Consider the following 57,671-nt stretch of genomic DNA (forward strand, 5'->3'; position numbering starts at 1 on the left):
TAAACTGCACTATGCGCTGGTGGACGAAGTGGACTCCATCCTGATCGATGAAGCGCGTACACCGCTGATCATTTCTGGTCCGGCAGAAGACAGTTCGGAAATGTATAAGCGCGTCAACAAAATCATTCCACACCTGATCCGCCAGGAAAAAGAAGACTCTGAAACCTTCCAGGGCGAAGGTCACTTCTCGGTTGATGAAAAATCTCGTCAGGTGAACCTGACCGAACGTGGTTTGGTGCTGATTGAAGAGCTGTTGGTGAAAGAAGGGATCATGGCCGAAGGCGAGTCGTTGTATTCTCCGGCTAATATCATGCTGATGCACCACGTAACGGCGGCGCTGCGTGCCCACGCGCTATTTACCCGCGACGTCGATTACATCGTTAAAGATGGTGAAGTTATCATCGTTGACGAACATACCGGTCGTACCATGCAAGGGCGTCGCTGGTCCGATGGCCTGCACCAGGCTGTGGAAGCGAAAGAAGGTGTGCAGATCCAGAACGAAAACCAGACGCTGGCTTCTATCACCTTCCAGAACTACTTCCGTTTGTATGAAAAACTGGCGGGGATGACCGGTACGGCTGATACCGAAGCATTCGAATTTAGCTCAATCTACAAGCTGGATACCGTCGTCGTTCCGACTAACCGTCCGATGATTCGTAAAGATCTGCCGGATCTGGTCTACATGACCGAAGCGGAAAAAATCCAGGCGATCATTGAAGATATCAAAGAGCGTACCGCGAAAGGCCAGCCGGTGCTGGTTGGTACTATCTCCATCGAAAAATCAGAACTGGTATCAAACGAGCTGACCAAAGCGGGTATCAAGCATAACGTTCTGAACGCCAAATTCCACGCCAACGAAGCTGCGATTGTTGCCCAGGCGGGTTATCCGGCGGCTGTGACTATCGCGACCAACATGGCGGGTCGTGGTACTGACATTGTGCTCGGCGGTAGCTGGCAGGCAGAAGTTGCCGCGCTGGAAAACCCGACCGCAGAGCAAATTGAAAAAATTAAAGCTGACTGGCAGGTACGCCACGACGCGGTTCTGGCAGCAGGTGGTTTGCATATCATCGGTACAGAACGTCACGAATCTCGTCGTATCGATAACCAGTTGCGTGGCCGTTCGGGTCGCCAGGGCGATGCCGGTTCTTCCCGTTTCTACCTGTCGATGGAAGATGCGCTGATGCGTATTTTTGCCTCCGACCGTGTTTCCGGCATGATGCGTAAACTGGGTATGAAACCTGGAGAAGCGATTGAACACCCTTGGGTAACCAAAGCAATTGCCAACGCCCAGCGTAAAGTTGAAAGCCGTAACTTCGACATTCGTAAACAGTTGCTGGAATACGATGACGTAGCTAACGATCAGCGTCGCGCCATTTACTCCCAGCGTAACGAACTGCTGGATGTCAGCGATGTGAGCGAAACCATCAACAGCATTCGTGAAGATGTGTTCAAAGCGACCATCGATGCCTACATTCCGCCACAATCACTGGAAGAAATGTGGGACATTCCTGGGCTGCAAGAGCGTCTGAAAAACGATTTCGATCTCGATATGCCGATTGCCGAGTGGCTGGACAAAGAGCCAGAGCTGCATGAAGAGACGCTGCGTGAGCGTATTCTGGCGCAGTCCATCGAAGTGTATCAGCGTAAAGAAGAAGTGGTTGGCGCCGAGATGATGCGTCACTTCGAGAAAGGTGTGATGTTGCAAACGCTGGACTCCCTGTGGAAAGAGCACCTGGCGGCGATGGATTACCTGCGTCAGGGGATCCACCTGCGTGGTTACGCGCAGAAAGATCCGAAGCAGGAATACAAACGTGAATCCTTCGCAATGTTTGCGGCGATGCTGGAATCATTGAAATATGAAGTGGTTAGCACGCTGAGCAAAGTTCAGGTTCGTATGCCGGAAGAAGTTGAAGAGCTGGAGCAACAGCGTCGTATGGAAGCCGAGCGTTTAGCGCAAATGCAGCAGCTTAGCCATCAGGATGACGACTCTGCAGCCGCAGCGGCGCTGGCTGCACAAACCGGCGAGCGTAAAGTTGGGCGTAACGATCCTTGCCCGTGCGGTTCCGGTAAAAAATACAAGCAGTGCCATGGTCGCCTGCAATAAAAACTAATCAATAAGACAAAAGGCGCAGAAATCTGCGCCTTTTTTATAGGTTTAAGACAATGAAAAAACTGCAAATTGCGGTAGGTATTATTCGCAACGAGAACCACGAAATCTTTATAACCCGCCGTGCCGCAGATGCGCACATGGCGAATAAGTTGGAGTTTCCTGGCGGTAAAATTGAAGCGGGCGAAACGCCAGAACAGGCGGTGGTGCGGGAGCTTCAGGAAGAAGTCGGGATTACGCCACAACGTTTTTCGCTGTTTGAAAAGCTGGAATATCAGTTCCCTGACAGGCATATCACACTGTGGTTCTGGCTGGTCGAAGGCTGGGAAGGGGAACCGTGGGGAAAAGAAGGGCAACCTGGTGAGTGGATGGCGCTGGCCAGCCTCAATGCAGAAGATTTTCCGCCAGCCAATGAACCGGTAATTGCGAAGCTTAAGCGCCTGTAGGTCAAATAAGGCGTTCACGCCGCATCCGACATTTGCCCTGATGCCTGATGCGACGCAGGCGCGTCTTATCAGGCCTGCGGGATTTTGTAATCCGTTGATATGCAAGATCTTGCAGGTCGGATAAGGCGTTTACACCGCATCCGACAATGCCTCACCTCTTACACCCAATTACTTCAGCTCTTCGCTCCAGTCATCGCTTTCGGACAGATCGCCGCTGCTGGGGATGCGTTTTTCTTCAGCAGCCCATTCTCCGAGGTCGATCAACTGACAACGTTTGCAACAAAATGGCCGAAACGGGCTGATTTCACCCCATACCACCGTTTTCCCGCAAGTTGGGCAGTTCACCGTAATAGTTTCTGACATCGTAACTCCTTAGCAGCACGCCAGTTCAAAATCCAGGCGCTCTGGCACCAGACCATTTTCACTGTCCAGCGGCATAAAACGAATCGCAAAACGACTCTTATGACCGGAAATTTGCGGATAAAGCTGTGAATCAAGGGCCAGATTCAGCCGTAGAAGATCAGCGTCTTCGCCATTATCCTGATAGAAACCGTTCAGACTGGTTTGTTTGCGAAACGGTGCCGACTGGCGAATTAAATCTAACACCATGGTAAGTGCCTGGGTGAGCGGATTCAGGCTGGCAATCCAGGTTTCTACCTGGCTGTCGCGCTGCGCCTGGGGTAAATGCAGCCAGATATGCAAAGTTGGCAAATCAAAGCTACAACAACCGCCGGGTATGCTCAGACGCTGGCGCACTAAAGCAATCAGACGATCTTCACGCAGAAATTGCCCGATACGCGGTGCGGAAATCAGCACGCTGCCCGCCGCTTTTAACTGCTGAATTAATGCTTCAATACGGCTCTGGTCCACGCCTGGCACGTCAATCCAGGTCTGGAGTTTACGCTGCTGGCGGTCAAGCTCTTTCAACAATTCGGTGCGTACTTCCCCACGCTCGAAAACATCCAGCAAGTCACTGACATTACGGAAGAAATGCAGAGCGCCAGCGTAGTCAACGATGGGTAAATTTACAGTGAGTTGCTGAATCAAAAACTCAATGCGTAGCCATGTACGCATTTTTTCATTTAGTGGATGTTCAAAAAGGACCTGGGTCTGCATTAAGGTTTTTCCTGTGAGACAAACTGCGACGCAAGCTGCAAGTAATTTGCGTGCAGGCGGGCAACATCCGATGCAATAGCATCCGGTGCGCCGTTATTATCAATGACGTCATCTGCCACGGCAAGGCGGGCTTCGCGCGTTGCCTGGGCAGCAAGAATTTGTTCGACATGTTCGCGAGTAACATCATCGCGCTGCATGGTGCGCTTAAGTTGCGTTTCTGGGCTGACATCCACCACCAGCACACGATTCGCTTTTTTATACAGCGAGTTTTCTACCAGCAATGGCACAACCCAAAGTACATAGGGGGAAGTTGCTTGCTGGAGCTGACGTTGCGTCTCCTGCTGAATCAACGGATGTAGCAGGGCATTAAGCCAGTTTTTCTCTTCCGGGTTGGCGAAGATCCGCTCGCGTAAGGCCCGGCGCTGCAATGTTCCATCAGCAGCAATCATATCAGCGCCGAAATGTTCAGCAATGGCACGCAGTGCAGGTCTACCCGGTTCAACTACCTGACGCGCAATAATATCGGCATCAATGACGTTAATTCCGAGGTCAGCAAACGCATTTGCAACGGTACTCTTGCCACTGCCAATGCCACCCGTTAAGGCAACCGTATACCTCATATTTTATATTCCCGGGAATTCATCATGATTATCAAAACATTAAAAATGAGCACGCGAAAGCGGGATTAATGAAACGTTCGCCCATTATTTACCAGGTAAATTTATGGGATTGTAGCGTAAAAAAAGACAATTTCGCAGTCTTGCGCCACATAGATTAGTGCGTATGATAGCGTCACTGGAGTTGCGCTCTTACCCTTATAGCCATTAACCCCAGGAATCCGCACATGCGTATTGAAGAAGATCTGAAGTTAGGTTTTAAAGACGTTCTCATCCGTCCTAAACGCTCCACTCTTAAAAGCCGTTCCGATGTTGAACTGGAACGTCAATTCACCTTCAAACATTCAGGTCAGAGCTGGTCCGGCGTGCCGATTATCGCCGCAAATATGGATACCGTAGGCACTTTTACCATGGCTACGGCATTGGCTTCTTTCGATATTCTGACTGCTGTACATAAACATTACTCTGTTGACGAGTGGCAAGCGTTTATCAACAATTCTTCCGCTGATGTGCTGAAACATGTGATGGTTTCTACCGGCACGTCAGATGCGGATTTCGAAAAAACTAAACAGATTCTCGACCTGAACCCGGCATTAAACTTCGTTTGTATTGACGTGGCGAATGGTTATTCCGAGCACTTCGTACAGTTCGTTGCGAAAGCGCGTGAAGCGTGGCCGACCAAAACCATTTGTGCTGGCAACGTAGTGACAGGTGAAATGTGTGAGGAGCTTATCCTCTCCGGTGCCGATATCGTTAAAGTTGGCATTGGCCCAGGTTCTGTTTGTACGACTCGCGTCAAGACGGGCGTCGGTTACCCGCAGCTTTCTGCAGTAATCGAATGTGCTGATGCCGCGCACGGTCTGGGCGGGATGATCGTCAGCGATGGCGGTTGCACCACGCCGGGCGATGTAGCTAAAGCCTTTGGTGGCGGTGCTGATTTCGTGATGCTCGGCGGTATGCTGGCGGGGCACGAAGAGAGCGGCGGTCGTATCGTCGAAGAGAACGGCGAAAAATTTATGTTGTTCTACGGTATGAGCTCCGAGTCTGCGATGAAACGTCACGTTGGCGGCGTTGCAGAATATCGTGCAGCGGAAGGTAAAACCGTTAAGCTGCCGCTGCGTGGCCCAGTTGAAAACACCGCGCGTGATATTTTGGGTGGCCTGCGTTCAGCTTGTACATATGTTGGGGCTTCTCGCCTGAAAGAACTGACCAAGCGCACCACGTTTATCCGCGTACTGGAACAAGAAAACCGCATCTTCAATAACCTGTAATCTCCCAATGCTGGCGTGGATCACTGCGCCAGCGTTATCCCATCCCACTCATCGCGTCGCCCAGATGAAAAATTGGCAAATACATTGCCACCACCAGCGTGCCGATAATTCCTCCGGTAATGACCAGTAAGGCCGGTTCCAGTAAAGCAGCAAGATTATCTGCCAGCGCCAACGTGTTATCCCGATGATGGTGGGCGAGATTCTCCAGCATGAGATCCAGCGACCCGGATGCTTCTCCCGTTCTCACTAACTGCAAACAGAGCGGGCTAAACTCACCGGCATTTTTTAACGCCAGCCAGATGGGCTGACCGTTGCTGATATCGTGCTGGATTTGTGTCAGAAGTTGTGCCCAGTACGGGCAGCCCATTGTCTCTTTGACGCTCTCTACCCCTTGCAAAAAAGTAATACCTGCACTTTGTGTCAGCGCCAGAATCGTAAAGATCTGCGTGAGCTTTTGTCCCCGCATTAGTGAACCCATAATTGGGATGCGTAACAGCGATTTCTGCCTCACGATAAGCCAGGTCGGGCGGCGCATCAGCAACTTATTGGCTATTGCCAGCAGTAAGCCGAACAACAGCAGCAGCCAGCCCCACTCACCGCTGAAATCTGCCAGCGTCATGATCCCCTGCGTAAGTGTCGGTAGCGGGGTGTTAAAGGTTTTATAGATAGCGGCAAACTCGGGCAGAACAAAATGCAGCATTGCTACAACTACCGTTATCGCCATCGCTAAAATGATAATGGGATAACGCAATGCTGATTTCACTTTGTCGGCTAACTGGCGCTGGGCTTTTTGCTGACGAGCCAGTTCAAAGCAGCATTCATCCAGCTTACCGGTCAGTTCGCCTGTGCGGATCATCGCCTGATAAAGCGGCGGAAAAACCTCTGACCAGGGCAATAAGGCATTGGAAAAGGCAATACCCTGTTCGAGATCGTGTGCCAGCGATTGCAATAACGCCTGCCATTGCCTGCTCGGATGTTGCTCCGCCAATAGGGCTAATCCTTCCGAAAGGGTTAGTCCGGCTTTGAGTAATGTTGCCAGTTGATGAATGACTTCCGCGCTTTTGTCTGCGTGCCACTGGGCTGAATTAATAGATATCCGCTTCAAGTGGGGTAACGGCTTGTTGCTGTAGTGCGATAAGTAGCAAAGAACGGCTCTCTGCCCACAGTACTCCATCTTGCGCATTGCCGTCGCCGGTTATGCCATGCCAGCGCCAGAGTTGCTTACTCGCCATGTGGCATCCCCAATACGCGGATTAACTCTTCAAAGGTGGTTAAACCTTGTTCCACGGCCAGGCAGCCGTTTTCAAAAAGCGTGTGCATTCCAGTTTGTCGGGCGTGCGTTTCCAGCGATTCAACGTCGGTATTAGCGGAAATGAGCTGGCGTATGACAGGTGTTATGGGCAGAACTTCAAATAAGGCCGTGCGGCCATAAAAACCGTGGTAGCAATGTTTACAACCAGGTGCTTGCCAGCGGGGCAACGACGATGACCATAAATTGCCTGGAAGGCGGATTGCTTCCCCTTGCTGCAGGCGACAATGCGGGCAAAGTTTGCGAACCAGACGTTGGGCTACCACCAGCGTGAGTGCTGATGAGAGCATCCAGCGGGCAACACCCATTTGCTGTAAACGCACCAGTGTTTCGCAGGTAGAGTTGGTGTGTAGCGTGGACAACACCAGGTGACCCGTTTGTGCGGCTTTAATGGCAATTTCTGCCGTTTCACCATCACGGATCTCTCCGATCATGATGACATCGGGATCCTGACGTAATAACGCACGCAAAACCCCCTGAAAGGTAAGACCAGCACGCGGATGGATTTGCGTCTGGTTAAGCCCTGCGATGGGGATCTCCACCGGATCTTCGACGCTGCAAATATTAATATCGGCGGTATTCAGCGTTTGCAGAGCGCTATAAAGTGTGACCGTTTTACCGCTACCGGTAGGACCGGTAACCAACACCAGCCCTTGTGGTTGCTGTAGGGCATGAGCAAAGTCCGCCAGTTGTAACTGCTGCATTCCCAGCGTGTTGACATCCAGCGCCTGGTCCACCTGCTGTAACAGCCGCAATACCACTTTTTCACCGCCCCGACATGGCAAGGTAGCAATGCGAAATGAGACTGTGTTACCCGCCAGTTCGACAGTGAATTGCCCATCCTGCGGCAGGCGATGTTCCGCAATATCCAGGCTTCCCAGCACTTTTAATCTGGCTGTTAATGCTATTCCGGCATCCAGTGGAACATCTGGTAAAGGATGCAACACGCCGTCGATGCGTAAGCGGATGCGGTAGCTATTGTCCGCTGGTTCGATATGAATATCAGAAGCGCGTTGTTCGAGTGCAGATTGTAACGTTTGAGTCAGCAATTCTGTTTTGGGCTGATATTTTTCCGGGGCTGCTACGGGCAACCTATGTTGTGACCGGCTGGCGTGGCCTTCCATCTGCTGGCGCGTCCAGCAGGTGATCTCAATGCGTTTGGTAGTAGCGAAATGCAAAGCGTCAAGTAACTCATGTGAGGGCGCATCGACCACCGCAACATGAACCACCTCTTCGCTGGCATCCAGCAAGACGCCCTGGTAACGCAGGCACAGAGCGGTGAGCTGTGAAATATTCATTGCCGCTCCTTAGTTGGCGTCATCAAAGCGGAAGACATCTTCGCAGGCTTGCTGCAACGCGCTGTCACTTTGAATATTGCAGTTGCGCGTCCAGCCGGTGACGCCGTTGGCGTTATCCCAACCTGGTGTCATGATGACGCTTAACCCATTGAGGCTCTCTTGTCCTGTCAGCGACACCACGCCTTTTGCCACACTCATAGCAGAGACATAGCGAGTGGTGGTGGGCGAGGGGATGCCGTTACTGCCGCCGTCGCAGGTATCTAATCCGCCATGCTCCAGTGCGCATAATTCTACGGCGGTGCGGTAAGGCACAAAGGTTTGCAGCATGTCGGTGAGCGCTGCTTTGCGCAGGTAGTTCTGATAAGCGGGAATACCAATGGCGCTTAAAATGGCAATAATGCCAATAACTACCATTAGTTCGATGAGTGTAAAGCCGCGTTGTTTGTCCATCTGTTTCGCTCCTTGATTTCGTTGGCGCTACTTTGGCAAACGCCATCGGCACAGGCGAGGGGCAAAAAACGAAACGGGAAGGCGGGTTCCGAGGTTTTTTATTATGTTGCAGTGAAAGACAAGATATTTGCGAGGCGTTACGAAGAAAGTTGGAGAAGGTAAGATTCATCCGCTCGCTACGGAGCGGATGAATCTGTCAGCAATTAGCGAAAACGCATTGAAAGGTCGAGTGCCTGTACGTGTTTGGTCAGTGCGCCGACAGAGATAAAGTCCACGCCTGTTTCGGCAAATTCGCGCAGAGTTTTGTCGGTGACGTTACCCGAAACTTCCAGCAGCGCCTTACCATTGGTACGTTTGACAGCTTCGCGCATTTGTTCTGTTTCGAAGTTATCCAGCATGATGATATCGGCACCTGCTTTCAGGGCTTCATCAAGTTCTTCCAGATCCTCGACTTCGACTTCTACTGGCGCATCCGGGTGCAGCCAGGACGCTTTTTCGACCGCCTGACGTACTGAGCCAGAGGCAATAATATGGTTTTCTTTAATCAGGAAGGCGTCAGAAAGTCCCAGGCGGTGATTCGCTCCGCCGCCGCAAAGTACCGCATATTTCAGAGCCGAACGCAGACCGGGCAAGGTTTTGCGAGTATCCAGCAACTGCGTGTTGGTGCCTTCCAGCAGTTTGACATAGTGGCGAACCTTACTGGCAACCCCAGAAAGGGTTTGTACAAAATTGAGCGCCGTGCGTTCACCCGTTAGCAGCACGCGGGAGGGGCCTTCAAGTTCGAAAAGGAGTTGATTGGCGTTGATGACATCACCGTCATCCACATGCCAGATAATGGTGACATCGTCACCAGCCAGTTGAATAAACACCTCTTCAACCCAGCGTTTGCCGCAAAATACGCCATTCTCGCGGGTGATCACTGTTGCATGAGAGCGAGAATTTTCCGGTAAAAGTTTTGCCGTAATATCATTGTTGGCATCGACTGTTCCGCCTAAATCTTCCCGCAGCGCCTGTGCCACCGCGCCGGGTATATCGAGATTAATGCGTTCCAGCAGCTCGTCACGTCGGGTGTCAGGGTTATAGCGGCGAGGCGGCATGTTAAAACTCCAGATAGCTAACGAATCATAAGGTAGAAACATGCTACTCTGAACCGGATATTAGCACCACATATAAGGAGATCCTGCATGTTGTTAGAACAGGGGTGGCTGACCGGCGCGCGCCGCGTTCCCTCGCCTCATTACGATTGTCGCCCGGATGACGAAGTTCCCACCCTGCTGGTGGTGCACAATATTAGCCTGCCGCCAGGTGAGTTTGGCGGCCCGTGGATCGACGCATTATTCACCGGAACTATTGATCCGCAGGCGCATCCCTTCTTTGCTGAGATAGCTCATTTGCGCGTTTCCGCTCACTGTTTGATTCGCCGTGATGGTGAAATTGTCCAGTATGTTCCTTTCGATAAACGCGCCTGGCACGCGGGTGTCTCTCAGTATCAAGGTCGTGAACGCTGTAATGATTTTTCTATTGGGATTGAGCTGGAAGGCACCGATACGCTGGCTTACACCGATGCGCAGTATCAGCAACTGGCGGCGGTCACTCGGGCGTTGATTGATCGCTATCCAGCTATTGCTAATAACATGACGGGGCATTGCGATATTGCGCCGGATCGTAAAACCGATCCTGGTCCTGCATTTGATTGGGCACGGTTTCGCGCGCTGGTCAGCAAGGAGACAACATGACGCTATTCACAACCTTACTGGTGTTAATTTTTGAGCGCCTGTTTAAGTTGGGCGAGCACTGGCAGCTTGATCACCGCCTTGAAGCGTTCTTTCGGCGGGTGAAACATTTTTCACTCGGGCGCACGTTAGGTATGACCATTATTGCGATGGGGGTGACTTTTTTGCTGTTGCGCGCGTTGCATGGGCTATTGTTCAACGTTCCGACGCTGCTGGTGTGGCTGCTGATTGGTTTGCTGTGTATTGGCGCAGGTAAAGTTCGTCTTCATTATCATGCTTATCTGGCAGCCGCTTCACGTAATGATAGCCATGCCCGTTCCACAATGGCTGGCGAACTCACTATGATTCACGGCGTCCCTGCAGGCTGCGATGAACGTGAATACTTGCGGGAACTGCAAAATGCACTGCTGTGGATTAACTTTCGTTTTTACCTGGCACCGCTGTTCTGGTTGATTGTGGGGGGAAGTTGGGGGCCAGTTACGCTGATGGGGTATGCGTTTTTGCGCGCATGGCAATACTGGCTGGCGCGTTACCAGACGCCGCATCATCGTTTACAGTCGGGGATTGATGCAGTGCTTCATGTCGCGGATTGGGTGCCGGTTCGCCTTGCGGGTGTGGTTTATGCCTTGATCGGCCACGGTGAGAAAGCGTTACCTGCCTGGTTTGCTTCGCTGGCCGATTTCCATACTTCGCAATATCAGGTGTTAACGCGTCTGGCGCAGTTCTCTCTGGCGCGTGAACCGCATGTCGATAAGGTGGAGACACCGAAAGCAGCAGTTTCAATGGCGAAGAAAACCTCGTTTGTGGTCGTGGTAGTGATTGCGCTACTGACGATTTACGGGACATTGGTGTAAAGATTGTTGCCCTCACCCAGACAGGGTGAGGGCGTAGAGAGATTAATGCGCTTTTACTGCTTTTGCGGTTTTCTCTTTAAACAGATAGCCGATACCTAACACCACCAGCCATACCGGGATCAGGTAAACCGAAATCGCCATCCCCGGCGTCATCAGCATAATTACCAGTACCGCCGCCATAAACAGCAGGCAGATCCAGTTACCCAGCGGATAGAGCAGGGCAGGGAAGCGGGTAGCCACACCTTGTGCTTGTTTGGCACGACGGAATTTCATGTGCGCAAGACTTATCATCGCCCAGTTGATTACCAGAGCGGAAACCACCAGCGCCATTAACAGTCCGAATGCGGACTCTGGGGCAAGGTAGTTAATCAGTACGCACAATGCCGTAACCAGCGCAGATACCAGAATGGTGTTGACCGGTACGCCGCGTTTATCGACGGAAGCGAGCATTTTCGGTGCATTTCCCTGTTGTGCCAGACCAAACAGCATACGGCTGTTGCAGTAGACGCAACTGTTGTACACGGAAAGTGCCGCCGTCAACACCACGATATTCAGGGCGTTAGCCACAAAGGTGTCGCCCAGTTCATGGAAGATCAACACGAATGGACTGGTATCAGCGGTAACGCGCGTCCACGGCATCAGTGAGAGCAGGACGGCTAACGAACCAATGTAGAAAATCAGGATGCGGTAGATAACCTGATTGGTTGCTTTCGGGATGCTTTGCTCCGGGTTATCGGCTTCTGCGGCGGTGATCCCCACTAGCTCCAGACCACCAAACGAGAACATGATAATCGCCATCATCATCACCAGCCCGGTGAAGCCGTGCGGCAGGAATCCGCCCTGTTCCCAGAGGTTACGGACGGTCGCTTGCGGACCGCCGTTGCCACTGAACAGCAGCCAGCCGCCGAAGATGATCATCGCCACCACCGCGATAACTTTGATAATGGCAAACCAGAACTCCATCTCGCCAAACACTTTAACGTTGGTCAGGTTGATGGCGTTGATCACCACAAAGAACACGGCGGCAGAAGCCCAGGTTGGGATATCCGGATACCAGAACTGAATGTATTTGCCGACGGCAGTAAGCTCCGCCATGGCAACTAATACGTACAATACCCAGTAGTTCCAGCCTGAGGCGAAGCCAGCAAAGCTCCCCCAGTATTTATAAGCAAAGTGGCTGAAGGAGCCTGCTACCGGTTCTTCGACCACCATTTCACCTAGCTGACGCATGATCAGAAAGGCGATAAAACCAGCAATGGCGTAACCCAGAATGATCCCTGGCCCTGCGGACTGTATTACGGAGGCGCTTCCCAGGAATAGCCCGGTCCCTATCGCGCCACCCAGCGCGATAAGCTGAATATGGCGGTTTTTAAGGCCGCGCTTTAGCTGCTCGCCGTGCTGTTGACCTTCCATCATGAAACCTCGTGCGGTGATTGTTTTTTTGATCTACGCAGTGATGCGTGTGTAAGTTTGCAATTCCGTTTGTTGTATTAATTTGTTTACAACTTGGAAGTTTGAATTGTTACAAAAAGACTTCCGTCAGATCAAGAATAATGGTATGCGGCAGCGAATGCACCCGCTTTATGCATGGTTGAAGATGGGTTGTCTAAAAAGAAACCATTTGTAAAGACCAGTCTCAAACAATCCCACCCATAACAAAGAATATAAATTCATTTTTATTGAATTAAAAATCGAAAAATTGGTAAGTGAATCGGTTCAATTCGGATTTTTATAGTTTAATAATCGTTAAAAAAAACCTTGCTCACGTAAAGCCTACATTTGTGCATAGTTACAACTTTGAAACGCTATATATGTCAAGTTGTTAAAATGTGCACAGTTTCATGATTTCAATCAAAACCTGTATAGACATAAGGTGAATACTTTGTTACTTTAGCGTCACAGACATGAAATTGGTAAGACCAATTGACTTCGGCAAGTGGCTTAAGACAGGAACTCATGGCCTACAGCAAAATCCGCCAACCAAAACTCTCCGATGTGATTGAGCAGCAACTGGAGTTTTTGATCCTCGAGGGCACCCTTCGCCCTGGTGAAAAACTCCCACCGGAACGCGAACTGGCGAAACAGTTCGACGTCTCCCGTCCCTCCTTGCGTGAGGCGATTCAACGTCTCGAAGCGAAGGGCTTGTTGCTTCGTCGCCAGGGTGGCGGCACTTTTGTCCAGAGCAGCCTCTGGCAAAGCTTCAGCGATCCGCTGGTGGAGCTGCTCTCCGACCATCCTGAATCACAATACGACTTGCTCGAAACACGACACGCCCTGGAAGGCATAGCCGCCTATTACGCCGCATTGCGTAGTACCGATGAAGACAAGGAACGCATTCGTGAACTCCACCACGCCATAGAGCTGGCGCAGCAGTCTGGCGATCTGGACGCGGAATCAAACGCCGTACTCCAGTATCAGATTGCCGTCACCGAAGCGGCCCACAATGTGGTTTTGCTTCATCTGCTAAGGTGTATGGAGCCGATGTTGGCCCAGAATGTCCGTCAAAACTTCGAATTGCTCTATTCGCGTCGAGAGATGCTGCCGCTGGTGAGTAGTCACCGCACTCGCATATTCGAAGCAATTATGGCCGGTAAGCCAGAAGAAGCGCGCGAAGCATCGCATCGCCATCTGGCCTTTATCGAAGAAATCTTGCTCGACAGAAGCCGTGAGGAGAGCCGCCGTGAACGTTCTCTGCGCCGTCTGGAGCAACGAAAGAATTAGTGATTTTTCTGGTGAAAATTAGCCAGAAGATGTTGTAAATCAAGCGCATATAAAAGCGCAGCAACTAAACGTAGAACCTGTCTTATTGAGCTTTCCAGCGAGAGTTCAATGGGACAGGTTCCAGAAAACTCAACGTTATTAGATAGATAAGGAATAACCCATGTCAGAACGTTTCCCAAATGACGTGGATCCGATCGAAACTCGCGACTGGCTCCAGGCGATCGAATCGGTCATCCGTGAAGAAGGTGTTGAGCGTGCTCAGTATCTGATCGACCAACTGCTTGCTGAAGCCCGCAAAGGCGGAGTCAACGTAGCCGCAGGCACCGGCGTCAGCAACTACATCAACACCATCCCCGTTGAAGAACAGCCGGAGTATCCGGGTAATCTGGAACTGGAACGCCGTATTCGTTCAGCTATCCGCTGGAACGCCATCATGACGGTTCTGCGTGCATCCAAAAAAGATCTGGAACTGGGCGGCCACATGGCGTCTTTCCAGTCTTCCGCAACCATTTATGATGTGTGTTTTAACCACTTCTTCCGTGCACGCAACGAGCAGGATGGCGGCGACCTGGTTTACTTCCAGGGGCACATCTCCCCGGGCGTTTACGCACGAGCTTTCCTGGAAGGTCGTCTGACTCAGGAGCAACTGGATAATTTCCGTCAGGAAGTCCACGGTAATGGCCTCTCTTCCTACCCGCACCCGAAACTGATGCCGGAATTCTGGCAGTTCCCGACCGTATCTATGGGGCTGGGGCCAATCGGTGCTATCTACCAGGCGAAGTTCCTGAAATATCTGGAACACCGTGGCCTGAAAGATACCTCTAAACAGACCGTTTACGCATTCCTTGGTGACGGCGAGATGGACGAACCAGAATCCAAAGGTGCGATCACCATCGCTACCCGTGAAAAACTGGATAACCTGGTCTTCGTTATCAACTGTAACCTGCAGCGTCTTGACGGCCCGGTCACCGGTAACGGCAAGATCATCAACGAACTGGAAGGCATCTTCGAAGGTGCTGGCTGGAACGTGATCAAAGTGATGTGGGGTAGCCGTTGGGATGAGCTGCTGCGTAAAGATACCAGCGGTAAACTGATCCAACTGATGAACGAAACCGTTGACGGCGACTACCAGACCTTCAAATCGAAAGATGGTGCGTACGTTCGTGAACACTTCTTCGGTAAATATCCGGAAACCGCAGCGCTGGTTGCAGACTGGACTGACGAGCAGATCTGGGCATTGAACCGTGGCGGTCACGATCCGAAGAAAATCTACGCTGCATTCAAGAAAGCGCAGGAAACCAAAGGCAAAGCGACAGTAATCCTTGCTCATACCATTAAAGGTTACGGCATGGGCGATGCGGCTGAAGGTAAAAACATTGCGCACCAGGTTAAGAAAATGAACATGGACGGCGTGCGCCATATCCGCGACCGTTTCAATGTGCCGGTGTCTGATGCAGATATCGAAAAACTGCCGTACATCACCTTCCCGGAAGGTTCTGAAGAGCATACCTATCTGCACGCTCAGCGTCAGAAACTGCACGGTTATCTGCCAAGCCGCCAGCCGAACTTTACCGAGAAGCTGGAGCTGCCGAGCCTGCAAGACTTCGGTGCGCTGCTGGAAGAACAGAGCAAAGAGATCTCCACCACTATCGCTTTCGTTCGTGCCCTGAACGTGATGCTGAAGAACAAGTCGATCAAAGACCGACTTGTGCCGATCATCGCTGACGAAGCGCGTACTTTCGGTATGGAAGGTCTGTTCCGTCAGATTGGTATCTACAGCCCGAACGGTCAGCAGTACACCCCGCAGGATCGCGAGCAGGTTGCGTACTATAAAGAAGACGAGAAAGGTCAGATTCTGCAGGAAGGGATCAACGAGCTGGGCGCAGGTTGTTCCTGGCTGGCTGCGGCGACCTCTTACAGCACCAACAATCTGCCGATGATTCCGTTCTACATCTATTACTCGATGTTCGGATTCCAGCGTATTGGCGATCTGTGCTGGGCGGCTGGCGACCAGCAGGCGCGTGGCTTCCTGATCGGCGGTACTTCCGGTCGTACCACCCTGAACGGCGAAGGTCTGCAGCACGAAGATGGTCACAGCCACATTCAGTCGCTGACTATCCCGAACTGTATTTCTTACGACCCGGCTTACGCTTACGAAGTTGCTGTCATCATGCATGATGGTCTGGAGCGTATGTACGGTGAAAAACAAGAGAACGTTTACTACTACATCACCACGCTGAACGAAAACTACCACATGCCGGCAATGCCGGAAGGTGCTGAGGAAGGTATCCGTAAAGGTATCTACAAACTCGAAACCATTGAAGGTAGCAAAGGTAAAGTTCAACTGCTGGGCTCCGGTTCTATCCTGCGCCACGTCCGTGAAGCAGCACAGATCCTGGCGAAAGATTACGGCGTAGGTTCTGACGTTTATAGCGTGACCTCCTTCACCGAACTGGCGCGTGATGGTCAGGATTGTGAACGCTGGAACATGCTGCATCCGCTGGAAACTCCGCGCGTTCCGTACATCGCTCAGGTGATGAACGACGCTCCGGCAGTGGCATCTACCGACTATATGAAACTGTTCGCTGAGCAGGTCCGTACTTACGTACCGGCTGACGACTACCGCGTACTGGGTACTGATGGCTTCGGTCGTTCCGACAGCCGTGAGAACCTGCGTCACCACTTTGAAGTTGATGCTTCTTATGTCGTGGTTGCGGCGCTGGGCGAACTGGCTAAACGTGGCGAAATCGATAAGAAAGTGGTTGCTGACGCAATCGCCAAATTCAACATCGATGCAGATAAAGTTAACCCGCGTCTGGCGTAAGAGGTAAAAGAATAATGGCTATCGAAATCAAAGTACCGGACATCGGGGCTGATGAAGTTGAAATCACCGAGATCCTGGTCAAAGTGGGCGACAAAGTTGAAGCCGAACAGTCGCTGATCACCGTAGAAGGCGACAAAGCCTCTATGGAAGTTCCGTCTCCGCAGGCGGGTATCGTTAAAGAGATCAAAGTCTCTGTTGGCGATAAAACCCAGACCGGCGCACTGATTATGATTTTCGATTCCGCCGACGGTGCAGCAGACGCTGCACCTGCTCAGGCAGAAGAGAAGAAAGAAGCAGCTCCGGCAGCAGCACCAGCGGCTGCGGCGGCAAAAGACGTTAACGTTCCGGATATCGGCAGCGACGAAGTTGAAGTGACCGAAATCCTGGTGAAAGTGGGCGACAAAGTTGAAGCTGAACAGTCGCTGATCACCGTAGAAGGCGACAAGGCTTCTATGGAAGTTCCGGCTCCGTTTGCGGGCATCGTGAAAGAGATCAAAGTGAACGTTGGCGACAAAGTGTCTACCGGCTCACTGATTATGGTCTTCGAAGTTGCGGGTGCAGCCGGCGCGGCAGCTCCGGCTCCGGCGGCAAAACAGGAAGCGGCTCCGGCACCTGCGGCAGCGACTGGCGTGAAAGAAGTTAACGTTCCGGATATCGGCGGTGACGAAGTTGAAGTGACCGAAGTGATGGTGAAAGTGGGCGACAAAGTTACCGCTGAGCAGTCACTGATCACCGTAGAAGGCGACAAAGCTTCTATGGAAGTTCCGGCTCCGTTCGCGGGCGTGGTGAAAGAACTGAAAGTGAATGTTGGCGACAAAGTGAAAACTGGCTCGCTGATTATGATCTTCGAAGTTGAAGGCGCTGCGCCTGCTGCAGCTCCGGCGAAACAGGAAGCGGCTGCTCCGGCCCCGGCTGCAAAAGCTGAAGCTCCGGCAGCAGCACCGGCTGCAAAAGCGGAAGGCAAATCTGAATTTGCTGAAAACGACGCTTATGTTCACGCGACTCCGCTGATCCGCCGTCTGGCTCGCGAGTTCGGCGTTAACCTGGCGAAAGTGAAGGGCACTGGCCGTAAAGGTCGTATCCTGCGCGAAGACGTTCAGGCTTATGTGAAAGAAGCCATCAAACGTGCAGAAGCGGCTCCGGCAGCGACTGGCGGCGGTATCCCAGGCATGTTGCCGTGGCCGAAGGTGGACTTCAGCAAGTTTGGTGAAATCGAAGAAGTGGAACTGGGTCGCATTCAGAAAATCTCTGGTGCTAACCTGAGCCGTAACTGGGTGATGATCCCGCACGTTACCCACTTCGACAAAACCGATATCACCGAGCTGGAAGCGTTCCGTAAACAGCAGAACGAAGAAGCTGCGAAACGTAAGCTGGATGTGAAGATCACCCCGGTTGTCTTCATCATGAAAGCCGTTGCTGCGGCACTTGAGCAGATGCCTCGCTTCAACAGTTCTCTGTCGGAAGACGGTCAGCGTCTGACCCTGAAGAAATACATCAACATCGGTGTGGCGGTGGATACTCCGAACGGTCTGGTTGTTCCGGTATTCAAAGACGTCAACAAGAAAGGCATCATCGAGCTGTCTCGCGAGCTGATGACCATTTCCAAGAAAGCGCGTGACGGTAAGCTGACTGCGGGCGAAATGCAGGGTGGTTGCTTCACCATCTCCAGTATCGGCGGCCTGGGTACTACCCACTTCGCGCCGATTGTGAACGCACCGGAAGTGGCTATCCTCGGCGTTTCCAAGTCCGCGATGGAACCTGTGTGGAATGGTAAAGAGTTCGTGCCGCGTCTGATGCTGCCGATTTCTCTCTCCTTTGACCACCGCGTGATCGACGGTGCTGATGGTGCGCGTTTCATTACCATCATTAACAACACGCTGTCTGACATTCGCCGTCTGGTGATGTAAATAAAAGAGCCGGCCCAACGGCCGGCTTTTTTCTGGTAATCTTATGAATATATTGAGGTTATCAGGTAATAGACAAATCGGTTGCCGTTTGTTGTTTAAAAATTGTTAACAATTTTGTAAAATACCGACGGATAGAACGACCCGGTGGATAATGGGCGTCATAAAAAAAACGTCAGACCCGCCGGAGATAAATATATAGAGGTCATGATGAGTACTGAAATCAAAACTCAGGTCGTGGTACTTGGGGCAGGCCCCGCAGGTTACTCCGCTGCCTTCCGCTGCGCTGATTTAGGTCTGGAAACCGTAATCGTAGAACGCTACAACACCCTCGGCGGTGTTTGCCTGAACGTCGGCTGTATCCCTTCTAAAGCACTGCTGCACGTAGCAAAAGTTATCGAAGAAGCCAAAGCACTGGCTGAACACGGTATCGTTTTCGGTGAGCCGAAAACCGATATCGACAAGATTCGTACCTGGAAAGAGAAAGTTATCACTCAACTGACCGGCGGTCTGGCTGGTATGGCGAAAGGCCGTAAAGTGAAAGTGGTCAACGGTCTGGGTAAATTCACCGGGGCGAACACCCTGGAAGTTGAAGGTGAGAACGGTAAGACTGTGATCAACTTCGACAATGCGATCATCGCGGCGGGTTCTCGCCCGATCCAACTGCCGTTTATTCCGCATGAAGATCCGCGTATCTGGGACTCCACCGACGCTCTGGAATTGAAAGAAGTGCCAGAACGCCTGCTGGTTATGGGTGGCGGTATCATCGGTCTGGAAATGGGGACGGTATACCACGCGCTGGGTTCACAGATTGACGTGGTTGAAATGTTCGACCAGGTTATCCCGGCAGCAGATAAAGACATCGTTAAAGTCTTCACCAAGCGTATCAGCAAGAAATTCAACCTGATGCTGGAAACCAAAGTCACTGCCGTTGAAGCAAAAGAAGACGGTATCTACGTGACGATGGAAGGCAAAAAAGCACCGGCTGAACCACAGCGTTACGACGCCGTGCTGGTGGCGATTGGTCGTGTGCCGAACGGTAAAAACCTCGACGCAGGCAAAGCAGGCGTGGAAGTGGACGACCGTGGCTTCATCCGCGTTGACAAACAACTGCGTACCAACGTACCACACATCTTTGCTATCGGTGATATCGTCGGTCAGCCGATGCTGGCACACAAAGGTGTTCACGAAGGTCACGTTGCCGCTGAAGTTATCGCCGGTAAAAAACACTACTTCGATCCGAAAGTTATTCCGTCTATTGCCTATACCGAACCAGAAGTTGCATGGGTGGGTTTGACCGAGAAAGAAGCGAAAGAGAAAGGCATCAGCTACGAAACTGCCACCTTCCCGTGGGCTGCTTCTGGTCGTGCGATCGCTTCTGACTGCGCGGACGGTATGACCAAGCTGATTTTCGACAAAGAGTCTCATCGTGTGATCGGTGGTGCGATTGTCGGTACTAACGGCGGCGAGCTGTTGGGTGAAATCGGTCTGGCAATCGAAATGGGTTGCGACGCTGAAGACATCGCGCTGACCATCCACGCGCACCCGACTCTGCACGAGTCTGTGGGCCTGGCGGCAGAAGTGTTCGAAGGTAGCATTACCGACCTGCCGAACCCGAAAGCGAAGAAGAAGTAATTTTTCTTGTGCCGGGGCATCCGGTAAATTAAGAAGCGGCTATTCTGACGCTTCAGATTGTTGGCAAAGTGCTGGTTGTTTACGCCGGATGCGGCGTAAACGCCTTATTCGGCCTACAAAATCATGCAAATTCAATATATTGCAGGTTCCGTGTAGGCCCGATAAGCTTGCGCATCGGGCAATTCGATGTTTGTCATCAGTCTTAAGCGGCTAACAGCGCCGCTTTTTTTATGCCTGCAATTTACCTTTCCAGTCGTCTTGCTCCACGCTCAGACAACCGTTCGCGTACCGCTGACCGTTGTTCGTTATTCAGTCTGGCCGGACGGTTATTGTCGTTTAAACGCTGCGGGTGACTCTCCTGAATTCTCGCGCGTGCGACCTGCCGCTGTTCTGGTGATGCCGATTGAATACGCTGGCGGGCGTTATCACGCTGTTGTTGGTTCTGCGGGCGCTGCTGTACTTTTTCTTTAAATACCTGGCGCTGTTCGGGAGTAGTGGACTGAATATGCTGACGTGCCGCCTCTCTTCGCTGCTGATTCTGCGGGCTGGTTTGCATTTTCTCGCGGACTGCCTGGCGCTGCTCAGGAGAGGCCGATTGATAACGCTGGCGAGCGGTGTCCTTTTGCTGCCGGGTCAGTAGCTGGTGACGGCTGAACTCGCGGAAGTCGTCATAACTCCCATCGTGTTCCGCCTCATTAAACCGCTGTGCCGCAGCCTGACGTTGGGTGTCGCGCGTAGTGACTGGTGCAGCATGTGTTCGTTGCTGAAACTGACTTGCAGCCGCCTGGCGCTGGTTGTCGCGCGACGGTGCGGGTAGTTGTGTGGCGCTCATACCGCTTTTGACATCGGTTTGATGAAATCGCTTAGTCATATCCTGATCATGATAAGGCACACCATCGCGGTAATTCGGATTGTGCCGCCATGCCATATTCTTATCCGTAAGATGCTCACCGGTGATACGGTTGAAATTGTTGACGTCGATGTTGATGTTGTCGCCGTTGTGTTGCCAGCCGTTGCCGTCACGATGACCACCGTCGTGGTGATGATAATCATCGTTGTCGTGGTGATGGTGGTCATGATCGTCGTCATCCCAGTCGATGCTGCTGAATAACGCGTATGTGGTGGCAACGCCCATGCTGTAGCCGAATCCGCGCACGAAGCTGTCAACAAACGGTTCTCCGGCTGGTGGCGGCAGGTAAACCGGCGGATACGCGGTATTGGCCCAGTTCCCGTAAACCACGGTTGGGTTGTAGTTGGGAATATAAACTACATCCGGATTGGCTGGCTCAATAGTTATTACGGTCGGCGCAGGTTCTGCGACGACGGGGCTGGATGTTGAAACGGTATTGTATTGTGTGACAGGAGCCGTGACAGTCTGTTTTAGCGGTACGGCTTGCTTCGTGGTCGTAATAACTTTCTGTTCAGTTGATGACTTCAGTGACCCGGTTTGTTGCGCCAGTTGCCGCAAACGTTGTACCGAGTCCATCACATCCTGCGGCTGCGCCAGAAACGCATCGCCAAGATTTTGTACCCACTGCGGGTTTTCACCCATCAACGCCATCAATTGCGGAAAAGCCACCAGTGATTTGACGCTGGCATCCCACGGCTGACCGGATACTGCCTGAATAGCCGCATCGCCTTGTTTGAGCGGGTTATCGTGCGACCACTGCACGGCCTGGGCGACATTTGCCGGATAGATCGATGCCATCAGCACTTGCGAAAGCAGTGCATCGGGGTACAGCGCGACAGGTGCGAGCCATTGATCGATTTGCGCAGTACTGAAGGCAGATTTGACGACGGCAGGCGTTACCGGGGGCATGGAAACTGTTGCAGGAAGCGTAACCGCAGCGACGTCAGGCGCAGGCTGTTGTGTTGATTGCGCTACTACGGGGGCTTCCACCGTGCGACTTTTCACATACAACGTACCGGAAGCGGCACATAGCCCGGCGCTGCAAATTAGCGCCAGCACATGGGGTTTAAACGGCAAAGTAATTTTCATAGTCCTGATCTCAAGGAAATCGCAATGGTCGACGAACTGCCACCCGCAGGTGCTGTAGACACGAGTATAAAGAGGCGGTAGTTTAAATTTTGACTAATGTTGGGATTTGTTGAGAAGGGTGATTATCACAATGCGAATTAACAGGTTTTTCGGAGGGAAACAATCTCTAGACTATCCTTAACGATTCAGCCACTTTTTTATGTTGCTTTTTTGTAAACAGATTAACACATCGTCAAAATCCTGCTATTCTGCCCGTTGCGGTACTGGGCATTTACCCTACAAACTGCTGTCTCACAGGAGCGTGAAGAGAATCGCCTGCCGCACTATGACAATGAGAGCGAGGAGAACCGTCGTGCTAGAAGAATACCGTAAGCACGTAGCTGAGCGTGCCGCTGAGGGGATTGCGCCCAAACCCCTGGATGCAAACCAAATGGCCGCGCTCGTAGAGCTGCTGAAAAAACCGCCCGCGGGCGAAGAAGAATTCCTGTTAGATCTGTTAACCAACCGTGTTCCCCCTGGCGTCGATGAAGCAGCCTATGTAAAAGCAGGCTTCCTGGCCGCCGTCGCAAAAGGTGAAGCCAAATCTCCGCTGCTGACTCCGGAAAAAGCCATTGAACTGCTGGGCACCATGCAGGGTGGTTACAACATTCATCCGCTGATCGACGCGCTGGACGATGCCAAACTGGCACCGATCGCTGCTAAAGCACTGTCCCACACGCTGCTGATGTTCGATAACTTCTATGACGTAGAAGAGAAAGCCAAAGCAGGTAACAAATACGCGAAGCAGGTTATGCAGTCCTGGGCGGATGCTGAATGGTTCCTGAATCGCCCGGCACTGGCTGAAAAACTGACCGTTACCGTCTTCAAGGTCACCGGCGAAACCAACACTGATGACCTCTCTCCGGCACCGGATGCGTGGTCACGCCCGGATATCCCGCTGCACGCGCTGGCGATGCTGAAAAACGCCCGCGAAGGGATCGAGCCAGATCAACCCGGTGTTGTTGGCCCGATCAAGCAGATCGAAGCCCTGCAACAGAAAGGTTTCCCGCTGGCTTATGTGGGTGACGTTGTGGGTACGGGGTCTTCGCGTAAATCCGCCACTAACTCTGTACTGTGGTTTATGGGCGACGATATTCCACATGTGCCGAACAAACGCGGCGGCGGTCTGTGTCTCGGCGGCAAAATTGCGCCAATCTTCTTTAACACAATGGAAGATGCCGGTGCGCTGCCAATTGAAGTGGACGTTTCCAACCTGAATATGGGCGACGTGATTGACGTTTACCCGTACAAAGGTGAAGTGCGTAACCACGAAACCGGTGAACTGCTGGCGACCTTTGAACTAAAAACCGACGTACTGATTGATGAAGTGCGGGCGGGCGGTCGTATTCCGCTGATTATCGGTCGCGGTCTGACCACCAAAGCGCGTGAAGCGCTCGGTCTGCCGCAGAGCGATGTGTTCCGTCAGGCGAAAGATGTCGCTGAAAGCGATCGTGGCTTCTCGCTGGCACAGAAAATGGTGGGGCGCGCCTGTGGCGTGAAAGGCATTCGTCCGGGCGCTTACTGCGAACCGAAAATGACGTCTGTCGGCTCTCAGGACACTACCGGCCCAATGACCCGTGATGAACTGAAAGACCTGGCGTGCCTGGGCTTCTCGGCTGACCTGGTGATGCAGTCTTTCTGTCATACAGCGGCGTATCCGAAGCCGGTTGACGTTAACACGCACCATACGCTGCCTGACTTCATTATGAACCGTGGCGGTGTGTCGCTGCGCCCAGGTGATGGCGTAATCCACTCCTGGTTGAACCGTATGCTGCTGCCGGATACCGTGGGCACCGGTGGTGACTCCCATACGCGTTTCCCGATCGGTATCTCCTTCCCGGCAGGTTCTGGTCTGGTCGCGTTTGCTGCGGCGACTGGCGTCATGCCGCTGGATATGCCGGAATCCGTTCTGGTGCGCTTCAAAGGCAAAATGCAGCCGGGCATCACCCTGCGCGATCTGGTACACGCGATCCCGCTGTACGCAATCAAGCAAGGTCTGCTGACCGTTGAGAAGAAAGGTAAGAAAAACATCTTCTCTGGTCGCATTCTGGAAATTGAAGGCCTGCCGGATCTGAAAGTTGAGCAGGCATTTGAGTTGACCGATGCTTCCGCTGAACGTTCCGCTGCGGGCTGTACCATCAAGCTGAACAAAGAGCCGATCATCGAATACCTGAACTCCAACATTGTCCTGCTGAAGTGGATGATCGCGGAAGGTTACGGCGATCGTCGTACCCTGGAACGTCGTATTCAGGGCATGGAAAAATGGTTGGCGGATCCTGAGCTGCTGGAAGCCGATGCTGATGCCGAATACGCGGCAGTGATCGACATCGATCTGGCCGATATCAAAGAGCCAATCCTCTGTGCACCGAACGATCCGGATGACGCACGTCCGCTGTCAGCGGTTCAGGGCGAGAAGATCGACGAAGTGTTTATCGGTTCTTGCATGACCAACATCGGTCACTTCCGTGCAGCAGGTAAACTGCTGGATGCGCATAAAGGCCAGTTGCCGACCCGCCTGTGGGTAGCACCGCCAACCCGGATGGACGCCGCGCAACTGACAGAAGAAGGCTACTACAGCGTCTTCGGTAAGAGCGGCGCGCGTATCGAGATCCCGGGCTGTTCACTGTGCATGGGTAACCAGGCGCGTGTGGCGGACGGCGCGACGGTGGTTTCCACCTCTACCCGTAACTTCCCGAACCGTCTGGGTACTGGCGCGAACGTCTTCCTGGCTTCTGCGGAACTGGCAGCCGTTGCAGCGCTTCTTGGCAAACTGCCAACGCCGGAAGAGTACCAGACCTACGTTGCGCAGGTAGATAAAACAGCCGTTGATACTTACCGTTATCTGAACTTCAACCAGCTTTCTCAGTACACCGAAAAAGCGGATGGGGTGATTTTCCAGACTGCGGTTTAAGGTAGTAGCCTGTTGTGAAAAGCCACTTCTTTTGGGAAGTGGCTAAGACTGATGATAAACGCAACATTGCCTGATGCGCTGCGCTTATCAGGCCTACAACGTTTCTGCAATTTATTGAATTTGCACTATTTTGTAGGCCGGATAAGGCGTTTACGCCGCATCCGGCAAGAACAAAGCGCACTTTGTCAGCAATCTGAGCCACTTCTTTTGGGGAGTGGCTTTTTTTTGCCGGAATATCTGACGGGCAACTCAATAACGTTAATTCTCAGAACCCGCACTCTTTTCCTTAATGATAGTGTTTCCCTGCATGTAAGAGAGCGATTATCATAATAATGTCGTTATCATTTTAGTGAATTATATTTTTATGTTTTAAATGAATATGTTCGCTAAAAAATCAATCGATTTCAATTCTGATAGGCGAAATAAGATATTGATAGTGTTTATCTTATTTGGTTTTCTGCTGGTTATTACAGGGTGAAGTTTTTCACTTAATGGAGATAAAGTGAATGAAAAAAGCGTTTATTATAATTATCTTTTTTCTACTATGCGGCAACGCTTTTGCCGCGACAGCAAAATTACAATATTTGTTTGTCGCAAATGGTGGATTAGTGGGTTTTTATGAGGACGGTAATGTCAGGGGATGCGCACAGTGTGAGCCGATGAAAGAAAACCTTTTAACCATGAGCACTGAATCTCCTATATCACACTGGAAGCGAAATGCTGATGTGATAACAACCACCGACGCAGAGGGAAGTAGCGATCTTCAACTTTATGATAATGGCAAGATTACGGATGACTGGTGGATTTTTGATTATAAAACAATTCACCCTCTTTATTAATCTATGTTTTGTGCGCAGAGTAGCACTGGATTGTCTTCTTCCCTGGTAAGAAGATGTCTGTCGAAAATGACAAAAATTCTGGCCATGGTGGCTGGAACGCTTTTTTCACTATTTTTATCTCTAAACCATCGTCGTTCCGCTGTTTTTCTCTGGTAAGGCTGCGATAATTACATCAATGGCGCAATGCGATTTCGGCGCATTGCCGGGAGCAGAGGAACACACTATGGATTACGAATTTCTGCGCGATATTACCGGAGTGGTAAAGGTGCGCATGTCCATGGGGCATGAAGTGGTCGGGCACTGGTTTAATGAAGAGGTGAAAGAAAACCTGGCCTTGCTTGATGAAGTGGAACAAGCCGCGCGCACATTAAAAGGTAGCGAACGTTCCTGGCAGCGGGCAGGGCACGAATACACCCTGTGGATGGATGGCGAGGAGGTGATGATCCGCGCCAATCAACTGGAATTTGCGGGTGACGAAATGGAAGAAGGGATGAACTACTACGACGAAGAAAGCCTGTCGCTGTGCGGCGTTGAGGATTTTCTTCAGGTGGTGGCGGCGTACCGCAATTTCGTACAGCAGAAGTAGGTAAATCTGGCGGAGCCTTCGTGCTCCGCCAGAGCCGTTAAACGGCAGGCATATTACGCCCGTAATAAATTTCGCGCATTTCTTTCCATAGCGCAGCGGTAATCTCTTTGCGCTCGCTGTCGGTTAAATCTTCCGGTTTGGTGTGGAACATGTAGTGCTTAAGGTCGAACTCTTTAAGCAACATCTTGGTATGGAAGATATTTTCCTGATAGACGTTTACATCCACCATGTCATACAGCGCCTTTATATCTTCAGACATAAAGTTCTGAATCGAATTAATCTCATGGTCGATAAAGTGCTTCATACCGTTAATATCGCGGGTAAAACCGCGCACGCGATAATCAATGGTCACGATATCGGATTCAAGCTGGTGGATCAGGTAATTCAGCGCCTTCAGCGGGGAAATCACGCCGCAGGTAGAGACTTCTATGTCGGCGCGGAAAGTACATAAACCGCCTTCAGGATGGCTTTCCGGGTAGGTATGTACGCAAATATGACTTTTATCGAGATGCGCAACCACGGCTTCTGGCAGCGGGCCGGGGTGTTCCGTTTTGTCGATAAGTTTCGGGTCGACAGGTTCTTCGCTCACCAGAATAGTGACGCTGGCACCTTGTGGTTCGTAATCCTGGCGGGCGATGTTAAGAATATTGGCCCCGATAATGGAACAAGTTTCTGACAGGATTTCGGTCAGACGGTTGGCATTATAGAGTTCATCGATATAAGCGATATAACCGTCGCGCTCTTCGGCGGTTTTGGCGTAGCAGATATCGTAAATACAAAAACTCAGACTTTTGGTCAGATTATTAAAGCCATGCAGTTTCAGTTTTTTCAATTTCTTATCTTCTCCTTAGGACGCCTGTGAAGCCAGTGCGTCTTGCAGATACTGGGGTAAGGCAAACGCTGCCGTGTGGATTGCCGGGTTGTAATAACGGCATTTCAGGCCAGAGGCGAGAAAACGTGCCTGAATAATTTCGGTAGAGAGATGGCGTAAGGCGTCGTTATCTGTCGCCCATGCAAAGGTCATGATGCCGCCGTAATAGGTCGGGATTGCCGCCTGATAAAAGCCAACATCGCTGAAGTAATGGCTGAGTTTGCGATGGCTGTCGATGGCTTCTTCCTGCTGTAAAAAGCAGACGCCGTTTTGCGCGACAAAAATACCGCCAGGATTCAGGCAGCGTTTGCAGCCTTCATAAAATGCTGAGGTGAACAGGCTTTCGCCGGGACCGATGGGATCGGTGCAGTCGGAGATGATGACATCAAAGGTCTGGCTGGTTTGATTCACGAAATTGACGCCATCGTCGATCACCAGTTTAAAACGGGGATCGTCGTAGCTACCGGCGTTATGGTTAGGCAGATACTGACGGCAGAAAGACACTACGCCCGCGTCGATTTCCACCATCGTGATTGACTCAACGTTTTTATGTCGGCTTACTTCACGTAACATCGCGCCGTCGCCGCCGCCAATGATTAACACGTGTTTAGCGTGACCGTGAGCCAGCAGCGGAACGTGGGTCATCATCTCATGATAGATAAATTCGTCGCGCTCGGTGGTCTGTACTACACCATCCAGCGCCATTACGCGACCAAATGCGGCGTTCTCAAAAATGATCAGATCCTGATGATCGGTCTTTTCATGATACAGAACGTTATCTACAGCAAAGTACTGCCCAAACTGGTCGTGTAGCGTTTCATGCCACAGTTTTTTTTCGGCCATGGGTTGATACCTCCTTTGTTAACACCCGTAAAAAAAGGGCGCAACATAATAGCTAACATTGACCGCGGATGCACGGTCAATGTTTCTACAAAAAGGTATCAGGAATTATTTTACGTAGGCAAGCAGGCTTAAGGAATCGCGGGCCAGGGCTTTACACTTTTTAGCGACGGGAATGCCGATACCGCTCAGATCGCGGTAGCTATCTTCACCGAGGGCTTTCATGTCGAAGTTGTCGTAGTTGCTGAGATCCCACTGGTTTTGCTGGGCAAAAAAGACCAGTGCGCGACGAATCTGCCCGTTAGGCAAGTTCTGGTAACCGCAATCGTTCTTCAGAAAAACAAAAACTGCCGTTAAATCGGCCATATCTTCGGCTTCAGACTCGCTGAGCGCGTAACTGTTTGCGCATACAGCCATCAGGCTGCCGAATAATACTGTTCTGAAAAACGTCTTCATTGCTTCTACCAGGGGCTTAAAGAAGATAAACGTTAGCACACTGCGAGCGAGGCGACGACCATTATTGTGGATTAAGTTGTGTCTGTGGCTTGACCTTCCCGTAAGGGGAAGGACTATGCTCAACGTTTGATTTTGTTTCGCCTGCTTGAGAATAAGGAAATATCTATGCAACGTCGTGATTTCTTAAAATATTCCGTCGCGTTGGGCGTGGCTTCTGCTTTACCACTATGGAGCCGCGCGGTTTTTGCTGCTGAACGCCCAACATTACCGATCCCTGATTTGCTCGCTACCGATGCCCGTAATCGCATTCAGTTGACCATTGGCACAGGCCAGTCCACCTTTGCTGGAAAAACGGCGACCACCTGGGGCTATAACGGCAATTTATTGGGGCCTGCGGTGAAGTTACAGCGTGGAAAAGCCGTGACGGTTGATATCTATAACCAACTGGCGGAAGAGACGACGTTGCACTGGCACGGTCTGGAAGTGCCGGGGGAAGTGGACGGCGGCCCGCAGGGAATTATTCCGCCTGGCGGTAAACGCACAGTGACGCTGAATGTCGATCAGCCTGCCGCTACCTGCTGGTTCCACCCGCATCAACATGGCAAAACCGGGCGTCAGGTGGCGATGGGGCTGGCTGGGCTGGTGGTGATTGAGGACGATGAGATCCTGAAATTAATGCTGCCAAAACAGTGGGGGATCGATGATGTCCCGGTGATTGTTCAGGATAAAAAATTTAACGCCGACGGGCAGATTGATTATCAACTCGATGTGATGACCGCCGCCGTGGGCTGGTTTGGCGATACGTTGCTGACCAACGGCGCTATTTACCCGCAACATGCCGCGCCGCGTGGCTGGTTGCGGCTGCGTTTGCTCAATGGCTGTAACGCCCGCTCGCTCAATTTTGCCACCAGTGACAATCGCCCGCTGTATGTGATCGCCAGCGATGGTGGCCTGTTGCCTGAACCGGTGAAGGTGAGTGAACTTCCGGTGCTGATGGGCGAGCGTTTTGAAGTGCTGGTGGAGGTTAACGACAACAAACCGTTTGATCTGGTGACACTGCCTGTCAGCCAGATGGGAATGGCGATTGCACCGTTTGACAAGCCGCACCCGGTAATGCGTATTCAGCCGATTGCCATTAGTGCCTCTGGTGCTTTGCCGGATACCTTGAGTAGCCTGCCAGCGTTACCTTCGTTGGACGGATTAACGATACGCAAACTGCAACTCTCTATGGATCCGATGCTCGATATGATGGGGATGCAGATGTTAATGGAGAAATATGGCGATCAGGCAATGAGCGGAATGAACCACAGCCAGATGATGGGCCACATGGGCCACGGCAATATGAATCATATGAACCACGGCGGGAAGTTCGATTTTCACCATGCTAATAAAATCAACGGTCAGGCCTTCGATATGAACAAGCCGATGTTTGCGGCGGCGAAAGGGAAGTTCGAACGTTGGATTATCTCTGGCGTTGGCGACATGATGTTGCATCCGTTCCATATTCACGGCACCCAGTTCCGTATCTTGTCGGAAAATGGCCAACCACCAGCGGTGCATCGCGCGGGCTGGAAAGATACTGTGAAGGTGGAAGGTAATGTCAGTGAGGTGCTGGTGAAGTTTAATCACGATGCACCGAAAGAACATGCTTATATGGCGCACTGCCATCTGCTGGAGCATGAAGATACGGGGATGATGTTAGGGTTTACGGTGTAAAAACAGCGTCTTCGGGAATATGCCCGGATCTCTCCGGGCATTATGGTTACTTCACATCATCCGGTAACGCATAAGCCACAATATAGTCGCCCATCTTCGTACCAAATGAACCGTGACCGCCTGCGGAGATCACCACATATTGCTTATCATTCACTTCATAGGTCATCGGCGTTGCCTGACCACCTGCTGGTAAACGGCCCTGCCACAGTTTTTCACCGTTGCTCATGTTGTAAGCGCGCAAGTAGTTATCTGCCGTAGCGGCAATAAACAACACGTTGCCCGCAGTGGAGATTGGCCCGCCGAGCATTGGCATCCCCATATTGAACGGCACCGGAACGGGCATCGGGAACGGCATACTGTCCTGCGGCGTACCAATACGTTTCTTCCATACCACTTCATTGGTTTTCAGATCCAGCGCCGAGATGTATCCCCAGGCAGGCTGTTTACATGGCAGACCAAACGGCGAAAGGAACGGGTTGAGCGTTACGCCATACGGCACGCCATATTGCGGCTGAATGCCGGATTCCGTACCTGTGCCTTTGGCATCTTTTGGCTGTTCCATCGGGTTACCCGGGCCACGCGGGATCAGTTTCGACACAAACGGTAGCGCCATTGGGTTGGCAATTGCCACTTCACGATTCGGATCAACGGAAATCCCGCCCCATTCGAACATTCCCAGGTTACCCGGGAAGACCAGAGTACCCTGTTCAGATGGTGGGGTGAAAATGCCTTCATAGCGCATTTGGTGGAACATCACGCGGCACACCAGTTGGTCAAACATGGTGGCACCCCACATATCCGCACCGCTCAAATCTTTCGTCGGACGGAAGCTGAGTTCAGAGAACGGTTGGGTAGGAGTAACGTAATCGCCTTTCGCTGCGCCTTGTGGAACCGGTTTTTCCGGAGCCGGAACGACCAGTTCGCCATTACGACGATCGAGTACAAAAATGTTGCCAGTTTTTGCAGGAGCGTAAATGACCGGCACTTTTTCACCGTTAACGGTGATATCCGCCAGCGTTGGTTGTGCCGGAAGATCCATATCCCACAGGTCGTGGTGAACGGTCTGGTAACTCCACGCCAGTTTCCCGGTGGTGGCATTCAGTGCCAGAATCGAGCTGGCATAACGTTCCTGTTCCGGTGTGCGGTTACCGCCCCAGATATCGGGCGTGGTCACGCCCATCGGCAGATACACCAGATCCAGCTTCGCATCATAGGCCGCAGGTGCCCACGAGTTTGGCGAGTTAAAGGTAAAGGTGTGTTCGTCTGATGGGATGGCGTTCGGATCTTTCGCGCCCGGATCAAAAGCCCACAGCAGTTCACCGGTGTTGACATCAAAACCACGGATTACGCCAGACGTTTCGCGGGTTGAGAAGTTATCGGTGACTGAACCGGCCATCACGATGGTTTTATCGGTGATAATCGGCGGCGACGTCGGTTCATACAGACCCGGTTTGGTATCCGGCATGTTGCTTTGCAGGTTGAGCACGCCTTTATTGGCGAAGGTTTCGCACAGCTTGCCGTTTTCAGCGTTAATTGCAATCAGGCGACCATCATTCACAGGAAGAATGATACGACGCGGGCAATCCGCCATCACTTCCGGCGAAGCAGTTTCTGCTTTGGCTTCATGGTAAGAGACGCCACGGCAGGTTACATGCTGGAAAGACTCGTTGGTTTTCAGCTCAGGATCGTAATGCCATTTCTCTTTGCCGCTGGCGGCATCGAGCGCAAACAGACGCTGGTGAGCGGTACACAGGTAAAGCGTGTCGCCTACTTTAATCGGCGTCACTTCATTGGTGATTTCGCCCGGATCGTTCGGCTGTTTCACATCGCCTGTGCGGAACACCCAGGCTTCTTTCAGCTTGTGGACGTTATCGGCGTTAATCTGCTTCAGTGGTGAATAGCGTTGACCTTCCTGATTGCGGCCATAGGCAGGCCAGTCCTGATCGGCAACGGGGGAGATAGCTTCGGCAGGTGTGGCATCAGCGCTTAAGGTGCCGTTGATTTCCTGCGGATCGTGAAATCCGGCCCAGGTGAGGATACCACCGCTAATCAACAGTGCGACCACCAGTGCGGCAACTGCGCCGCTGGCAGGAATGACCAGGCGATGCCAGACAAACGGCAGGATCAGCCAGATACCGAAGAAGACCAGGATATCGCTGCGCGGAGTGAGTGCCCAGAAATCGAAACCGACCTCCCAGACGCCCCAAATCATGGTGCCGAGCAGCAGAGCGGCGTACAGCCAAAGTGCTGCGCGTTTACTGCGCCACAACATCCAGGCGACGCCAAGCATCACCAGACCAGCGATGGGGTAGTACCAGGAGCCGCCAATCGCGACCAACCAGCCTCCGCCAATGAGAAGATATAGCCCGCAGAGTGCTGCAAAAAGGGCGGTTAGCGACACGAGTAAGCGTCGCGAGCCGGTATTGTTAATTGCCATAAAGAAACACCATTTCAATTCATTAATATTTTAGTAGCAATTAATTATAGGTTTTAACATGTGTGATCGTCATCACAATTTGAGCTTTATTAACAGATTCCGCCAATGAATAGTTTTGCTGGTATACTGCGTGTCTTGCGCTTTGTTGCGGCGCTGAAACCCGCCCGTGCGAAGTGATTTGTTTTTAAATCATATGGTTAGAGATATGAAACATACTGTAGAAGTAATGATCCCCGAAGCGGAGATTAAAGCGCGTATCGCTGAACTGGGTCGTCAGATTACTGAGCGTTACAAAGACAGCGGCAGCGATATGGTGCTGGTAGGCCTGCTGCGTGGCTCATTTATGTTTATGGCGGACCTGTGCCGTGAAGTTCAGGTATCTCATGAAGTCGATTTTATGACCGCCTCCAGCTACGGTAGCGGCATGTCCACCACCCGTGATGTGAAAATCCTCAAAGATCTGGATGAAGATATCCGCGGCAAGGATGTGCTGATTGTTGAAGATATCATCGACTCGGGTAATACACTGTCGAAAGTGCGTGAAATCTTAAGCCTGCGCGAACCGAAATCGTTGGCGATTTGTACGCTGCTGGATAAACCGTCTCGCCGTGAAGTGAACGTACCGGTAGAATTTATCGGTTTCTCTATTCCGGATGAGTTTGTGGTTGGCTACGGCATCGATTACGCACAGCGTTACCGTCATCTGCCGTATATCGGCAAAGTGGTGCTGCTGGACGAGTAAGTGCGGATGTGCCGGATGTGTTGCATCCGGCATGGCGAATTTATTTGTGGTTGATGTGCTTTAGCTTGAGGTTGGAAATCCCGTGGCGATAACGTTGCTCCAGGGTTTCGCGGTTGGTGGCTGTAACATCCAGATCGCGCAGCAAGCCGTCGTGAATGCCGTAAGCCCAGCCGTGGATGGTCACTTTCTGCCCGCGTTTCCATGCTGACTGCATAATGGTGGAGTGGCCCAGGTTATATACCTGTTCCATTACGTTCAGTTCGCACAGGGTATCCAGACGGCGCTCTGGCGGCATTTCGCCAAGCAATGAGCTATGTTTGAACCAGATATCGCGGATGTGCAGCAGCCAGTTGTTGATCAGCCCCAGTTCCGGGTTTTCAACCGCGGCTTGCACACCACCGCAACCATAGTGGCCACAGATAATAATGTGTTCAACTTCGAGAACATCCACTGCATACTGCACCACGGAGAGGCAGTTGAGATCGGTGTGAATGACCAGGTTGGCAACATTACGGTGAACAAAGAGTTCGCCCGGCTCAAGACCGGTTAAACGTTCTGCAGGAACGCGACTGTCGGAACATCCAATCCATAGAAAGCGCGGTTTTTGCGCTTGTGCCAGTTTCTCAAAAAACCCGGGATCCTCTTCCACCAGCATTTTTGACCATAGTGCATTATTGCTGATGAGTGTATCTATGTCTTTCATGGAGGTTAACGACCTGTAACCAAATAATTACGTTTGGCTAATATAGGGCAACTCCGGGACGATTTAAACCACAGATAAAGTGTAAGAACGTAAGGTAAGTAAAAATTTATGACCATTGCACTGGAACTTCAACAGCTTAAAAAAACCTATCCAGGCGGCGTTCAGGCGCTTCGTGGAATAGATTTACAGGTCGAAGCCGGCGATTTTTATGCGCTTCTGGGGCCGAACGGAGCCGGGAAATCGACCACCATCGGTATTATTAGCTCGCTGGTGAATAAAACCTCCGGGCGGGTCAGCGTATTTGGCTACGATCTTGAAAAAGATGTCGTGAACGCCAAACGCCAGTTAGGACTGGTACCGCAGGAATTTAACTTCAACCCGTTTGAAACCGTGCAGCAAATTGTGGTGAATCAGGCGGGGTACTACGGTGTAGAGCGCAAAGAAGCGTATATCCGCAGCGAAAAGTATCTTAAGCAGCTTGATTTGTGGGGAAAACGCAACGAACGTGCGCGTATGTTATCTGGTGGGATGAAACGCCGTTTAATGATCGCCCGTGCGTTAATGCATGAACCTAAACTGCTGATTCTGGATGAACCAACGGCAGGCGTGGATATCGAACTTCGCCGCTCAATGTGGGGATTTTTGAAGGATTTAAACGACAAAGGCACCACGATCATTCTCACCACGCACTACCTGGAAGAAGCAGAAATGCTGTGTCGCAATATCGGCATTATTCAGCATGGTGAACTGGTGGAGAACACTTCGATGAAGGCGCTATTGGCGAAGCTGAAATCGGAAACCTTTATTCTCGACCTTGCGCCGAAAAGTCCATTACCGAAGCTCGATGGCTACCAGTATCGGCTGGTGGATACCGCTACGCTTGAAGTTGAAGTGTTGCGCGAGCAGGGGATTAACAGCGTATTCACGCAGCTAAGTGAGCAGGGCGTGCAGGTATTAAGTATGCGTAACAAAGCCAACCGTCTGGAAGAGTTGTTTGTTTCACTGGTTAATGAAAAACAAGGAGATCGCGCATGATGCATCTTTACTGGGTGGCGCTAAAAAGCATCTGGGCGAAAGAGATCCATCGCTTTATGCGTATCTGGATACAAACGCTGGTGCCGCCGGTCATCACCATGACCCTTTATTTTATTATCTTTGGTAACCTGATTGGTACGCGCATTGGCGATATGCATGGCTTTAGTTATATGCAGTTTATCGTGCCGGGGCTGATCATGATGTCGGTGATCACCAATGCCTACGCTAACGTTGCATCATCATTTTTTGGTGCCAAGTTCCAGCGTAATATTGAAGAATTGCTGGTAGCGCCGGTGCCAACACACGTCATCATTGCCGGATATGTCGGCGGTGGCGTGGCGCGCGGACTGCTTGTTGGCATGCTGGTGACGGCTATTTCGCTATTCTTTGTGCCGTTTCAGGTGCATTCGTGGGTATTTGTTGCTTTAACGCTGGTGCTCACGGCGGTGTTGTTCTCTCTTGCCGGACTGCTGAACGGCGTGTTTGCCAAAACGTTTGATGACATCAGCCTGGTGCCGACCTTTGTGTTAACGCCACTCACTTATTTGGGCGGGGTATTTTACTCCCTGACTTTACTGCCGCCGTTCTGGCAGGGGCTGTCGCACCTGAACCCGATAGTCTATATGATCAGTGGTTTCCGCTACGGCTTCCTCGGCATTAATGATGTGCCGCTGGTCACTACCTTTGGTGTACTGGTTGTCTTTATTATTGCGTTTTATCTGATCTGCTGGTCGCTGATTCAGCGCGGACGCGGCTTGCGTAGCTAAGTTGATCTCCTCTCCTCCGGATGCGGGGGAGGGGAGTTTTGACGGTTATCACCCTTTATCAACAATGGTCAGGGTAGACTGATTTTCGGCTAAGGAGGAAAGCGATGTTAGGTTGGGTCATTACCTGTCACGACGATCGGGCGCAAGAGATACTGGATGCGCTGGAAAAAAAATATGGCGCACTTATCCAGTGCCGGGCAGTGAATTTTTGGCGTGGTCTTAGTGCCAATATGCTTAGCCGAATGTTATGTGATGCCCTGCATGGGACGGATTCCGGCGATGGCGTGATCTTTTTCACGGATATCGCGGGCGCAGCGCCTTATCGCGTTGCGTCTTTATTAAGCCACAAACATTCCTGTTGCGAAGTGATTTCTGGTATCACGCTACCGTTAATTGAACAGATGATTGCTTGTCGTGAAACAATGTCGAGTGCAGAGTTCCGCAATCGCATTGTCGAACTGGGGGCTCCTGAAGTCAGTAGTCTCTGGCATCAGCAACAAAAAAATCCCCCCTTTGTGCTAAAGCACAATTGGTTCGAGTATTAAATCGCATTCCGATTTTGCTACACTAACGGCGTTGTTTCTCGCCTGGTTGTTTCCTCATGATTAAACAGTTTATTTTTCTACTGCTGCTGGTTTCATCTGGTGTCGGCGCAGCGCTTCCCATGCGTTATATGCAAACCACTCAGGATGCGGCTATCTGGGGTAAAATTGGCGACAAAACGGTAACTGTTGGTAACATTCGCGCCGGGCAGATTATTTCGGTCATGCCAACCGCAGCCGATTATTATGAATTCAACTTTGGTTTTGGTACGGGATATATTGATAAAGGTCATCTGGAACCGGTACAAGGGCGGCAAAAAGTTGAAGATGGCCTGGGGGATTTACATAAGCCACTGAGTAACCAAAATCTTATTACATGGAAAGATACTCCGATATACAACGCGCCTGATGCTGGCAGCGCACCATTTGGTGTGCTGGCCGATAATTTGCGTTATCCCATTATTAATAAATTGAAAGATCGCCTGAATCAAACCTGGTATCAAATTCGTATTGGCGAACGTCTGGCCTATATCAGTGCGTTAGATGCGCAGCAGGATAATGGTATTCCTGTATTGACCTACCATCATATTTTACGCGATGAAGAGAATACCCGTTTTCGCCATACTTCGACCACAACGTCGGTACGTGCATTCAATAACCAGATGACCTGGTTGCGCGACAGGGGATATACCACGTTAACCTTGTATCAACTGGAAGGATATTTGCATAATTCGATAAATCTTCCAGCTCGCGCGGTTGTGCTGACTTTTGATGATGGCTTAAAATCGGTAAGTCGCTATGCGTATCCTGTTCTGAAACAATATGGTATGAAGGCGACGGCATTTATTATTACCTCGCGTATTAAACGTCACCCACAAAAATGGAATCCGCAATCATTACAGTTTATGAGTATTTCTGAACTACGTGATGTCAGCGATGTTTTTGATTTCCAGTCACATACCCATTTTTTACATCGGGTTGATGGTTATCGACGACCAATATTACTCAGCCGTAGTGAGCACAATATTCTGTTTGATTTCGAACGCTCACGCCGGGCGCTGACGCAATTTAATCCGCATGTATTGTATCTTTCTTACCCGTTTGGCGGATTTAATGATAAAGCGGTTAAAGCGGCAAATGAAGCCGGGTTTCATCTGGCGGTGACCACCATGAAAGGTAAAGTTAAACCGGGGGATAATCCGTTGTTGTTAAAACGGCTTTATATCTTAAGAACGGATTCGCTGGAGACAATGTCGCGGCTGGTGAGTAACCAGCCGCAGGGGTAATACTCAGGCAACCTGTACCGGAATGGCTTTTGCGGTACGTTTCATTTCGTTGTCGCCTTCAAAGTAGGCGACGTTTGGCCGCCAGGTACGGGCTTCTTCATCCGGCATGGTGACGAAGCTGGCGATGATCACAATATCACCGACGCTGGCGCAGTGGGCCGCCGCACCGTTGACAGAAATAATTCTCGAACCGCGTTCTGCCGCGATAGCGTAGGTGGAGAAACGCTTGCCGTTGGTGACATTCCAGATATCGATGGCTTCGTTTTCGAGAATACCTGCTGCGTCAAGAAAATCCTGGTCAATGGCGCAAGAACCTTCATAGTGCAGGTCCGCATGAGTCACTTTCACGCGGTGGAGTTTGCCCTGCAGCATCGTGCGAATCATAACTTCTACCTTTCTACCCTGTCGTTAACGAAGCAGGCGATGCCTGCCTTGAGAAAATTCTCACGCAGTATTGCCCGATTTTTGTTTAGTGTCTACTCATCTGAGGCCATTTACAGCGGGAGTTTGCGTGCCGCGCCGAAGCCCGCTATGCAACTCCTGTAACCGATTGAAATTTCTCTGAACGCTGCTCGGTAAACAATAAAGAGACGGCTGACGACGGTATACATTGACTGGATACTGCCTTCACGCAAGCCAACATGGAAGACAGGGAAGATGGACGCACCAAGTACCACTCCGCATGACGCGGTTTTTAAACAATTTTTAATGCATGCGGAAACGGCCCGCGATTTCCTGGAGATACATTTGCCAGCGGAATTACGCGAGCTGTGTGATCTCGACACGCTGCATCTTGAGTCGGGGAGTTTTATCGAAGAAAGCCTGAAAGGGCATAGCACTGACGTACTCTATTCTGTGCAAATGCTGGGTAATCCCGGCTATCTGCATGTTGTGATTGAACATCAAAGCAAGCCGGACAAAAAAATGGCCTTTCGCATGATGCGCTACTCTATTGCCGCCATGCACCGACATCTGGAAGCGGACCACGATAAGCTGCCGCTGGTGGTGCCGATTCTGTTTTATCAGGGCGAGGCCACGCCTTACCCACTCTCGATGTGCTGGTTTGATATGTTTTACTCACCGGAGCTGGCGCGACGTGTCTATAACAACCCTTTCCCGCTGGTGGATATCACCATCACGCCAGATGATGAAATCATGAAACATCGGCGGATTGCGATTCTCGAACTGCTGCAAAAACATATTCGCCAGCGCGACTTAATGTTATTGCTGGAGCAACTGGTCACGCTGATTGACGAAGGGTACACTAGCGGAAGTCAGTTAGTTGCCATGCAAAACTATATGCTGCAACGCGGTCATACTGAACAAGCGGATTTGTTTTACGGTGTGGTGAGAGACAGGGAAACGGGAGGGGAGTCTATGATGACGCTGGCGCAGTGGTTTGAAGAGAAGGGTATTGAGAAGGGTATTGAGAGGGGAATTGAGAAGGGGATTCAGCAGGGAAGACAGGAGGAAAGGCAAGAATTCGCCCAGCGTTTTCTGAGTAAAGGGATGTCTCGGGAAGACGTTGCAGAGATGACGAATTTATCTCTTGCTGAGCTTGATAAGCTAATTAACTAAGTTGCCGGCATTATCAGTTATAGCCAGATAATGATTATTATTAACTGACCAGATAATTAAGGGAACCTATGGACATAAAGACACGGAGAGAAACCAGGCAGACGTTGGCGCAGTGGTTTGAAGAGAAGGGATTTCAGAAGGGATATAAAGAGGGACTCCAGAAGGTAAGACAGGAATTCGCCCAGCGTATTCTGAGTAAAGGAATGCTTCGTGAGGATGTTGCAGAGTTGGCAAATTTACCACTTACAGAGATTGATAAGCTAATTAACCTTAACTAAGTTACCTGTGTTATGACAGATGACGTGGCAATTAATAATTGGCGCTATCAGCCGTAGCGCCAGTTAAGTATTACGCCAGTTCGACCATTTTATTGTCGATCAGGCGAGCATCGCCAAGCCAGGCGGCAATCAGAATCACTGCCCGTTTGCTTTTTTCAGTGACTTCCAGCAACGTGTCGGCATCGCGAATCTGAATATCATCGGCGCGGAAGCCTTTTTCATTCAACTCTTGCCCAGCAATGGCGATAATTTCATCGAGATCCCGCTCTCCAGCCTGCAATTTGTCAGCAATCGAACTTAAAACTTTGTACAGACCTGGTGCAATTTTGCGTTGTTCTGCCGTCAGATAACCGTTACGGGAGCTGAGCGCAAGGCCGTCTTTCGCGCGCATAATCGGCACGCCGACAATCTCAATATCAAAGCCCATATCAGCGACCATTTTGCGGATCAGCGCCAGTTGCTGAAAATCCTTTTCTCCGAAGCAGGCGATGTCTGGCTGGACCAGGTTGAACAGCTTGCTGACGATGGTCGACACGCCACGGAAATGTCCCGGGCGGCTGGCGCCTTCCAGCATAGTGGAAAGGCCGGGAACATCAACATAGGTGTGGGTTTCTGTACCGTTCGGGTAGATCTCTTTTACCGATGGCGCAAAGACCAAATCCACTTTACGCTTGTTTAACTTCTCGCAATCTTCCTGCAAGGTGCGCGGGTAGCGCGCCAGATCTTCCGGGCGGTCGAACTGCATTGGGTTAACGAAAATGCTAACCACCACCACATCGGCGCGGGCTTTGGCTTCGTCGACCAGTTTCATATGGCCATCATGCAGGTTACCCATAGTGGGCACCAGTGCCACGCGCTTGCCTTCCATACGCAGGCGGCGAATTTGCTGACGCAGCAGCGGCAGGGTTTCGATAATTAACACAACGTCACTCCTTAATGGAAACTGTGTTCTTCGCCCGGATAGACGCCGGACTCCACTTCAGCCATATACTGCCGCACCGCAGCACGGATGTCGCCCGTTTCAGCGAGGAAATTTTTGGCGAATTTAGGAATGTGACCACCGGTAATGCCGAATGCATCGTGCATCACGAGGATCTGTCCGTCAGTGACGTTACCCGCACCAATGCCAATGACGGGGATCGCCAGTGCCTCGGTAATGCGTTTTGCCAGCTCAACGGGTACACACTCCAGTACCAGCAATTGTGCACCTGCGGCTTCTAGTGCTAACGCATCGCTGAGTAATTGGTCGCCAGCCTCATCACCACGCCCCTGCACTTTGTAGCCACCAAAAATATTCACGGACTGTGGCGTTAAGCCTAAGTGACCACATACCGGCACGGCACGTTCTGTCAGCATTTGTACCGTTTCTACCAGCCATGCACCGCCTTCAATTTTGACCATATTGGCTCCGGCACGCATTACCCTGGCAGCGTTTTCAAATGCCTGTTCCGGCGTGGCATAAGCCATAAAGGGGAGATCGGCCAAAAGCAGGCAGTTTGGCGCACCGCGACGCACGGCGGCGGTGTGATAGGCGATATCTTCAACTGTTACGGGAAGGGTGGAATCATGTCCCTGAACGGTCATACCTAGCGAGTCACCTACCAGCATCACGTTAAGGCCTTCGTCAGCAAACAATTTGGCGAAGCTGTAGTCGTAAGCGGTAATGGTCGCGAAGCGTTTTTTTTCCTGCTTGTATTTTTGAAGCTGCGAAATAGTCGTCGGTTTCATAACGTATCCTGATGGCTAAAGTGCAATTATTGGCATTCTAGCAGCCATATCGGGTGGGGCAATCATTTCGGTACGCTCATATCATCAGTTAACTGATGATATGAGCTGAGACTGATGACGAACGCAAAATTGCCTGATGCGCTACGCTTATCAGGCTTACATGGCGTATCACAATTTATTGAATTTTTTCACAATTTTATAGGCTGGATAAAGCGTTCGCGTCGCATCCGGCATGTAACAACGAACACTTTTCCAGCAATCTGATCTGTCTATCAAGGATAAGTTATCTGGAATCTGCTGGTGGCCTCGAAAGCGCCTCCCTTGATAGTCGCATTACCGTCTTGTTGCAATGTTGCCTGAAACTCAAGCACCTGCGTTGTTCCCTGGCCTTTGCCTGGGTAGATGCCACCTGAAGTATCAATTTCATCTTCATATGCTTTATACACAGAGGTTCCCACGTTAGGTTCGAGAACCATTTTTTCACTCACACGGTTTTTTAACCCTTCGATCAGAACACCGACGCCTTCTGCGGCATTGGAACCAGTCAACGTATTAGTGATTAATTTTTTGTTTTGCACCCCAATGTTTCCAGAGGACATTTTGGTTTCAATATTTTGCACACGAATACAGTTTTGTAGGGATATTTGAAAAGGTACTGGAGTTGCACCATTTTTGATCTGACCGGTTGTATAGCTGCCAAGTTCAACAGTCGTTCCATTGACTGTTTTTCCTGTAATCACTGAGGAAAAACAGGTCGGAAGTGATAAGGTCACATTCGCTAAATTGAAGTTAAAATAGATACTCCCACTGTACCCTTGAACCGTTCCCCCCGCATTCTCGGCCTTAAAACTGTAAAGGTAATCGCTGCTGCTGAGTAATGTTATTTTTTGGCCTGCTGTAGGGGCGAATGTCGTACCTGAATAAAATTCAACAGTAAAGTCTTGAACAACGCCACCTATTCTAAAAAATTTTGGAGTAAAACGGCCATTCAGTCGCTCACAGGCTCGTTGCAGATCGGCATCATGGAATCTAAAGTGGAAAGTTTGTGTTGGTGCATCCCCGATAAATATATCCGGAACGTCAGCGGTTGTATTATAAGCTGTCCATATAGTTGATATTTTTAATGTATAATACAGTCCTGTAACGGATGTTTTGAATAATTTATGTCCCCCGTAAACGAGCCCTGAATCAACCATTTTATTTCTGACAGTGATAGGGCCGCCAGTAGCACTGGAATGTGCTGTACAATATACACTGCCACTGTCATGGGTATCCTGATTAGGCCAGCGTAATTGTACCCCTGTCGGGCCGAGTTGAGTTGGGCGGTAAAATACCAGGTTATTACTGCTCCCGGAATACTGGAAATTTGCGCGGCCATTTCTTTCCGGCGGTACACCATCAGGCCCCGCACCAACAATAAAATCGACGGTTGCGTTACAGACACAATTAACAAATAGAAGAATGGTAAAAATAACAAATTGTAGAGTAGTTTTCATACGCACTCCATTGCAAACACTCATTGCATGAGTATTTGATATTTAGTGATAGTAAGATTTAATCAGCATAATGCTGGTTCCCTTTTGCGTAGCTAACATCATTTATTAATATAATAGAAATGATATAGAGTTATGATTTTTTAATTTATCAGTGTAGTTTTGTGGCACAAACCGCTTACTGCCAGGCGCAGTGCGCGCCTGGCAGTCAGTAATATCAGGGATAAGTCATGGAGAATGTGCCCGTGGCTTCAAATGCGCCTGCGGTGATCACCGGGGTGGGTTGATCCTGCACGAAATCGGGAACCAGTTGCGCTTCAAAATCCAGGATATGTTCGACCCCAGGGTGCGTCACATCAATGGCATTAACGTCAATCCAACCGTCGGGGTTAGTCGCCGACTCATATTCTGTATAAACGGAATATGGATTATTAGGATAAAGCTGTTCCGCTTTACCGGTCGCGGCATCGTTCAGGCCGGTAATTTTTACCCCAATTCCTCCGGCGGCATTGTTTGTCTGTTGGTTACCCAATAGCCTGACGCTGTTTCCGGTTTTTGTGGTGGACAGTTTCGTTATTATGCTTCCAATCCCCACACAGTCTTTTAATGCTATCTGGAACTGGCGTTTGGAATTACTGGTTCCGTTACTAATATCCGTGGTTAAAACATTGCCAAAATCGACGGTGTTGCCTTTAACATTTGTACCTGCAACGGCATCGGCATAACAGGTTGGGGCCGTAATCATCAGACCAGGGTTTCTAAACTCAACCACTAAATAATACCCTTGCCCATGGGTGCTGCTTCTGATGCTAAAACCGGGGGAATTTGTTGAAGCGAAACCACGGGTATCAAGGGTAGCGTTCCTGTCAATCTCCGCCTTAAATGAATCGTAGTTACCGGAAGCGCCGCCATTATATGTAGCGGGCTGATAGTCGCTGTCGAGGTAATAGGTGGTTCTCACCTGGAAAGTGAGTTGTTGATAGCCTGTACATTGTGATGGGTCGACAACATGGCCCGAGAATTCATCTTTATGGGTTCCATCAGCAAGAAGGCTGTGTTCCGCTCCTATGCCAAATGTAATGCCAGGGCTACTGAAATTAAGGATTTCGACCGACACATAGACGCCTTGTATCGTTGTCTTAAATAAGGGTTTGCCACCATACTGTTTGCCTGAGTTAATCAGGTTATGGTAAATCTCCGAAGCAGATTGATCTCCGCTGGACGCGTCGCCAAAATAACAGTAAATCATATTGGATGTGGAGTTCGATATCATGTATACGCCTAACGGCTTAATCAATCCTGGTGCAGGCTGCCCTCCGGCAGAAGCGGGTTGTGTTCCATTAGGGAAAATATTGATTATAACATCACCATCATCATTTGGTTCGCCGTAGCTAATACGTGTTCCCGCCCATGTTGAAAATACAGTGCCTGTGCTGATCAATAATACCAGGCTAATTACTGTTTTACTCAGTTTGTTAATGATCATCTGAATCCGCTCTTTATTTTTCATTCCATTGAATTAATCGTACCAGGTATCTACAAGTACACTGGTTGCCACTTTTCCGGCAGTGACAGAGGCAATATCATCAACTTTTTGCATTCGGGTATAAAAAGCCCAGGTCGAGTTATTCAGACTCTGTGCATTAACCGTATATATAGACCGTGAAATACCTGCAGGAGACCAGACGTTAAACATATTGCTGCGATCGTGCGTTGAAAAAATCACCACGCCAACATTTTTGGCGCCATTGACTTCCTCATTCGGAAAAACTTGTTGCGAGCCTGCTGCAAAAGCGCCGTTTTTAGGTTTGAAATCCAGATGCAAATTTGTGGTCCCTGTAGGGGCACTCCCGGAACAGTTATACAAATGGATAAAGAATTCCTGACCCCCTGAAAAATATTGCTCCGCCGTAATGCCGCTGGCGAAATAACCCAGGCTCACCGTACCTAAATCGACCGTCCCGCTGTTGCTAACGGATACCGTGCAGGTGGTGCTCAGCACTTTTGCGTTAAAGTCGACACTCACATCAGCCAATGTACTGGCGCTAAATAGCGCAGCACCAATGATAAGAGTGGTAGATAAACCGTGCTTTTTCATAACGTCCCTTTTACACAGGCTGCGCTGTAAATCACTTATAGGTAATATCAAATACTGCCTGGCTGGAAAACTCACCGGCAGTGACGTCCGCGTCAGCCTTACCGCTATCGCGGATTAGCCGTGCGCTGAGCGGCACGGTCACGCTTTTGCCGACTATCGTGACCGGGAACGCGTTGGCGGATTTACACTTCAGTTGTGTGCCGCTTTTAGGGGTTGCTGACCCCCAGACTTCAACGGCGACTGCTGCTGCTTTCGGGGTTGCAACGGAGGAGTTGGCAAATGCTTCTCCTGCGCCTGCTGCACCATCACAGGTTGAACCACTGGCCGGTTTCAATGTCAACTCAGCGCTGGGCGTTGCTGCGCAGTTGCTGAGTATCAGATTGAATGATTTTGCTTTGTTTCCGCTGATCACTTCCGGGATGAAAACATCCTGAAAATCAATGTCGGTAACTGTCTTTGAGTTTTCCTGTAGTTCGGCGCTACAGGTTCCCGCTGTGACTTTTGTCACGACGGTAAGATCCAGGGAATCCGTGGTGGCATTGGCGGTATTCATCCCAATGCTGAAGCATGCCATGGCGCTGACGATGTAGCAGGCTAAAGTTGTTTTTTTCATTGTGCTACCCCGTTATTCATAGGTGAAGTTAAACGTGACTTTGGCGCTGAAATCACCGATTGTGCCCTTATCAGCCTGGGTTTCTCGCATTACGGCAGCCAGTTTTAATCCGCCGCTGATTTCAGCAGTTGTCCACGTGATGTTTTCATCGTTCTGAACTTTAAAAAATGTGTCAGTTGACGTACTGGCCCGACGGAAACCGACACCGATACTGCCCGTTAACCCTGGCCCACCAGCGAGAGGGATCGCCAGGTTCATCCCCGCGACACCGGTTTTTTTCTCTGCCGTGATGGTAGAAATGATTTTGCTCGGGCTCCCCGTACAGTTTTCCGTTTTTAAGGTAAATTCACCTACCGTTTCGGGGCTTTTCGCGCGTAACTGGTCGAGCCTGATATCAGGAATGACCAGCTTATAGGCGTCAGTACCTGTTTTAGACGTACCGGTTCCTTCCAGTTTGATATCACAGGTCGGCTGTATAATATCGGCCCTGAATTTAACGTCGACATCAACGGCCAGTGCCGAGGCTGAGAGCGTCAGCACGGCGAGTGCCAGAGGAATATTTTTCCGTGTCATAGGTTATCCATATCTCGCGGATTTTAGTGAGTTGCAGATACCGTACAGAGTACGTTATCCAGTGACAGGGTCTGGTTGCCGCGCTGGTCAGCAGCGGATGCCGGAACCTGATAGCGCGCGATGCAGTGCTGCGAAACGTTGTCCTTATCGGACCAGTTCACCTGCAACACGCCCTTATCTTCGATACCACGCACAAAGGCCTGGTTGTTCTGGCCGATATAGCCCAGAGATTGCCCTTGCTCATTGGTGATATTGGCGGTAAATGGCAGAGGTTCGCCATCGCTACGACGCATCGTGATCATCGCTGAGCGGCCCTGATCGGTTTCGAAACTGGTCATGGTAATGGCCCCGTAGCGCGGAACCGTTTGTGAACTGGTGCTCTTAAGCTCTACGTCGTTTTCCAGCTCCTGAATATCGAGCGTGATGTTGTTTTCACGGTACGGAGAGGCGGACGTGGCGACGCCATAACCCCAGCGGTCAATGGTGTTACTGCTGTAGTTGATTCGTGCGCCATGCGCTCCTGGGGCTTTCACCAGGACAAGCGTATCGGTATCGCTAAAGCTGTGATTGGTATACGTCAGCCCGCCACCGTGCAGGACAAAGCCGCCATCGGTGCTGAGAGAGAGCTGACGGCTGTGGTCAGTGTCAGCCGATGCTGAGCCAGACCATGTACCCCATTGCGATTCATAGCTGAGATAACCGCCAATATCTGCCAGATTGGAACTCTGCTTATTGGTGGAGTAATTGGTATTCACGCTGTAGTTATATTTTCCATCGCCGCTGCTGCCGTTGGCGCTGGCGCTCAAACGATGGCTGCCGTTAAAGTCAGTGCTCATACGGCTGTCGAGATACTGGAAGCCGCTGTCGCGATGTTTACCGCCCAGTAATTTTTCCAGCGGAATGCTGAAACTCAGATAGAAACTGTCATCCTGATCGCCGTCTTCATTCCAGGTGCGTTGTACTGTGGCACTCCAGGTTCCCCAACTTGTCCCTTTGCTGTAGCCCATGGAGTACGTGCTCTGGCTATGGCTTCCGCTCCAGTAATCCGTCCAACTACCATTAAGATAAAACGAGCCGTAATCGACCTCCTCGAACATCAGCGGCTGGTTGAGACTGATAGTGAACTGATTGCGGGTACGCTGATAATTCCCCATTGTGCGTTGCTCGTCTGGCGAGCTGTGTCTGGCATCATCCTGTAACGTCAGGGCATCGTTCAGCCCCAGGTAATTACTGGTGGAATAGCGATAGGCGGCCAGGTTTAGTGAGGTATTGGTGGCACTGAACATTTTGTTCCACGAAATACGATAGCTTTGCCCGGTGTAGGTTTGATCGTTGTAGATATTCGCCTTCGACTGAGTGACGTCCAGCGATACTGCGCCGATGCTGGTGTTTACGCCCAGCCCCAGCAGCACGGCCATAAAGTCAGCATCGGTGAACTGGATACCCGTATAGCCGGTGAAGGTGTTGTTGATACCGTAGTAGAATGACCCTTGCAGCAAGTTATAGTCTTCGCGCAAATCGTCGCGAACGATTTGCCCGCCGCTGAGATCCCAACGCCCGACGCCCGGACGCAGCATCTGCATAACCGAGGAGAACGGTTGTGAGAATGTCCGCCGTGAACCGTCGGCTTCTTCAATGGTGACCACCAGATCATTGCCGTAGCCAGAAGGCATAATGTCATCAATGGCGAATTCGCCAGGCGGTACGGTTCCTTCGTAAATTTTATAGCCGCCCTGGGTGATGGTGACTTTGGCGTTACTGTTTGCCACGCCGCGGATCACCGGGGCAAAACTGGTCATGGAAGGCGGTAACATGCGGTCGTCGCTGTACAAGCGTGCGCCTTTAATGCCGACAGAATCGAAGGTTTCCCCGGTGGTGTAGGTCTCCCCGACCACAAGTTGAGAACGAATAAATGGCAGCTCGCGCTGCATATAGCTGTTCTGGATATCAAAATTACCGCCAACATCCTGCTGCCAGCTATAGTTACCGTTGCTTCTGAAATGCCAGTTCCCGAGGTTAAGCCCTGCGTTGAGTGCAGTATAGAACGACTGAGTTTCATCACCCCGGCGCGTGTTGCGCCAGCCGTTCATACGGTAGGACAACATGGCGGCACTGATGCCGTCTTCCCATAATGACGGGTCGATATATCCCTGATAATTACTGAGGATCCAGATCTGCGGAACCGTGATATCCAACTTCTGATCGTTAGTATCGAAATAGACTTCTGACTGTGGGATCGCCCGCGCCAGATCGAGACAATCATCAGCTTCCGCTTCGCCTTTGCGTAATACAGCCTCTCCGTCTTTGAGATCCGGCTGTTTAATATGCAACTGATTGAGCATTTTACGAGAAATACAGGCGTCGGCACTTTTCTTGCCGGTATCAATAAGTTCTACGGTCATGCTCGTTGCGGCACTTTCATTGACGTAGACTTTTACGTCATAGCTGCCGGGCATAGCAGGGTTACCGTCGGAATAACGCGACAGGTCAATCCCCTGGGCAGAACTCCCCATCAGGAAGCTGGGATCGTATTCAATACTTTCTGCCGCATTGGCAGCATGGCCATAAATGCAGGCAAAAATAACGGCAATCCGTGTCAGTTTACAATGAGTCATCTGTTTTTTCTTATGCTCGACGTTGTAATCATTCAGTCAATAATTAATTCAAGATATTTACCCTGGCGATAATGTAATTCGTGAGATTACATATTTGCTTCGCCTTTTATTTCACTGCCGTAATCACTAATAGCTGAATAGTGTAATTTAGCGCCGCCAGGGGAGGTATTCAGACCCTGTACTGTAAATTCGGCATCGCTTTTTGGCGCAACCATTGTGGCGTCTACGATATATTTTTTATTTCCCGACTGCACTTCGACAGACGAGAAGGAAACATAATAAGGCGTTGGGTTCGTTACTTTTATTTTATTTCCATTCCAGCGCCAGGTTAATTGCTCTGGCGCTTTGAAATGCTCACCGGCTAATCCATCAGGGCGATAGAACAGTTTGATACGGGTACGGAAAGCCAGTTGCAGGACATTTTTATTTTCAGCTTCTTTTGCCTGCATTTTGGGTGGAACTTCCAGCACGTTAAACCAGTACACACTTTCCCTGTCTTTCGGTAATGCCTGCGTACCGGTATAGGTGATGGTAACGGTTTGGCCTTTTTTCGGGTCTATGCGTGAGACCGGTGGGGTCGCGTTAAACGGGACTTTGATCAAAGCCGGGTCTACATTGTCATCACCGGTATCAAGCCAGGACTGCACCAGCAATGGGCGAGAGCCTTTATTTTCCAGGCGAGCAGTGATCTTTTTGTCGCTTTCTTTATAGATGATGCGCGTACCGTTGATAACGATATCGGCCTGGGTTATGGGGCTGAATGCCGTAAGCGTTGCACCGACAACGATAGCAGCGATAGTCTTGTTATAATTCAACATGTTATCTCTCCCTGAAACATCTCTAAATCCTGAAACAGGGGATGTAACACATCCCCTTGTGATTTTTACAACGGTAACGCTATTACTGATAAGTCAGGGTATAGGTTGCGTTGGTTTTCACCGGGCCGCTGGTGACGGTTGCGGTTGAAGAAGATTTCACATAGGACGCCATATAGCTGAAGGTGGCGATATGGCTGGTTGAATCGATAGGAGAAGAAATTTTGCTTGAAGGATCGTTTACTTTAACCAGTGCCGGGGTGGTGGCGGAGACATCGTGAAGTGCGATGTTGACACCTTTAGCCGGGCCGCTGATGGAGTTGTCGTTTTCCAGAGTACCCTGGGTGGAGCTGTGGAAAGTAGAGGTAAAGCTCATTGTTGCCGTTTTATTTGCGGCTGCATTGGAGCAGTTTACTGAGATGCTGATTGCTGCCGGGTATGCACCCAGCGCTTTGTCATTCAGCGCTGTAATATCACTTGGTTTCGCGGTTTTCAGGGTGATGTTAACATCGTTGCTGCCACCGTTAACGGTTGCCGGGCAGGTTTCATCAGAAACCAGACCGTTGATATTGATTTCACCACCATCCACAGCCATTGCATTACCAGCAGAAAAACAGGACGCTGCCAGAACAACCGCCAGAAGCTTCTTGTTCATTATAATTCTCCATAAAATATTAAATGAGTTAAAAAATGATACGTAAAGTTAATTACGGGATGGGCAATATAATAGGAGTGTGTTTTTTTGTAAAATATTGTTTTTATATTAATGGGTTATTTGTATTTCTATATTAAATATTATTTTTATAATGAATATTATGTGTGGGTTTTTATTTCTGTGATGAATTGTTTGGCGGCAAATATGGCAGGGTAAGTGGATGAAAGATATATATATTCTTTCTATTTCATTTAAATGGCTCTAAATCGTTTTAAAAGTCAATATTTATCATTGTTAGAATAAATTAAATTACATTTAAGATAAAATTATGTGTAATTGGTTAAAGTTTGATGTCAAAGCGAACGGGGGAAATAATATTAAATTAGAGGATGTTTTAATTATTTTTTTGTGCGTATTTTTTGTATTACGCGAAAGCGGGGCTAATTAATACAGGAGAACACGTATTACCAAAGAGAAGGGCGCGGAAATTGTGCATCAGTCAGTAACCGGGCAAGCGTGTGGTTATCCGGGAATACGAGACCTGGCGCAATCTCAAACAGCGGCCAGAGCATAAAACCACGATTCTTCATATCATAGTGCGGAACAGTGAGGCGTTCAGTGTTAATCACCGCATCACCAAACAGCATGATGTCGAGATCTAACGTGCGCGGCCCCCAGCGTTCGGCCTTACGAACGCGGCCTTGCTGCAATTCAATACGCTGTGTGTGATTGAGTAACTCTTCAGGTGCGAGAGTTGTTTCCAGCGCCACGGCGGCGTTTAAGTAATCCGGCTGATCTTGTGGCCCCAGCGGAGGGGTGCGGTAAAACGAAGAAACGGCAAGAATGCGGCTTTCAGGAATTTCACCGAGTGCTTTCACGGCAGCATTGACCTGCTCCAGCGGAGAGGCCAGATTGCTGCCTATGGCAATATATGCCACTGTCATGTGGTGCCCTCGCGACGCGGTGCGCGTTTGCGCGGACGACGAGTACGACGGCGCTGTGCTGGTTCTTCATCCAGCTCGGTGAGCATCCCTTTTTGATCTGGTGGCGCAGAAACCTGGAATTCACCCCACCATTTCGCCAGACGTTGCAGCTCAGCGTTGCGTTCCACTTCTGCACGCAGTGCCAGCAGGTCGTAAGCGGCGCGGAACTTCGGATGCTCCAGCAGTTTCCATGCACGTTTGCCCTGACGACGGGACATGCGCAACTGCAACTGCCAGATATCGCGAGTTAGCGTAGTCAGACGTTTCGGGATCGCCAGTGAACGGCAGGCTTCGTCCAGCACATCGTTCATCGCCAGCGCGAAAGCATCGTGATAGGTAAGGCCGCTCTCTTGCGCGATTTTTTGTGCCGTCTCCAGCAGTGGATACCAGAACATGGCGGCAAACAGGAACGCCGGGTTAACGCGCATATCATTATGGATACGCGTATCAGTATTTTTCAGTACCTGCTCAATCATCCGCTCCATTGGGCTGTCGCCATTTTCCGTGAAGTAACGGGTAATGGTCGGGAACAGCGGCTGGAACAGATGATATTCACACAGCAATTTATAGGTTTCGTAACCGTAGCCTGCTTGTAGAAGTTTGAGTGATTCTTCAAACAGGCGTGCCGGTGGGATATCGTTCAGCAGGGTAGCCAGGCGTGGGATCGGTTCTGCGGTTTCCGGGCTGATACGCATACCCAACTTGGCGGCAAAACGTACCGCGCGCAGCATACGTACCGGATCTTCACGGTAGCGCGTTTCCGGGTTACCAATCAGGCGAATCACGCCGTCTTTCAGATCTTTCATGCCGCCAACGTAATCACGGACGGTAAAATCCGCGACGCTGTAATACAGGCTGTTGATGGTGAAATCGCGGCGCTGGGCGTCTTCTTCGATGGAACCGAATATGTTGTCGCGCAGCAACATGCCGTTTTGCCCACGCTGGGAGGTCGTGCGGTCGCTGACGTTGCCTTCGTGGTGCCCACGGAAGGTTGCGACTTCGATAATTTCCGGACCAAACATCACGTGAGCAAGACGGAAACGGCGACCCACCAGACGGCAGTTACGGAATAGTTTGCGCACCTGCTCAGGCGTGGCGTTAGTGGTCACGTCGAAATCTTTCGGCTTTTTGCCAAGTAACAGGTCGCGCACGCCGCCGCCAACCAGCCAGGCTTCGTATCCCGCTTTATTGAGCCTGTACATTACCTTCAGGGCATTTTCACTGATATCTTTGCGGGAAATAGCATGCTGTTCACGCGGGATCACCGTCACCTGTGGACGGGCGACTGCCTGTTCAGCCTCGCTCTCCTCGCGGCTTAGCACCTTGCGGCAAAAATTAGCGACTCGGGTAAAAATAATACACCTCGGTAGTGTCAAACATCATTCAGGACAAAAAAATAGCGGCTAATCATAGCTCAGCATGACGCATTTGAGAATGTTGAATTTACAATTGCCGACTCAGGTACGGCGGTCAGCGTCCAGTTTTTGACGGCTGACTGAAGGATTTGCTCGACGCTGAAATCCTGCCAATGTGTTTCTGCCTGCTGACCAAGAAATTGAAGTGCCGCGATTAGTACCGGGCGCGGGTCGCCTTTTGGTAACGCAGGCGCATGATTCTGCTTGGAAAGTTTAGCGCCTTGTGCGTTAAGCGCCAGCGGCAAATGAATGTAATCTGGCGCTTGCCAGTCAAAAAGCTGGTACAGCGAGATTTGCCGCACTGTGGGTTCAATCAAATCTGCGCCACGGACAATTTCAGTCACGCCCTGAAAGTGATCATCAACCACCACAGCCAGGTTATAGGCAAACAAACCATCACGGCGATGAATAATAAAATCTTCCTGCGCCAGTTTTTCGTCGGCGTGGATAATGCCGCGCAGTTGGTCAGTGAACTGCATGACCGGATGCACCTGCCGAATACGTACAGCCGCGTTGTCCGGGCCATGATGCAATTCACGGCAATGACCGTCGTAGATACCGCCAATACTGTGAATACGTGCGCGCGTACAGGTGCAGTAATAACTTAGTCCTTGCTCACGTAACCAGGCGAGGGTTTCACGATAGGCGTCGTGACGTTGGGATTGCCAGAGAACATCGCCGTCCCAGTGCAGGCCGTAATGTTCCAGTTGGCGCAGGATAGTCTCTGCGGCACCGGGAACTTCACGGGGTGGGTCGATATCTTCAATGCGTACCAGCCAGCGACCTTGCCGGGCGTGTGCTTGCAGATAGCTGCCAAGCGCAGCGATCAGAGAACCAAAATGAAGCTCGCCGGAAGGTGAGGGGGCAAAGCGCCCAATATAGTGTGTGTCTGTCATCTCTTTGAACAAAAAATAAGGCGGGAGCATTTCCCGCCTGTGGTAAACGTGATGGAACAGCTTTAATTAGCCAGCCATCTGTTTTTCGCGAATTTCAGCCAGCGTTTTGCAGTCGATGCACAGATCGGCTGTTGGGCGCGCTTCCAGACGACGAATACCAATTTCAACACCGCAGGATTCGCAGTAGCCGAAATCTTCGTCTTCCACTTTTTTCAGCGTCTTCTCGATCTTTTTGATCAGCTTACGCTCGCGATCGCGGTTACGCAGTTCGAGGCTGAACTCTTCTTCCTGGGCGGCACGGTCTACCGGATCCGGGAAGTTGGCGGCTTCATCCTGCATATGTGTAACGGTGCGATCGACTTCATCCCTGAGTTGATTACGCCATGCTTCCAGAATACGACGGAAGTGCGCCAGCTGGGCTTCGTTCATATACTCTTCGCCCGGCTTCTCCTGATATGGCTCCACCCCAGCGATGGCGAGAATACTCAGGGACGATGTTTTACGGTTTTGCCCTTCTTGCATGTTGCTTCTCCTTAACACGCACTATCGATCCCCATGTTCGGGGGAAAAATGAGGCCGCTATAAATAGCAGATGCTTTTCCGGATAGCAATTATCTAAACGTAACACTTGACAACTGTGTGAGGAAAAGCGTATTTGCGCACGCGACCAGAATGTAAATTAACCAGTTACTTATTCAACTACAGAGTAACGGGCAGTGATTTTTTAAGAGCCATACCTTCAGCAGAAAGTTCCGCCTTATAAGCCAGAATTTCTACCCCCCTCTGTTGAGCCTCTGACAATAGTTGCGCGTATTTCTCATCGATGTGGCGCGCGGGTGAAAACCGTGTAATGGCTGAATGTAGCACGGCGAAAAAAATCACTGCACGCTGGCCTTCAGCCGCTACGCTCATCAACTCCCGAAGATGTTTCTGACCTCGTTCAGTCACTGCATCGGGAAAGTATCCCTGTTCGTTTTCCGCTAACGTAACCGATTTCACTTCAATATAGCAGTCAGGTCGAAACCTCGCCTGTAACATGAAGTCAACACGGCTGCGTTCGGCACCGTATTTTACTTCGCTTTTCAGCGAGCTATAGCCTGACAGCTCCGAAATATTCCCATTAAGGATAGCCTCTTTCGTCAATCTGTTTGCCCAAAGTGTATTGACGCAAATAAATGCACCGTTTTGGCTTTGGGTCAGTTCCCAGGTGTGCGGATATTTCCTTTTTGTGTTGTCGGAAGTTGAATACCAGACGGTATCTCCAGGTGTTGCACAACCGGTCATCGCGCCAGTATTCGGGCAGTGTAGCGTTAATTCCTGGCCATCTGGTGTGATCACATCGGCTAAAAAACGTTTATAACGTTGAACCAGCGTGGCGCGTTGTAGAGGGGGTGAAAATTCCATTGCGATAAAACCCTTGTTATTGCGTCAGTGTCCAGCGTTTTAGCGGCGTGTAGCGTGTGCGTCCTCGGGCAAACGAGGAAGCGTAAAGGGTGAACTCCGTCACCGCATACGACCAGTTAAAGCCAGGCGGCGGGATTGTCACCGCCTCGCTGGCATCGCGCAATAAGGTGATATGCGGATGAAACGGTCGATTGCTTTGAAAACAACCACTGCGCGCTGCTTGTGAACGAAGCATATTCGCCAGTTGGATTAATCCGCGCGGCGGCTGGCGCATACCAAGCCACACCACGCGAGAACGTAGCCACTGACCGGCGTCATCAAGCGTTAGTGTGAAACCGGGTTGACGAATCCGTCCGGCCAAAAGTGAGAGCGCCTTCTCTTTCTCTGCGCTCACTTCGCCTAAAAACGCCAGCGTCAGATGCAAGTTCTCAGCGGCAACCGGACGCCCCGCTTCTGGTGGAAACTGTGCGGCGCGCCAGTGGATAATCTGTTCGCGGATTTCTGCAGGTAAGTCGATGGCAAAGAACAGCCGTTGCGGTTCAGACATGTCAGGCACTCGGTTATGAATTACCGCGATGCTACAATGCGCCGCGAAGAATGTTAACCCTCAGGAGCGTTTTGTGTCGTCGTTGCCCGTTGCTGCCGTCTTACCTGAATTACTTGCCGCCCTCGATTGTGCACCGCAGGTGTTATTAAGCGCGCCGACCGGAGCCGGGAAATCGACCTGGCTGCCGCTGCAACTGCTGGCGCATCCTGGTATTCGCGGGAAAATCATCCTGCTGGAGCCGCGGCGTCTGGCGGCGCGTAACGTCGCGCAACGGCTGGCGGAGCTGCTTAACGAAAAGCCCGGCGATACCGTTGGCTACCGGATGCGTGCGCAAAATTGCGTCGGGCCGAATACCCGTTTGGAAGTCGTTACTGAAGGGGTGTTGACGCGCATGATCCAACGCGACCCGGAACTAAGCGGCGTCGGTCTGGTGATCCTTGATGAGTTTCATGAACGCAGTCTGCAGGCGGATCTGGCGCTGGCGTTGTTACTCGATGTGCAACAAGGGCTGCGCGATGACCTGAAGCTGCTGATTATGTCAGCCACGCTGGATAACGAGCGCTTACAGCAAATGTTGCCGGAAGCCCCCGTTGTTGTTTCCGCAGGACGTTCGTATCCGGTGGAGCGCCGCTATTTGCCGCTGCCTACACATCAACGTTTTGACGAAGCCGTTGCTGTCGCCACCGCCGAATTGCTACGCCAGGAAGCAGGATCTCTGCTGCTGTTTTTACCTGGCGTCGGGGAAATTCAGCGTGTGCAGGAACAACTGGCTTCGCGTGTAGGCAGTGATGTGTTGCTTTGTCCACTGTATGGCGCATTGTCGTTGAACGATCAGCGAAAAGCGATCCTCCCGGCACCACAAGGGATGCGCAAAGTGGTGCTGGCAACCAATATTGCTGAAACCAGTTTAACTATCGAAGGTGTTCGCCTGGTGGTGGATTGCGCCCAGGAAAGGATGGCGCGCTTTGATCCGCGAACGGGTCTTACACGGTTGATTACCCAGCGAGTTAGTCAGGCGTCGATGACGCAGCGTGCCGGGCGCGCCGGGCGACTGGAGCCGGGCATTTGCCTGCATTTGATCGCCAAAGAACAGGCGGAACGCGCCGCTGCACAAAGTGAACCGGAAATCTTACAAAGCGATCTCTCCGGTTTGCTGATGGAATTACTGCAATGGGGATGCAGCGATCCGGCGCAGATGAACTGGTTGGATCAACCACCAACGGTGAATCTACAGGCTGCGAAACGCCTGTTACAGATGCTTGGCGCGCTGGATGGCGAACGACTTAGCGCGAAAGGGCAAAAAATGGCGACGCTGGGTAATGATCCGCGGTTAGCCGCTATGCTGGTGAGCGCGAAGAGTGATGATGAAGCCGCTACCGCCGCAAAAATTGCCGCCATTCTCGAAGAGCCGCCCCGCATGGGGAATAGCGACCTGGAAGTGGCGTTTTCCCGCAATCAACCGGCCTGGCAACAGCGTAGTCAGCAACTGTTAAAGCGCTTAAACGTCCGTGGTGGCGAGGCCGACAGTGCGTTTATTGCGCCGCTGCTTGCCCAGGCCTTTGCCGATCGTATTGCTCGTCGCCGTGGCCAGGATGGTCGTTATCAACTGGCGAACGGTATGGGAGCAATGCTGGACGCGGATGATGCCTTAAGCCGCCACGAGTGGTTGATCGCTCCTTTGTTATTGCAGGGCAGCGCCTCGCCGGATGCGCGAATTCTACTGGCGCTACCGGTCGATATTGATGAGTTAGTGCAACGCTGCTCACAGCTATTACAGCAATCTGACACCGTTGAATGGGACGATGCACAAGGCACGCTGAAGGCCTGGCGTCGGTTGCAGATTGGTCAGCTCACAGTAAAAGTACAGCCGCTGGCGAAACCGTCGGAAGATGAATTACATCATGCAATGCTCAACGGTATTCGCGA

Annotated in this window: 52 protein-coding genes and 1 pseudogene (2 of these 53 only partly in view); 22 read left to right on the top strand and 31 right to left on the bottom strand. The window is 50.9% G+C overall.

All coding sequences use genetic code 11. The annotated features are described in order from the left end of the window. Positions 1–2,104: the 3' portion of a preprotein translocase subunit SecA gene (secA, locus tag C7B16_RS02510; RefSeq protein ID WP_000905806.1), read on the top strand. Its footprint begins 602 nt before the window's first position; the window shows 2,104 of its 2,706 coding nt (coding positions 603–2,706); its start codon lies beyond the left edge, outside the window; it ends in the stop codon at positions 2,102–2,104. A gap of 59 nt (positions 2,105–2,163) precedes the next feature. Next, entirely contained in the window at positions 2,164–2,553 is a 390-nt protein-coding gene (gene mutT, locus C7B16_RS02515) for an 8-oxo-dGTP diphosphatase MutT (RefSeq protein ID WP_001517744.1), read from the top strand. Between the two features lie 168 nt (positions 2,554–2,721). On the opposite strand, the gene yacG is transcribed toward mutT, so the two are convergent. Genes yacG through coaE form a run of 3 tightly spaced genes read right to left on the bottom strand, consistent with a single transcriptional unit; the run spans position 2,722 to position 4,289 of the window. Then, a complete protein-coding gene (yacG, locus tag C7B16_RS02520) occupies positions 2,722–2,916 on the bottom strand; it encodes a DNA gyrase inhibitor YacG (protein ID WP_000005032.1) in 195 nt (64 codons plus the stop codon). A gap of 9 nt (positions 2,917–2,925) precedes the next feature. Beyond that, complete coding sequence (zapD, locus tag C7B16_RS02525) at positions 2,926–3,669, bottom strand: cell division protein ZapD (protein WP_001194740.1); 744 nt, start codon at positions 3,667–3,669, stop codon at positions 2,926–2,928. After that, positions 3,669–4,289 (bottom strand): dephospho-CoA kinase, encoded by a 621-nt coding sequence (gene coaE, locus C7B16_RS02530; protein ID WP_038354956.1) that lies wholly within the window; start codon positions 4,287–4,289, stop codon positions 3,669–3,671. The genes zapD and coaE overlap by 1 nt, the downstream gene beginning before the upstream one ends. Positions 4,290–4,313: 24 nt before the next feature. Between coaE and C7B16_RS24760 the strand changes: the two genes are divergently transcribed. Next, positions 4,314–4,358 carry a hypothetical protein gene (locus C7B16_RS24760; protein ID WP_175419238.1) on the top strand — a complete coding sequence of 15 codons (45 nt, stop codon included), beginning with the start codon at positions 4,314–4,316 and terminating at the stop codon, positions 4,356–4,358. Between the two features lie 155 nt (positions 4,359–4,513). Then, positions 4,514–5,557 (top strand): GMP reductase, encoded by a 1,044-nt coding sequence (guaC, locus tag C7B16_RS02535; RefSeq protein ID WP_016249612.1) that lies wholly within the window; start codon positions 4,514–4,516, stop codon positions 5,555–5,557. Between the two features lie 34 nt (positions 5,558–5,591). Here guaC and hofC read toward each other — a convergent pair. From hofC to nadC, 4 genes and pseudogenes are all read right to left on the bottom strand, one after another. After that, positions 5,592–6,789, bottom strand: a pseudogene (hofC, locus tag C7B16_RS02540) (protein transport protein HofC). Continuing rightward, positions 6,779–8,164: a type II secretion system protein GspE gene (gspE, locus tag C7B16_RS02545; protein WP_001027409.1), complete on the bottom strand. Its 1,386-nt coding sequence runs from the start codon at positions 8,162–8,164 to the stop codon at positions 6,779–6,781. The pseudogene hofC and the gene gspE overlap by 11 nt, the downstream one beginning before the upstream one ends. Positions 8,165–8,173: 9 nt before the next feature. Next, complete coding sequence (ppdD, locus tag C7B16_RS02550) at positions 8,174–8,614, bottom strand: prepilin peptidase-dependent pilin (protein ID WP_000360899.1); 441 nt, start codon at positions 8,612–8,614, stop codon at positions 8,174–8,176. A gap of 203 nt (positions 8,615–8,817) precedes the next feature. After that, on the bottom strand, positions 8,818–9,711 hold the full coding sequence (nadC, locus tag C7B16_RS02555) for a carboxylating nicotinate-nucleotide diphosphorylase (protein WP_001135155.1): 894 nt from the start codon (positions 9,709–9,711) through the stop codon (positions 8,818–8,820). An 87-nt stretch (positions 9,712–9,798) separates the two neighbouring features. Between nadC and ampD the strand changes: the two genes are divergently transcribed. Next, entirely contained in the window at positions 9,799–10,350 is a 552-nt protein-coding gene (gene ampD, locus C7B16_RS02560) for a 1,6-anhydro-N-acetylmuramyl-L-alanine amidase AmpD (RefSeq protein ID WP_000923708.1), read from the top strand. Further along, a complete protein-coding gene (gene ampE / locus C7B16_RS02565; protein ID WP_000171988.1) occupies positions 10,347–11,201 on the top strand; it encodes a beta-lactamase regulator AmpE in 855 nt (284 codons plus the stop codon). Before ampD ends, ampE begins: the two co-directional genes overlap by 4 nt. Positions 11,202–11,243: 42 nt before the next feature. Here ampE and aroP read toward each other — a convergent pair whose 3' ends face one another. Further along, entirely contained in the window at positions 11,244–12,617 is a 1,374-nt protein-coding gene (aroP, locus tag C7B16_RS02570; RefSeq protein ID WP_000969908.1) for an aromatic amino acid transporter AroP, read from the bottom strand. 540 nt (positions 12,618–13,157) lie between these two features. Between aroP and pdhR the strand changes: the two genes are divergently transcribed. The 4 genes from pdhR (at position 13,158) to lpdA (ending at position 20,285) form a co-directional block, all read left to right on the top strand. Beyond that, on the top strand, positions 13,158–13,922 hold the full coding sequence (gene pdhR / locus C7B16_RS02575; RefSeq protein WP_000331776.1) for a pyruvate dehydrogenase complex transcriptional repressor PdhR: 765 nt from the start codon (positions 13,158–13,160) through the stop codon (positions 13,920–13,922). Between the two features lie 160 nt (positions 13,923–14,082). Beyond that, positions 14,083–16,746, top strand: coding sequence for a pyruvate dehydrogenase (acetyl-transferring), homodimeric type (gene aceE / locus C7B16_RS02585; RefSeq protein ID WP_000003835.1), 2,664 nt, complete (start codon positions 14,083–14,085; stop codon positions 16,744–16,746). A 14-nt stretch (positions 16,747–16,760) separates the two neighbouring features. Continuing rightward, the gene (gene aceF, locus C7B16_RS02590; protein ID WP_038354960.1) at positions 16,761–18,653 is read left to right on the top strand and encodes a pyruvate dehydrogenase complex dihydrolipoyllysine-residue acetyltransferase; all 1,893 of its coding nucleotides are present in this window, start codon (positions 16,761–16,763) and stop codon (positions 18,651–18,653) included. Between the two features lie 207 nt (positions 18,654–18,860). Beyond that, positions 18,861–20,285, top strand: a complete 1,425-nt coding sequence (lpdA, locus tag C7B16_RS02595; RefSeq protein WP_000102487.1) for a dihydrolipoyl dehydrogenase — start codon at positions 18,861–18,863, stop codon at positions 20,283–20,285. Between the two features lie 241 nt (positions 20,286–20,526). Here lpdA and C7B16_RS02600 read toward each other — a convergent pair whose 3' ends face one another. Next, positions 20,527–22,284, bottom strand: coding sequence for a DUF3300 domain-containing protein (locus C7B16_RS02600; protein ID WP_107179320.1), 1,758 nt, complete (start codon positions 22,282–22,284; stop codon positions 20,527–20,529). Positions 22,285–22,636: 352 nt separating this feature from the next. Between C7B16_RS02600 and acnB the strand changes: the two genes are divergently transcribed. The 3 genes from acnB to yacL all read left to right on the top strand — a co-directional run bounded on the left by acnB (position 22,637) and on the right by yacL (position 26,659). After that, entirely contained in the window at positions 22,637–25,234 is a 2,598-nt protein-coding gene (gene acnB / locus C7B16_RS02610; RefSeq protein ID WP_016262872.1) for a bifunctional aconitate hydratase 2/2-methylisocitrate dehydratase, read from the top strand. A 506-nt stretch (positions 25,235–25,740) separates the two neighbouring features. After that, positions 25,741–26,073, top strand: coding sequence for a hypothetical protein (locus tag C7B16_RS02620; protein ID WP_000708862.1), 333 nt, complete (start codon positions 25,741–25,743; stop codon positions 26,071–26,073). A gap of 223 nt (positions 26,074–26,296) precedes the next feature. Beyond that, positions 26,297–26,659 (top strand): protein YacL, encoded by a 363-nt coding sequence (yacL, locus tag C7B16_RS02625; protein WP_001517750.1) that lies wholly within the window; start codon positions 26,297–26,299, stop codon positions 26,657–26,659. A 37-nt stretch (positions 26,660–26,696) separates the two neighbouring features. Here yacL and speD read toward each other — a convergent pair whose 3' ends face one another. The 3 genes from speD to C7B16_RS02640 form a co-directional block, all read right to left on the bottom strand. Beyond that, the gene (gene speD, locus C7B16_RS02630; protein WP_000734282.1) at positions 26,697–27,491 is read right to left on the bottom strand and encodes an adenosylmethionine decarboxylase; all 795 of its coding nucleotides are present in this window, start codon (positions 27,489–27,491) and stop codon (positions 26,697–26,699) included. Positions 27,492–27,506: 15 nt separating this feature from the next. Beyond that, positions 27,507–28,373: a polyamine aminopropyltransferase gene (gene speE / locus C7B16_RS02635; protein ID WP_000818362.1), complete on the bottom strand. Its 867-nt coding sequence runs from the start codon at positions 28,371–28,373 to the stop codon at positions 27,507–27,509. A gap of 105 nt (positions 28,374–28,478) precedes the next feature. Then, positions 28,479–28,826, bottom strand: coding sequence for a YacC family pilotin-like protein (locus C7B16_RS02640; RefSeq protein ID WP_000846616.1), 348 nt, complete (start codon positions 28,824–28,826; stop codon positions 28,479–28,481). A gap of 165 nt (positions 28,827–28,991) precedes the next feature. Between C7B16_RS02640 and cueO the strand changes: the two genes are divergently transcribed. Then, positions 28,992–30,542 (top strand): multicopper oxidase CueO, encoded by a 1,551-nt coding sequence (gene cueO, locus C7B16_RS02645; protein ID WP_016249616.1) that lies wholly within the window; start codon positions 28,992–28,994, stop codon positions 30,540–30,542. A gap of 46 nt (positions 30,543–30,588) precedes the next feature. On the opposite strand, the gene gcd is transcribed toward cueO, so the two are convergent. Beyond that, a complete protein-coding gene (gene gcd, locus C7B16_RS02650) occupies positions 30,589–32,979 on the bottom strand; it encodes a quinoprotein glucose dehydrogenase (RefSeq protein WP_107179321.1) in 2,391 nt (796 codons plus the stop codon). 205 nt (positions 32,980–33,184) lie between these two features. Here gcd and hpt point away from each other — a divergent pair, with 205 nt between their 5' ends. Further along, positions 33,185–33,721, top strand: coding sequence for a hypoxanthine phosphoribosyltransferase (hpt, locus tag C7B16_RS02655; protein ID WP_000683336.1), 537 nt, complete (start codon positions 33,185–33,187; stop codon positions 33,719–33,721). 40 nt (positions 33,722–33,761) lie between these two features. On the opposite strand, the gene can is transcribed toward hpt, so the two are convergent. Next, entirely contained in the window at positions 33,762–34,424 is a 663-nt protein-coding gene (gene can, locus C7B16_RS02660) for a carbonate dehydratase (protein WP_000651596.1), read from the bottom strand. A 108-nt stretch (positions 34,425–34,532) separates the two neighbouring features. Here can and C7B16_RS02665 point away from each other — a divergent pair, with 108 nt between their 5' ends. The 4 genes from C7B16_RS02665 to C7B16_RS02680 all read left to right on the top strand — a co-directional run bounded on the left by C7B16_RS02665 (position 34,533) and on the right by C7B16_RS02680 (position 38,054). Continuing rightward, positions 34,533–35,459, top strand: coding sequence for an ABC transporter ATP-binding protein (locus tag C7B16_RS02665; RefSeq protein ID WP_000150640.1), 927 nt, complete (start codon positions 34,533–34,535; stop codon positions 35,457–35,459). Continuing rightward, complete coding sequence (locus C7B16_RS02670; RefSeq protein WP_107179322.1) at positions 35,456–36,226, top strand: ABC transporter permease; 771 nt, start codon at positions 35,456–35,458, stop codon at positions 36,224–36,226. Before C7B16_RS02665 ends, C7B16_RS02670 begins: the two co-directional genes overlap by 4 nt. Positions 36,227–36,330: 104 nt before the next feature. Beyond that, positions 36,331–36,771 (top strand): PTS sugar transporter subunit IIA, encoded by a 441-nt coding sequence (locus C7B16_RS02675; protein WP_000901999.1) that lies wholly within the window; start codon positions 36,331–36,333, stop codon positions 36,769–36,771. Positions 36,772–36,827: 56 nt separating this feature from the next. Continuing rightward, positions 36,828–38,054 carry a polysaccharide deacetylase family protein gene (locus C7B16_RS02680; RefSeq protein WP_107179323.1) on the top strand — a complete coding sequence of 409 codons (1,227 nt, stop codon included), beginning with the start codon at positions 36,828–36,830 and terminating at the stop codon, positions 38,052–38,054. A 3-nt stretch (positions 38,055–38,057) separates the two neighbouring features. Here the strand turns inward: C7B16_RS02680 and panD are convergent, their stop codons facing one another. Further along, positions 38,058–38,438: an aspartate 1-decarboxylase gene (panD, locus tag C7B16_RS02685; RefSeq protein ID WP_000621515.1), complete on the bottom strand. Its 381-nt coding sequence runs from the start codon at positions 38,436–38,438 to the stop codon at positions 38,058–38,060. A gap of 273 nt (positions 38,439–38,711) precedes the next feature. On the opposite strand from panD, the gene C7B16_RS02695 reads away from it, so the two are divergent. Both C7B16_RS02695 and C7B16_RS02700 read left to right on the top strand, forming a co-directional pair. After that, positions 38,712–39,632: an Rpn family recombination-promoting nuclease/putative transposase gene (locus C7B16_RS02695; RefSeq protein ID WP_105276082.1), complete on the top strand. Its 921-nt coding sequence runs from the start codon at positions 38,712–38,714 to the stop codon at positions 39,630–39,632. 68 nt (positions 39,633–39,700) lie between these two features. After that, positions 39,701–39,910 carry a hypothetical protein gene (locus C7B16_RS02700; RefSeq protein WP_107179324.1) on the top strand — a complete coding sequence of 70 codons (210 nt, stop codon included), beginning with the start codon at positions 39,701–39,703 and terminating at the stop codon, positions 39,908–39,910. 70 nt (positions 39,911–39,980) lie between these two features. On the opposite strand, the gene panC is transcribed toward C7B16_RS02700, so the two are convergent. The 16 genes from panC to thpR all read right to left on the bottom strand — a co-directional run bounded on the left by panC (position 39,981) and on the right by thpR (position 55,745). Beyond that, positions 39,981–40,832, bottom strand: a complete 852-nt coding sequence (gene panC, locus C7B16_RS02705) for a pantoate--beta-alanine ligase (protein ID WP_000905373.1) — start codon at positions 40,830–40,832, stop codon at positions 39,981–39,983. Positions 40,833–40,843: 11 nt separating this feature from the next. Then, on the bottom strand, positions 40,844–41,638 hold the full coding sequence (gene panB / locus C7B16_RS02710; RefSeq protein ID WP_000805500.1) for a 3-methyl-2-oxobutanoate hydroxymethyltransferase: 795 nt from the start codon (positions 41,636–41,638) through the stop codon (positions 40,844–40,846). 272 nt (positions 41,639–41,910) lie between these two features. After that, a complete protein-coding gene (locus C7B16_RS02715; RefSeq protein ID WP_107179325.1) occupies positions 41,911–43,158 on the bottom strand; it encodes a fimbrial-like adhesin in 1,248 nt (415 codons plus the stop codon). A gap of 190 nt (positions 43,159–43,348) precedes the next feature. Continuing rightward, complete coding sequence (locus C7B16_RS02720) at positions 43,349–44,641, bottom strand: fimbrial protein (protein ID WP_258182521.1); 1,293 nt, start codon at positions 44,639–44,641, stop codon at positions 43,349–43,351. Between the two features lie 9 nt (positions 44,642–44,650). Next, positions 44,651–45,229, bottom strand: a complete 579-nt coding sequence (locus C7B16_RS02725; protein WP_107179326.1) for a fimbrial-like protein — start codon at positions 45,227–45,229, stop codon at positions 44,651–44,653. A 31-nt stretch (positions 45,230–45,260) separates the two neighbouring features. Continuing rightward, positions 45,261–45,842 carry a fimbrial protein gene (locus C7B16_RS02730; protein WP_107179327.1) on the bottom strand — a complete coding sequence of 194 codons (582 nt, stop codon included), beginning with the start codon at positions 45,840–45,842 and terminating at the stop codon, positions 45,261–45,263. A gap of 12 nt (positions 45,843–45,854) precedes the next feature. Continuing rightward, entirely contained in the window at positions 45,855–46,415 is a 561-nt protein-coding gene (locus C7B16_RS02735; protein ID WP_105224690.1) for a fimbrial protein, read from the bottom strand. Between the two features lie 23 nt (positions 46,416–46,438). Next, complete coding sequence (locus C7B16_RS02740; protein ID WP_107179328.1) at positions 46,439–49,030, bottom strand: outer membrane usher protein; 2,592 nt, start codon at positions 49,028–49,030, stop codon at positions 46,439–46,441. An 86-nt stretch (positions 49,031–49,116) separates the two neighbouring features. Further along, the gene (locus C7B16_RS02745) at positions 49,117–49,848 is read right to left on the bottom strand and encodes a fimbrial chaperone (protein ID WP_052463032.1); all 732 of its coding nucleotides are present in this window, start codon (positions 49,846–49,848) and stop codon (positions 49,117–49,119) included. Positions 49,849–49,930: 82 nt separating this feature from the next. After that, positions 49,931–50,500, bottom strand: a complete 570-nt coding sequence (locus tag C7B16_RS02750; protein ID WP_001035584.1) for a fimbrial protein — start codon at positions 50,498–50,500, stop codon at positions 49,931–49,933. A 464-nt stretch (positions 50,501–50,964) separates the two neighbouring features. Beyond that, positions 50,965–51,444, bottom strand: coding sequence for a 2-amino-4-hydroxy-6-hydroxymethyldihydropteridine diphosphokinase (folK, locus tag C7B16_RS02755; protein ID WP_000215161.1), 480 nt, complete (start codon positions 51,442–51,444; stop codon positions 50,965–50,967). Then, entirely contained in the window at positions 51,441–52,838 is a 1,398-nt protein-coding gene (gene pcnB / locus C7B16_RS02760) for a polynucleotide adenylyltransferase PcnB (RefSeq protein ID WP_206196644.1), read from the bottom strand. The genes folK and pcnB overlap by 4 nt, the downstream gene beginning before the upstream one ends. Positions 52,839–52,897: 59 nt before the next feature. Further along, positions 52,898–53,794 carry a tRNA glutamyl-Q(34) synthetase GluQRS gene (gluQRS, locus tag C7B16_RS02765; protein WP_258182522.1) on the bottom strand — a complete coding sequence of 299 codons (897 nt, stop codon included), beginning with the start codon at positions 53,792–53,794 and terminating at the stop codon, positions 52,898–52,900. Between the two features lie 66 nt (positions 53,795–53,860). After that, positions 53,861–54,316 (bottom strand): RNA polymerase-binding protein DksA, encoded by a 456-nt coding sequence (gene dksA / locus C7B16_RS02770; protein ID WP_001155227.1) that lies wholly within the window; start codon positions 54,314–54,316, stop codon positions 53,861–53,863. Positions 54,317–54,493: 177 nt separating this feature from the next. Next, positions 54,494–55,198 carry a DNA/RNA nuclease SfsA gene (sfsA, locus tag C7B16_RS02775; protein ID WP_000396058.1) on the bottom strand — a complete coding sequence of 235 codons (705 nt, stop codon included), beginning with the start codon at positions 55,196–55,198 and terminating at the stop codon, positions 54,494–54,496. A 16-nt stretch (positions 55,199–55,214) separates the two neighbouring features. Beyond that, complete coding sequence (thpR, locus tag C7B16_RS02780) at positions 55,215–55,745, bottom strand: RNA 2',3'-cyclic phosphodiesterase (RefSeq protein ID WP_001294671.1); 531 nt, start codon at positions 55,743–55,745, stop codon at positions 55,215–55,217. A 73-nt stretch (positions 55,746–55,818) separates the two neighbouring features. Between thpR and hrpB the strand changes: the two genes are divergently transcribed. Beyond that, on the top strand, positions 55,819–57,671 hold the 5' portion of the coding sequence (gene hrpB, locus C7B16_RS02785) for an ATP-dependent helicase HrpB (RefSeq protein WP_107179330.1). Its footprint extends 577 nt past the window's final position; the window shows 1,853 of its 2,430 coding nt (coding positions 1–1,853); it begins with the start codon at positions 55,819–55,821; its stop codon lies off the right edge, out of view.

The sequence above is a fragment of the Escherichia sp. 20412-1 genome (assembly GCF_003027595.1).
GTDB classification, from domain to species: Bacteria; Pseudomonadota; Gammaproteobacteria; order Enterobacterales; family Enterobacteriaceae; genus Escherichia; species Escherichia marmotae.

Coding starts and splice junctions, on each gene's coding strand:
- mutT (WP_001517744.1), top strand. CDS start 2,164: ATGAAAAAACTGCAAATTGCGGTAGGTATTATTCGCAACGAGAACCAC.
- yacG (WP_000005032.1), bottom strand. CDS start 2,916: ATGTCAGAAACTATTACGGTGAACTGCCCAACTTGCGGGAAAACGGTG.
- zapD (WP_001194740.1), bottom strand. CDS start 3,669: ATGCAGACCCAGGTCCTTTTTGAACATCCACTAAATGAAAAAATGCGT.
- coaE (WP_038354956.1), bottom strand. CDS start 4,289: ATGAGGTATACGGTTGCCTTAACGGGTGGCATTGGCAGTGGCAAGAGT.
- guaC (WP_016249612.1), top strand. CDS start 4,514: ATGCGTATTGAAGAAGATCTGAAGTTAGGTTTTAAAGACGTTCTCATC.
- gspE (WP_001027409.1), bottom strand. CDS start 8,164: ATGAATATTTCACAGCTCACCGCTCTGTGCCTGCGTTACCAGGGCGTC.
- ppdD (WP_000360899.1), bottom strand. CDS start 8,614: ATGGACAAACAACGCGGCTTTACACTCATCGAACTAATGGTAGTTATT.
- nadC (WP_001135155.1), bottom strand. CDS start 9,711: ATGCCGCCTCGCCGCTATAACCCTGACACCCGACGTGACGAGCTGCTG.
- ampD (WP_000923708.1), top strand. CDS start 9,799: ATGTTGTTAGAACAGGGGTGGCTGACCGGCGCGCGCCGCGTTCCCTCG.
- ampE (WP_000171988.1), top strand. CDS start 10,347: ATGACGCTATTCACAACCTTACTGGTGTTAATTTTTGAGCGCCTGTTT.
- aroP (WP_000969908.1), bottom strand. CDS start 12,617: ATGATGGAAGGTCAACAGCACGGCGAGCAGCTAAAGCGCGGCCTTAAA.
- pdhR (WP_000331776.1), top strand. CDS start 13,158: ATGGCCTACAGCAAAATCCGCCAACCAAAACTCTCCGATGTGATTGAG.
- aceE (WP_000003835.1), top strand. CDS start 14,083: ATGTCAGAACGTTTCCCAAATGACGTGGATCCGATCGAAACTCGCGAC.
- aceF (WP_038354960.1), top strand. CDS start 16,761: ATGGCTATCGAAATCAAAGTACCGGACATCGGGGCTGATGAAGTTGAA.
- lpdA (WP_000102487.1), top strand. CDS start 18,861: ATGAGTACTGAAATCAAAACTCAGGTCGTGGTACTTGGGGCAGGCCCC.
- C7B16_RS02600 (WP_107179320.1), bottom strand. CDS start 22,284: ATGAAAATTACTTTGCCGTTTAAACCCCATGTGCTGGCGCTAATTTGC.
- C7B16_RS02620 (WP_000708862.1), top strand. CDS start 25,741: ATGAAAAAAGCGTTTATTATAATTATCTTTTTTCTACTATGCGGCAAC.
- yacL (WP_001517750.1), top strand. CDS start 26,297: ATGGATTACGAATTTCTGCGCGATATTACCGGAGTGGTAAAGGTGCGC.
- speE (WP_000818362.1), bottom strand. CDS start 28,373: ATGGCCGAAAAAAAACTGTGGCATGAAACGCTACACGACCAGTTTGGG.
- C7B16_RS02640 (WP_000846616.1), bottom strand. CDS start 28,826: ATGAAGACGTTTTTCAGAACAGTATTATTCGGCAGCCTGATGGCTGTA.
- cueO (WP_016249616.1), top strand. CDS start 28,992: ATGCAACGTCGTGATTTCTTAAAATATTCCGTCGCGTTGGGCGTGGCT.
- gcd (WP_107179321.1), bottom strand. CDS start 32,979: ATGGCAATTAACAATACCGGCTCGCGACGCTTACTCGTGTCGCTAACC.
- hpt (WP_000683336.1), top strand. CDS start 33,185: ATGAAACATACTGTAGAAGTAATGATCCCCGAAGCGGAGATTAAAGCG.
- can (WP_000651596.1), bottom strand. CDS start 34,424: ATGAAAGACATAGATACACTCATCAGCAATAATGCACTATGGTCAAAA.
- C7B16_RS02665 (WP_000150640.1), top strand. CDS start 34,533: ATGACCATTGCACTGGAACTTCAACAGCTTAAAAAAACCTATCCAGGC.
- C7B16_RS02670 (WP_107179322.1), top strand. CDS start 35,456: ATGATGCATCTTTACTGGGTGGCGCTAAAAAGCATCTGGGCGAAAGAG.
- C7B16_RS02675 (WP_000901999.1), top strand. CDS start 36,331: ATGTTAGGTTGGGTCATTACCTGTCACGACGATCGGGCGCAAGAGATA.
- C7B16_RS02680 (WP_107179323.1), top strand. CDS start 36,828: ATGATTAAACAGTTTATTTTTCTACTGCTGCTGGTTTCATCTGGTGTC.
- panD (WP_000621515.1), bottom strand. CDS start 38,438: ATGATTCGCACGATGCTGCAGGGCAAACTCCACCGCGTGAAAGTGACT.
- C7B16_RS02695 (WP_105276082.1), top strand. CDS start 38,712: ATGGACGCACCAAGTACCACTCCGCATGACGCGGTTTTTAAACAATTT.
- C7B16_RS02700 (WP_107179324.1), top strand. CDS start 39,701: ATGGACATAAAGACACGGAGAGAAACCAGGCAGACGTTGGCGCAGTGG.
- panB (WP_000805500.1), bottom strand. CDS start 41,638: ATGAAACCGACGACTATTTCGCAGCTTCAAAAATACAAGCAGGAAAAA.
- C7B16_RS02715 (WP_107179325.1), bottom strand. CDS start 43,158: ATGAGTGTTTGCAATGGAGTGCGTATGAAAACTACTCTACAATTTGTT.
- C7B16_RS02720 (WP_258182521.1), bottom strand. CDS start 44,641: ATGAAAAATAAAGAGCGGATTCAGATGATCATTAACAAACTGAGTAAA.
- C7B16_RS02725 (WP_107179326.1), bottom strand. CDS start 45,229: ATGAAAAAGCACGGTTTATCTACCACTCTTATCATTGGTGCTGCGCTA.
- C7B16_RS02730 (WP_107179327.1), bottom strand. CDS start 45,842: ATGAAAAAAACAACTTTAGCCTGCTACATCGTCAGCGCCATGGCATGC.
- C7B16_RS02735 (WP_105224690.1), bottom strand. CDS start 46,415: ATGACACGGAAAAATATTCCTCTGGCACTCGCCGTGCTGACGCTCTCA.
- C7B16_RS02740 (WP_107179328.1), bottom strand. CDS start 49,030: ATGACTCATTGTAAACTGACACGGATTGCCGTTATTTTTGCCTGCATT.
- C7B16_RS02745 (WP_052463032.1), bottom strand. CDS start 49,848: ATGTTGAATTATAACAAGACTATCGCTGCTATCGTTGTCGGTGCAACG.
- C7B16_RS02750 (WP_001035584.1), bottom strand. CDS start 50,500: ATGAACAAGAAGCTTCTGGCGGTTGTTCTGGCAGCGTCCTGTTTTTCT.
- folK (WP_000215161.1), bottom strand. CDS start 51,444: ATGACAGTGGCATATATTGCCATAGGCAGCAATCTGGCCTCTCCGCTG.
- gluQRS (WP_258182522.1), bottom strand. CDS start 53,794: ATGACAGACACACACTATATTGGGCGCTTTGCCCCCTCACCTTCCGGC.
- dksA (WP_001155227.1), bottom strand. CDS start 54,316: ATGCAAGAAGGGCAAAACCGTAAAACATCGTCCCTGAGTATTCTCGCC.
- sfsA (WP_000396058.1), bottom strand. CDS start 55,198: ATGGAATTTTCACCCCCTCTACAACGCGCCACGCTGGTTCAACGTTAT.
- thpR (WP_001294671.1), bottom strand. CDS start 55,745: ATGTCTGAACCGCAACGGCTGTTCTTTGCCATCGACTTACCTGCAGAA.